Origin of the sequence: Bradyrhizobium sp. McL0616, assembly GCF_049993385.1 — a bacterium.
In the GTDB taxonomy this organism is placed as follows: Bacteria; Pseudomonadota; Alphaproteobacteria; order Rhizobiales; family Xanthobacteraceae; genus Bradyrhizobium.
Map to the genome: position 1 here is coordinate 6436796 of NZ_CP188255.1, position 57671 is coordinate 6494466.

The 57671-nt window shown below is 63.2% G+C and carries 48 protein-coding genes and 2 pseudogenes (1 of these 50 cut by a window edge); 18 read left to right on the forward strand and 32 right to left on the reverse strand.

The genetic code is table 11. From position 1 onward, the window contains the following. Positions 1–367: 367 nt before the first annotated feature. Complete coding sequence (locus tag ACPPVR_RS31075) at positions 368–1573, forward strand: NAD(P)/FAD-dependent oxidoreductase (protein WP_426610351.1); 1206 nt, start codon at positions 368–370, stop codon at positions 1571–1573. A 93-nt stretch (positions 1574–1666) separates the two neighbouring features. After that, the gene (locus tag ACPPVR_RS31080; RefSeq protein WP_426610352.1) at positions 1667–2584 is read left to right on the forward strand and encodes an MBL fold metallo-hydrolase; all 918 of its coding nucleotides are present in this window, start codon (positions 1667–1669) and stop codon (positions 2582–2584) included. Positions 2585–2643: 59 nt separating this feature from the next. On the opposite strand, the gene ACPPVR_RS31085 is transcribed toward ACPPVR_RS31080, so the two are convergent. Together ACPPVR_RS31085 and ACPPVR_RS31090 are read right to left on the reverse strand one after the other, a co-directional pair. After that, entirely contained in the window at positions 2644–3375 is a 732-nt protein-coding gene (locus tag ACPPVR_RS31085) for a cytochrome c biogenesis CcdA family protein (protein ID WP_426610353.1), read from the reverse strand. Positions 3376–3583: 208 nt separating this feature from the next. Next, positions 3584–3850: a hypothetical protein gene (locus ACPPVR_RS31090; protein WP_027528892.1), complete on the reverse strand. Its 267-nt coding sequence runs from the start codon at positions 3848–3850 to the stop codon at positions 3584–3586. Between the two features lie 496 nt (positions 3851–4346). Between ACPPVR_RS31090 and ACPPVR_RS31095 the strand changes: the two genes are divergently transcribed. The 5 genes from ACPPVR_RS31095 (at position 4347) to ACPPVR_RS31115 (ending at position 10457) form a co-directional block, all read left to right on the forward strand. Further along, positions 4347–5396: a LysR family transcriptional regulator gene (locus tag ACPPVR_RS31095; RefSeq protein WP_426610354.1), complete on the forward strand. Its 1050-nt coding sequence runs from the start codon at positions 4347–4349 to the stop codon at positions 5394–5396. Between the two features lie 29 nt (positions 5397–5425). Beyond that, on the forward strand, positions 5426–5797 hold the full coding sequence (locus tag ACPPVR_RS31100; protein WP_045008888.1) for a helix-turn-helix domain-containing protein: 372 nt from the start codon (positions 5426–5428) through the stop codon (positions 5795–5797). A 376-nt stretch (positions 5798–6173) separates the two neighbouring features. Beyond that, entirely contained in the window at positions 6174–7523 is a 1350-nt protein-coding gene (locus ACPPVR_RS31105; RefSeq protein WP_426610355.1) for a L,D-transpeptidase family protein, read from the forward strand. Between the two features lie 119 nt (positions 7524–7642). Beyond that, a complete protein-coding gene (locus ACPPVR_RS31110; protein WP_426610356.1) occupies positions 7643–8458 on the forward strand; it encodes an enoyl-CoA hydratase in 816 nt (271 codons plus the stop codon). 223 nt (positions 8459–8681) lie between these two features. Further along, positions 8682–10457, forward strand: coding sequence for a B12-binding domain-containing radical SAM protein (locus ACPPVR_RS31115; protein WP_426610357.1), 1776 nt, complete (start codon positions 8682–8684; stop codon positions 10455–10457). Between the two features lie 172 nt (positions 10458–10629). On the opposite strand, the gene ggt is transcribed toward ACPPVR_RS31115, so the two are convergent. Beyond that, positions 10630–12357, reverse strand: a complete 1728-nt coding sequence (gene ggt / locus ACPPVR_RS31120) for a gamma-glutamyltransferase (RefSeq protein ID WP_426610358.1) — start codon at positions 12355–12357, stop codon at positions 10630–10632. 207 nt (positions 12358–12564) lie between these two features. Between ggt and ACPPVR_RS31125 the strand changes: the two genes are divergently transcribed. Then, a complete protein-coding gene (locus ACPPVR_RS31125; protein ID WP_426610359.1) occupies positions 12565–14574 on the forward strand; it encodes a hypothetical protein in 2010 nt (669 codons plus the stop codon). On the opposite strand, the gene ACPPVR_RS31130 is transcribed toward ACPPVR_RS31125, so the two are convergent. From ACPPVR_RS31130 to ACPPVR_RS31145, 4 genes are all read right to left on the reverse strand, one after another. Then, positions 14565–14999: an ASCH domain-containing protein gene (locus tag ACPPVR_RS31130; protein ID WP_426610360.1), complete on the reverse strand. Its 435-nt coding sequence runs from the start codon at positions 14997–14999 to the stop codon at positions 14565–14567. The genes ACPPVR_RS31125 and ACPPVR_RS31130 overlap by 10 nt on opposite strands. Positions 15000–15009: 10 nt before the next feature. Next, the gene (locus ACPPVR_RS31135) at positions 15010–16089 is read right to left on the reverse strand and encodes an isocitrate/isopropylmalate dehydrogenase family protein (RefSeq protein WP_426610361.1); all 1080 of its coding nucleotides are present in this window, start codon (positions 16087–16089) and stop codon (positions 15010–15012) included. Positions 16090–16224: 135 nt separating this feature from the next. Then, complete coding sequence (locus ACPPVR_RS31140; RefSeq protein ID WP_426610362.1) at positions 16225–17292, reverse strand: alcohol dehydrogenase; 1068 nt, start codon at positions 17290–17292, stop codon at positions 16225–16227. 191 nt (positions 17293–17483) lie between these two features. Further along, a complete protein-coding gene (locus ACPPVR_RS31145; protein ID WP_426610363.1) occupies positions 17484–18680 on the reverse strand; it encodes a CaiB/BaiF CoA transferase family protein in 1197 nt (398 codons plus the stop codon). Positions 18681–18863: 183 nt separating this feature from the next. Here ACPPVR_RS31145 and glgA point away from each other — a divergent pair, with 183 nt between their 5' ends. Beyond that, positions 18864–20279 carry a glycogen synthase GlgA gene (gene glgA / locus ACPPVR_RS31150; RefSeq protein WP_426610364.1) on the forward strand — a complete coding sequence of 472 codons (1416 nt, stop codon included), beginning with the start codon at positions 18864–18866 and terminating at the stop codon, positions 20277–20279. Positions 20280–20444: 165 nt separating this feature from the next. Here the strand turns inward: glgA and ACPPVR_RS31155 are convergent, their stop codons facing one another. The 12 genes from ACPPVR_RS31155 to ACPPVR_RS31210 all read right to left on the reverse strand — a co-directional run bounded on the left by ACPPVR_RS31155 (position 20445) and on the right by ACPPVR_RS31210 (position 32262). After that, positions 20445–21395 (reverse strand): oxygenase MpaB family protein, encoded by a 951-nt coding sequence (locus ACPPVR_RS31155; protein ID WP_426610365.1) that lies wholly within the window; start codon positions 21393–21395, stop codon positions 20445–20447. Between the two features lie 85 nt (positions 21396–21480). Then, positions 21481–22620, reverse strand: a complete 1140-nt coding sequence (locus ACPPVR_RS31160; protein WP_426610366.1) for a patatin-like phospholipase family protein — start codon at positions 22618–22620, stop codon at positions 21481–21483. A gap of 135 nt (positions 22621–22755) precedes the next feature. Next, complete coding sequence (ccoS, locus tag ACPPVR_RS31165) at positions 22756–22929, reverse strand: cbb3-type cytochrome oxidase assembly protein CcoS (RefSeq protein WP_426610367.1); 174 nt, start codon at positions 22927–22929, stop codon at positions 22756–22758. Then, on the reverse strand, positions 22929–25118 hold the full coding sequence (locus ACPPVR_RS31170) for a cation-translocating P-type ATPase (protein ID WP_426610368.1): 2190 nt from the start codon (positions 25116–25118) through the stop codon (positions 22929–22931). Before ACPPVR_RS31170 ends, ccoS begins: the two co-directional genes overlap by 1 nt. Before the next feature lie 11 nt (positions 25119–25129). Beyond that, positions 25130–25615 (reverse strand): FixH family protein, encoded by a 486-nt coding sequence (locus ACPPVR_RS31175; RefSeq protein ID WP_426610369.1) that lies wholly within the window; start codon positions 25613–25615, stop codon positions 25130–25132. Between the two features lie 15 nt (positions 25616–25630). Then, complete coding sequence (gene ccoG / locus ACPPVR_RS31180) at positions 25631–27097, reverse strand: cytochrome c oxidase accessory protein CcoG (protein WP_426610370.1); 1467 nt, start codon at positions 27095–27097, stop codon at positions 25631–25633. Between the two features lie 111 nt (positions 27098–27208). Then, positions 27209–28084: a cytochrome-c oxidase, cbb3-type subunit III gene (gene ccoP / locus ACPPVR_RS31185; RefSeq protein WP_426610371.1), complete on the reverse strand. Its 876-nt coding sequence runs from the start codon at positions 28082–28084 to the stop codon at positions 27209–27211. A 6-nt stretch (positions 28085–28090) separates the two neighbouring features. Next, the gene (locus tag ACPPVR_RS31190) at positions 28091–28255 is read right to left on the reverse strand and encodes a cbb3-type cytochrome c oxidase subunit 3 (protein ID WP_426610372.1); all 165 of its coding nucleotides are present in this window, start codon (positions 28253–28255) and stop codon (positions 28091–28093) included. Between the two features lie 13 nt (positions 28256–28268). Next, positions 28269–29003, reverse strand: a complete 735-nt coding sequence (gene ccoO / locus ACPPVR_RS31195; RefSeq protein ID WP_426610373.1) for a cytochrome-c oxidase, cbb3-type subunit II — start codon at positions 29001–29003, stop codon at positions 28269–28271. Positions 29004–29013: 10 nt separating this feature from the next. Then, positions 29014–30663, reverse strand: a complete 1650-nt coding sequence (gene ccoN, locus ACPPVR_RS31200; RefSeq protein WP_426610374.1) for a cytochrome-c oxidase, cbb3-type subunit I — start codon at positions 30661–30663, stop codon at positions 29014–29016. Between the two features lie 272 nt (positions 30664–30935). Further along, positions 30936–31361, reverse strand: a complete 426-nt coding sequence (locus tag ACPPVR_RS31205) for a CBS domain-containing protein (RefSeq protein ID WP_426610375.1) — start codon at positions 31359–31361, stop codon at positions 30936–30938. 67 nt (positions 31362–31428) lie between these two features. After that, entirely contained in the window at positions 31429–32262 is an 834-nt protein-coding gene (locus ACPPVR_RS31210; protein ID WP_426610376.1) for a universal stress protein, read from the reverse strand. A gap of 206 nt (positions 32263–32468) precedes the next feature. Here ACPPVR_RS31210 and fixL point away from each other — a divergent pair. The 4 genes and pseudogenes from fixL to ACPPVR_RS31230 all read left to right on the forward strand — a co-directional run bounded on the left by fixL (position 32469) and on the right by ACPPVR_RS31230 (position 36118). Then, positions 32469–33985, forward strand: a pseudogene (gene fixL, locus ACPPVR_RS31215) (sensor protein FixL). 3 nt (positions 33986–33988) lie between these two features. After that, positions 33989–34606 carry a response regulator FixJ gene (gene fixJ, locus ACPPVR_RS31220; protein WP_426610377.1) on the forward strand — a complete coding sequence of 206 codons (618 nt, stop codon included), beginning with the start codon at positions 33989–33991 and terminating at the stop codon, positions 34604–34606. A gap of 117 nt (positions 34607–34723) precedes the next feature. Then, complete coding sequence (locus ACPPVR_RS31225) at positions 34724–35146, forward strand: response regulator (protein WP_426610378.1); 423 nt, start codon at positions 34724–34726, stop codon at positions 35144–35146. 270 nt (positions 35147–35416) lie between these two features. Continuing rightward, positions 35417–36118, forward strand: coding sequence for a helix-turn-helix domain-containing protein (locus ACPPVR_RS31230; protein WP_426610379.1), 702 nt, complete (start codon positions 35417–35419; stop codon positions 36116–36118). Here the strand turns inward: ACPPVR_RS31230 and ACPPVR_RS31235 are convergent, their stop codons facing one another. Genes ACPPVR_RS31235 through ACPPVR_RS31250 form a run of 4 tightly spaced genes read right to left on the reverse strand, consistent with a single transcriptional unit; the run spans position 36119 to position 42011 of the window. Further along, on the reverse strand, positions 36119–37417 hold the full coding sequence (locus ACPPVR_RS31235; RefSeq protein ID WP_426610380.1) for an MFS transporter: 1299 nt from the start codon (positions 37415–37417) through the stop codon (positions 36119–36121). It abuts the gene before it with no gap. Between the two features lie 23 nt (positions 37418–37440). Beyond that, positions 37441–37962, reverse strand: a complete 522-nt coding sequence (locus ACPPVR_RS31240; protein ID WP_426610381.1) for a PRC-barrel domain-containing protein — start codon at positions 37960–37962, stop codon at positions 37441–37443. Between the two features lie 22 nt (positions 37963–37984). After that, the gene (locus tag ACPPVR_RS31245) at positions 37985–40189 is read right to left on the reverse strand and encodes a glycogen debranching N-terminal domain-containing protein (RefSeq protein WP_426610382.1); all 2205 of its coding nucleotides are present in this window, start codon (positions 40187–40189) and stop codon (positions 37985–37987) included. Between the two features lie 58 nt (positions 40190–40247). Next, positions 40248–42011, reverse strand: coding sequence for an ABC transporter ATP-binding protein (locus tag ACPPVR_RS31250; protein WP_426610383.1), 1764 nt, complete (start codon positions 42009–42011; stop codon positions 40248–40250). A 270-nt stretch (positions 42012–42281) separates the two neighbouring features. Between ACPPVR_RS31250 and ACPPVR_RS31255 the strand changes: the two genes are divergently transcribed. Next, positions 42282–43352 (forward strand): glycosyltransferase family 4 protein, encoded by a 1071-nt coding sequence (locus ACPPVR_RS31255; protein ID WP_426610384.1) that lies wholly within the window; start codon positions 42282–42284, stop codon positions 43350–43352. Between the two features lie 174 nt (positions 43353–43526). On the opposite strand, the gene ACPPVR_RS31260 is transcribed toward ACPPVR_RS31255, so the two are convergent. From ACPPVR_RS31260 to ACPPVR_RS31285, 6 genes and pseudogenes are all read right to left on the reverse strand, one after another. Continuing rightward, complete coding sequence (locus ACPPVR_RS31260) at positions 43527–45461, reverse strand: alkyl/aryl-sulfatase (protein ID WP_426610385.1); 1935 nt, start codon at positions 45459–45461, stop codon at positions 43527–43529. Positions 45462–45531: 70 nt separating this feature from the next. Then, complete coding sequence (locus ACPPVR_RS31265; protein WP_426610386.1) at positions 45532–46686, reverse strand: diguanylate cyclase domain-containing protein; 1155 nt, start codon at positions 46684–46686, stop codon at positions 45532–45534. 120 nt (positions 46687–46806) lie between these two features. Further along, positions 46807–48044 (reverse strand): annotated as a pseudogene (locus ACPPVR_RS31270) (TRAP transporter large permease). Then, positions 48044–48400: a TRAP transporter small permease gene (locus ACPPVR_RS31275; protein ID WP_426610387.1), complete on the reverse strand. Its 357-nt coding sequence runs from the start codon at positions 48398–48400 to the stop codon at positions 48044–48046. Before ACPPVR_RS31275 ends, ACPPVR_RS31270 begins: the two are co-directional and overlap by 1 nt. A gap of 583 nt (positions 48401–48983) precedes the next feature. Further along, entirely contained in the window at positions 48984–49865 is an 882-nt protein-coding gene (locus ACPPVR_RS31280) for a DctP family TRAP transporter solute-binding subunit (RefSeq protein WP_426610388.1), read from the reverse strand. Positions 49866–50066: 201 nt separating this feature from the next. Further along, a complete protein-coding gene (locus ACPPVR_RS31285; RefSeq protein WP_426610389.1) occupies positions 50067–50837 on the reverse strand; it encodes a methyltransferase domain-containing protein in 771 nt (256 codons plus the stop codon). A gap of 135 nt (positions 50838–50972) precedes the next feature. Between ACPPVR_RS31285 and ACPPVR_RS31290 the strand changes: the two genes are divergently transcribed. Beyond that, positions 50973–51716 carry an SDR family NAD(P)-dependent oxidoreductase gene (locus ACPPVR_RS31290; protein WP_426610390.1) on the forward strand — a complete coding sequence of 248 codons (744 nt, stop codon included), beginning with the start codon at positions 50973–50975 and terminating at the stop codon, positions 51714–51716. An 89-nt stretch (positions 51717–51805) separates the two neighbouring features. On the opposite strand, the gene ACPPVR_RS31295 is transcribed toward ACPPVR_RS31290, so the two are convergent. Next, positions 51806–52804 carry an alpha/beta hydrolase gene (locus ACPPVR_RS31295; protein ID WP_426610391.1) on the reverse strand — a complete coding sequence of 333 codons (999 nt, stop codon included), beginning with the start codon at positions 52802–52804 and terminating at the stop codon, positions 51806–51808. A 284-nt stretch (positions 52805–53088) separates the two neighbouring features. Between ACPPVR_RS31295 and ACPPVR_RS31300 the strand changes: the two genes are divergently transcribed. Next, on the forward strand, positions 53089–54036 hold the full coding sequence (locus ACPPVR_RS31300; RefSeq protein ID WP_426610392.1) for a helix-turn-helix domain-containing protein: 948 nt from the start codon (positions 53089–53091) through the stop codon (positions 54034–54036). A 30-nt stretch (positions 54037–54066) separates the two neighbouring features. Here the strand turns inward: ACPPVR_RS31300 and ACPPVR_RS31305 are convergent, their stop codons facing one another. Beyond that, a complete protein-coding gene (locus ACPPVR_RS31305; protein ID WP_426610393.1) occupies positions 54067–54981 on the reverse strand; it encodes a helix-turn-helix domain-containing protein in 915 nt (304 codons plus the stop codon). A gap of 1058 nt (positions 54982–56039) precedes the next feature. On the opposite strand from ACPPVR_RS31305, the gene ACPPVR_RS31310 reads away from it, so the two are divergent. Together ACPPVR_RS31310 and ACPPVR_RS31315 are read left to right on the forward strand one after the other, a co-directional pair. Next, a complete protein-coding gene (locus ACPPVR_RS31310; protein ID WP_426610394.1) occupies positions 56040–56543 on the forward strand; it encodes a Twin-arginine translocation pathway signal in 504 nt (167 codons plus the stop codon). 31 nt (positions 56544–56574) lie between these two features. Next, positions 56575–57195 carry a ferric reductase-like transmembrane domain-containing protein gene (locus ACPPVR_RS31315; protein ID WP_426610395.1) on the forward strand — a complete coding sequence of 207 codons (621 nt, stop codon included), beginning with the start codon at positions 56575–56577 and terminating at the stop codon, positions 57193–57195. A 116-nt stretch (positions 57196–57311) separates the two neighbouring features. Here the strand turns inward: ACPPVR_RS31315 and ACPPVR_RS31320 are convergent, their stop codons facing one another. After that, on the reverse strand, positions 57312–57671 hold the 3' end of the coding sequence (locus ACPPVR_RS31320) for an FMN-dependent NADH-azoreductase (protein ID WP_426610396.1). Its footprint extends 477 nt past the window's final position; only the last 360 of its 837 coding nucleotides appear in the window; the start codon falls outside the window, past its right edge; the stop codon is at positions 57312–57314.

Sequence of the window (57671 nt, forward strand, 5' to 3'; positions counted from 1 at the left end):
CGCGACGGCGCTCATGTACGGACTCTCACTGACCGTGCGTTTCACCTCGCCAACAGCCGAAGAAGCGCCGGCACTAACTGCGCTAAGCGCCAATCCCGCGGCTTCAATCCTGATCAATCAGAGCTGGCTCAGGAGACCTGCCGTGCCGGCGGCCCTGCGCAGCTGGCCATTGGGCCCGGGAAGCTGCCACGCGGCATGTGAAGGCCCTGCGCTGATGTCGTCACTTCCGGGCTGCACCGCGCGTTGAGGACCCGGCCGCCTCCGTTTCACCTCTTCGCGTCATCGTCGATTGCACTTGCTCTGCCGACATCGGGCGGCGGCGATGACGCGCGTGCGTCTTGAGCGAACCACCCCAGGAGTAAATCACATGCGACTTCTCATCATTGGCGCCGGCTTTGCCGGCATGTACGCGGCCCTCTCCGCCGCCCGCCTGCGCGACATCCAGGGCGTTTCGCCTGGCGACCTCGAAATCGCGCTGATCGCACCGGAGCCTACGCTGGTGGTCCGGCCGCGTCTTTATGAGCCGAAGCCGGAAACCCTGTCGGCGTCGCTGCTCGACGTACTCAAGGCGATCGACGTCGACTACATCCAGGGCAGCGCCGAAACGGTCAACACCGAGGCGAAGTCGGTGCAGATCACGACTCCCAAGGGAGGGCGAAAGACCCTGTCCTACGACCGTCTGGTGATCGCCACCGGCAGCCGGCTGTTCCGCCCCAACATTCCCGGCCTTGCCGAGCACGGCTTCAGCGTCGACTCGCTCGATGACGCAATTGCGCTCGACAGGCATCTGCATGGTCTCGCCGACCGGCCGGCCCTGAACGGACGCGACACGGTCGTCGTTGCCGGCGGCGGCTTCACCGGCATCGAGGCGGCAACTGAACTGCCCGCGCGCCTACGCGACATCTTCGGCCAAAACGCCAGGACGCGCGTGATCATCGTCGAACGCAACAGCGCAATCGCTCCCGACATGGGCGAAGACGCCCGCCCGCTCATCGAGGACGCGTTGCGCAAGCTCGGCGTCGAGACCCGGCTCGGGGCCGGCGTTGCCTCACTCGACAAATCCGGCGTGACGCTATCGACCGGCGAGCATATCGAAGCCGAGACAGTCGTCTGGGCGGCTGGCATTCGCGCAGCACCTTTGACGGCGCAGATTCCCGCAGAGCGCGACAATTTCGGCCGGCTTCTGGTGGACCGCGATCTGCGCGTGCCGGGCATCACCGGCGTCTTCGCCACCGGCGATGCTGCGCGGGCAGCCTGCGACGATGACGGCAATTACGCGTTGATGTCGTGCCAGCATGCGACGCGCATGGGCGCCTTTGCCGGCAACAATGCCGCCGCCGAACTGCTCGGCGTTCCGACCAAGCAATATCACCAGAAGGCTTACGTGACCTGCCTCGACCTCGGCGAAGCCGGCGCGGTGTTCACGCGCGGCTGGGAGCGCAAGGTCGAGATGGTCGGAGACGTCGCCAAGAAGACCAAGCAGGAGATCAACACCGTGTGGATCTATCCGCCCAAGGCCGAGCGCGCCGCGGCGCTCGCGTCCGCCGATCCGGAACGTGTGACCGAACTCTAGACGCACGAAGCGATGAGGCCGCGCTCACCTAGCTGCGCGGCCTGCTCAACCAAGACCAGCCAGAAGCCTTCTATCATGCAACAGGAGACCAACATGAACCTGCACAACACCTCATACCCCGTATCACCGGGACCCGAAGAGCTCGTTCCGTCGCGCTACGCGCTGAAGGTCGGCGAGATCGACGTGCTGGTGGTCAGCGACGGGGTGCTGCCGCTGCCAACCGCGATGTTGGGGCACAACGCCGACCCGGCCGCCCGGGCGGGCTGGCTGCACGACATGTTCCTGCCGCCGGACGCTTTCGACTGGGCGCTGAATGCGGTCGTGGTCCGCAGCGGCGGCAAGACCATCCTCATCGACGCCGGATTGGGGTCCGACCCGGACCTGCACTTGCCGCGGGCCGGGCAGTTGATCGGGCGACTGAGGGCCGTCGGCATCGATCTTTCGTCCGTGACGGACGTGGTGCTGACCCACCTGCACATGGACCACATTGGCGGGCTGCTCGTCGACGGGGTCAAGGAGCGGCTGCGTCCAGATCTGCGGATCCACGTGGCGGCCGCAGAGGTCAAATTCTGGGAGGCGCCCGACTTCTCCCACACCTCCATGCCGCCGGGGTTTCCGGACGCGCTTCGGGCGACCGCCAAGCGGTTCGTGAGCGAGTACGGGAGCCAGTTGCGGCAGTTCGATAAGGAGCATGAGGTTGCGCCGGGAGTCGTCATCCGTCGCACCGGCGGTCACACCCCCGGACACAGCGTGGTTCGCGTGACGTCCGGCGACGACGCGCTGACATTCGCCGGCGACGCCGTGTTTGCTGTCGGGTTCGACCACCCCGACTGGTACAACGGCTTCGAACACGACCCTGAAGAGGCAGCCCGCGTTCGGGTTCGGCTCTTGCGGGAGCTGGCGGAGACCGGCGAACTGCTGGTGGCCACTCATATGCCGTTCCCGTCGGTCGGGCGGGTGGCGGTTGACGGGAACGCCTTTCGCTGGGTGCCAGCCTTCTGGGACTACTGACGGCTTATTGGGCTAAGCCGAAGCAGGGCGCGGACTCATGGCGATGATGAGCCCGCGCCCTAACCGATCGTCTGCAGCGCCGGAAACGTCTCGAGCAGCCAGATGCTCACATTCGAGACCGCGCCGGTGAGAAAGCCGATGCCGGTGATCACCATCAACACGCCCATGGCGCGCTCGACGTTGGCGAGATGGCCCTTCATGCGCGCGAACAGCTTTGAGAACTGCTCGATCATCAACGCCGCAATCAGGAAGGGAATGCCGAGGCCCGCGGAATAGACCGCCAGCAGGCCCGCGCCCCTGGTCACCGTCGACTCTGCCGCCGCGATCGAGAGGATCGCGGCGAGGATCGGGCCGATCCAGGGGGTCCAGCCGAAGGCGAAGGCGAGCCCCATGATATAGGCGCCCCAGAGGCCGACGGGCTTTGGGATCGGAAGCCGGCCTTCACGCATCAACATGCCGATGCGCGTCAGCCCGAGGAAGTGCAGACCCATGATGATGATGACGATGCCGGCGAGGATCGACAGCTCCGCCGACCAGGCGCGGATCAGCCCGCCGATCAGCGAGGCGCTGGCGCCGAGCGCCACGAACACCGTGGAGAAACCGAGCACGAACAGCAGCGCCGACATCATGATCGCGCGCTTCGAGGCCGAGGCCTCCTCGTCGCTCTCGACATGCTCGATCGTGGCGCCGGTGAGGTAGATCAGATAGGGCGGGACCAGGGGCAGGACGCACGGCGAGAGAAAGCTGACGAGGCCGGCAATCAGCGCCGCGGGAATCGAAACATGTTGCATGGTGCAGTCGGAGCCATCCCGGGCCCCGTGGCTGCGCGCGAGGATGACGCGCGGGACCGGAGCCGAACCGGCTCTGGTGTAGCCGATGCCGGGGAATGCGCAACAGAGGCGCGATCAAACCAGGGCTCCTCCCGATGCCGCCTGTGATCACAGATGCGGCATCGGGACGCGCACAAATCTCGCCAAAAAGCGAGATTGGGCGGCGCGGCTACTTCACCACGCGGAGCAGCGGACGCCGGGGCTGGTCCTGCGTCTGCTTGGAGGGGGGCAGCGGTTCGCTGGCAGCGGACCGCAGCATTTCGTCGCACAATGCCTTGAGATCGGCACTGTCAATTCCTTTGAGCTTCATCCGCACGTCGAGGATGACGATCGAGAGCAGCTCAGCCGACTCGCGGCTGTTGCTCTCGTTGAGAACCTTGCGGCACTCCTCGAGCGTCTCGAGCACCGACTGCAATTGTTCGTCTGAATGCGACACCGGCGTACTTTCCGTTAATTCGGGCTGCGAGACGTGCTTGCAACGATCCCCTCGGCCCCCATGCGGAGCAAAGGATAACACGAGGAGTCTGTGGCCTCGAAGACGATTTCAGTTTGTTTCTGCGCCGAAACCGCAGTTCCGCACGACATCGCCCCGCGACGCGAGCGGCGAAATTCGAAACGATCAGTGGTGAGAGGCCTAAAGGCGAAACGACTGTCGGGCCTCCATTGATACAGTCCGCCAAGCCGCGCGAAATCTCGCGCGCCGCTCTCCGGTCCAGACAGACCCGGCAATCCCGCAGCCATTTGAAGGCTCGCAACGGAACGCACGCGTACCCCTATTCCGGGCGATAACTCGCCCGCTTCCCAGCCCCCAAGCACACTCCAATACCACTTTTAGCACGGTAAGTATGGCGTTCAAAACTCGCCGTTCCTCAACCCGTCGTGGTTGTGGTTTGCGCTATATTCTGCCAGTTTAGCGGCTCGAAGGGACTTGTATGCACTCCTTGGCGGAAAGGGGCGTTCCACTGGAGGAACGCCCAAAAACAAATCTCAGCGGCCTCTCTGATTGGGATGCAGCTCGGATATTCCTGGAAGTAGTCCGCTGCGGCAGTTTCCGCTCGGCGGCCGAACGCCTGTCCCTGTCGATCAACGCCGTTCGGCGCAGAATCGACGATTTCGAGCGCCAGACGGGCACCACTTTGTTCACCCGCGACGTCCACGGCACCCATCTCACGGATGAAGGCGCACTGGTGGTATCCGCCGCCGAACGTATGGAAGCCGCCGCCTTCGAGGTGCTGCGCAGCAGCGATTCGACGACCAACGTTCTGTCCGGCGAAGTTCGCGTCGCCGTCACCGAAGGGCTCGGGACCTTCTGGCTCGCCCCACGGCTGGTCGAATTCCAGCAGGCCTATCCGAAGATCCTGGTCGATTTGCATTGCGCGATGCGTTCGGCCGACGTCTCCCGCCACGAGGCCGACGTCGCCATCCATCTGTCGCGGCCCTCTGCGCTCGACGTCAAGCTGGTGCGGCTCGGCCGCATGCACCTGATGTTCTGGGCCTCCGAGAAATACATCGAGAAACATGGCGCGCCGCGATCCGCGTTGGAATTGATCAAGCATCGCCTGGTGCTGCAATTCGCCGACCAGATCGCCGCCAAGGAAACATTCGAGAGCTTCTTCCCGGGCGTTCCGGAACGTGACCTTCTGGTCATGAAGACCAACGTCTCAAGCGCCAACTACTGGGCTGTCGCGAATGGAGCCGGCATCGGCGTATTCCCGAGCTACGCCATTGCGCTTGGCGGGAAGTTGATTCCACTGGAGGTCGAGCTGAACAGACCGCTGGATATCTGGTTGTCCTACCATGCTGGTAGCGGCCGGATTCCGAGAGTGCGGCACATGATTGACTGGCTGATCGAAGCTTTCAGTCCAGCGCGATTCCCGTGGTTTAAGGAAGAATTCGTGCACCCGCATGAATTCAAGGACTCGTATATGGGCGAACCCCTGACCCAGCTCTTCGGGGGATTTTCAACCGAAGAACAACGGTGAGAACTAGCATGAAAACAGCGGCGAAAAGAATGAAGCAGCGCAGTGCCGGCAAGCCGGACATTGAGCTGGGCAAACGGATCCGTCTGCGGCGCGTCGAGATGAAGATCTCGCAGGCTGAACTGGGCGACAAGCTCGGCGTCAGTTTCCAGCAGGTCCAGAAATACGAGAAGGGCGTCAATCGCGTCGGCGCGGCTCGGCTTCAGCAGATCGCCACCGCCCTCGATGTGCCCGTGACCTTCTTCTATGACGGCGACAACAAGGCCCGCGAAGTCGAGAGCCTGCTCTTCCTCGATTCCGCTTTCAGCCTCCGCCTGCTGCGCGCCTACAGCAAGATCAAGGACCAGACGGTGCAGCGTCAGCTCGTCTCGCTGATGGAATCGATCGCGGCGAACGAAGCCTGAGATCGATCGACGGTCTGGCCCTGACGGCCGACGTTCAATCCGCCGCGTCACGGGGGCGCGGCCGGATTGGACGAGACTGAGTCGATCGGACTGACTGGATCAGATCTGGGCCTGCGCGCTGTCCGCGCGCGGCCTTGCTTCTCGGGATGGCCTGGCCGCCCCTTTTTCTTTGCGTTTTTCTTGGCGCTTTTCTTGGCGTTTTCTTGGCATTTGTCGCGGTTTTCGCGAACCCGTCCCGACCTTGTTGCGACCTAATCGAGAGCTTTCGCGTTGGACCGCGCGAGGGCCTCGATGCGCCGTGCTTAATGGGACCGCAACCCTGATGCCATAGCGTCTCGCCGAATTCGCCTCGTCCTCATGGGGGAAGACCAGATACATGTCGAAACGCCATGCCGTGATCATTGCCGTGGGCCTGTTCGCCAGCGCCTCGGCGCTTGCGCAAACCGAGACCACGGGCCAGGCCGGCCCCAAGCAGGCAACCCCGGCCGGCACGGTGCCGGCGACCGCCAATCCGGCCCACACCGCCGCGCCAAAAGCCGCCGCCGCGGCACCGGCCCCGACGGCGGAGAGCCGCTCGGCCGCGGCGCTCGCGCTGACGCACGAGCCGACCTATGACGAGGGCACCACCCAGCGCATCAAGGACGCGGCACTGAGCTATTCCGATCTCGCGGTGCGCGGCGGCTGGCCAGCGATCCCCGCGGACGCCAAATTCGCCCTCGGCATCCAGGGCGCCAATGACGATCTGCTGCGCAAGCGGCTGATCCTCACCAGTGACCTCGCCGCCGACAAGGCCAGCGGCGCCTTCGACCAGGATCTTGCGGACGCCGTAAGACGCTTCCAGGCGCGCCACGGCCTCGCGCCCACCGGCATGATGACGCCGCGCACGCTGGCGGCGATGAACGTGACGGTGCAGAAGCGCATCAGACAGCTGGAGGCTTCGCTCGAGCGGCTTGAGAACACCAATTTCAGCTTCGGCCAGCGCTATGTCGTGGTCAACATCCCCGCGGCTTTCGCCGAAGCGGTGGAGAACGATTTGGTGGTACGGCGCTATCGCGTCATCGTCGGCAAGACCGAAAAGCCGTCGCCGACGCTGACGGCCCAGATCACCAGCGTCGTGCTCAATCCGACCTGGACGGTGCCGTCCTCGATCGCCAAGACAGAAATCTCGGCGCACATGCGCAAGGATCCAACCTATCTGTCGCGCATGCACATGGAGGTGCTGGACGGCCACGACAATCCGATCGATCCGCATTCGGTCGACTGGTCGGGCACGCACACGCCGAACTTCACCGTGCGCCAGCAGAACGGCACGTTCAACGCGCTTGGCGCGGTCAAGATCGACATGCCGAACTCCTATTCGGTCTACATGCACGACACCAACCAGCGCAATCTGTTCAGCGACGACTACCGCTTCGATTCCCACGGCTGCTCGCGCGTCGACAATGTGCGCGATCTCGCCGCCTGGCCGCTGAAAGACCAGCCGAAATGGACCCGCGCCGCGATCGACACCGAAATTGCGACCGGGCAGCATCTGGACGTCGCCATGGCCAAGAAGGTGCCGGTGGCCTGGATCTACCTCACGGCCTGGATGACCAAGGACCAGACCATCCAGTTCCGCAACGACGTCTATAACCAGGACGAGCAGTTGCTCGAGGCCACCGCCGAGGAGGCGGCCTTCTTCAGCAATGCCGGCAACCATCCGCTCACCGCGCATATGGCGCAGTAGGCGCGACCGCGCCATGCAATCGTGGCACAGGCGGATGCAGACCCCCTCGCCTTGCCGCGGTTGACCCAGGCCTCGCCCCAGTCGCACATTGCGCCTCGCCAAATACAAGCGAGTGCGCGATGCCTGATCTCACTAATGAAACATCCTACGCCGCGGGCAAGATCCTCAAGCACGTCACCGGCGGCGTCGGCGTGATCACCTTCAACAATCCCGTCAAGCGCAACGCGATGTCGCTGGAGATGTGGGAGGGATTTGGCGAGGCGCTGACGAGCCTGCGCGACGACGACGCGGTGCGCGTCGTGATCCTGCGCGGCGCCGGCGGCAAGGCGTTCGTCTCGGGCGCCGACATCAGCCAGTTCGAGAAGACCCGCTACAACGCGGCCGCGTCCGAGGAATACGGCAGGCGCAGCGCCGCCCAGCGCGCGCTGCTCGCCAACTATCCCAAACCGACGATCGCCAGCATCCAAGGCTTTTGTCTCGGCGGCGGCATGCAGGTCGCGATGCTCGCCGACATCCGCATCGCCGCGCATGACAGTCAGTTCGGTATTCCCGCGGCAAGGCTCGGCATCGCCTATGGCTATGACGGCTTGCGGCATCTGGTGTCGCTGGTCGGCCCGTCCTGGGCGCGGCTGCTGATGTACACGGGCATGCGCATCGATTCCGCGGAGGCGCTGCGCATTGGCCTCGTCGAGCGCGTGATCCCGGACGAGCTGCTCTGGGGCGAGACCATGGCGATCGCCGAGACGATCTCGCAGAACGCTCCGCTTGCGATCAAGGCCGCCAAGATCACCATCGCGCAGGTTCTGAAGGACGAAAGCGGGCGCGACATGGACGCGATCAAGGCGGTCGGTACGGCTTGCATGGATAGTGCGGATTTTCGCGAGGGCCGGCAGGCCTTCATGGAGAAGCGCAAACCGCAGTTTCAAGGGAAGTAGCCTCGGGGTCCGGTCGCACCAGCAAAAAACTCGAAAACAACCCCATGCAAAGTAGAAATCGCTCAGCAATTTGGCCTGGGGTGGCTTGAGCTGCGCGATAGCGAGATTTGACTCGTCGGGCAAAACACCAGCCGTGCTCGAAGTGAGCATTTGCCCCAAAGCTGAGCAGCACCCGTTGCCGAGATGTGCTAGATTGCAAAAGTCTCAACAAGGGAAGCGATCGATGTCGCCTTCGGTCCTTCAGCCAAAACGCCGCTTCCAGCTGGTGATGGTCAAACCGTCACATTACGGCGAAGACGGATATGTGATCCGATGGTGGCGGGCGACTATTCCCTCCAATTCGCTTGCCAGCCTCTATGGAATTGCGCAGGAAAGCGCAGCGCGTCGCGCGCTAGGACCTGATGTTGAGGTCGATATCGAGGCGATCGACGAATTCAGCGCCCGCGTTGACATATCAGGGCTGGTGGCGCGTTTTTCGCGGCACGATAATTTCGGCCTGATCATGCTCGTCGGCGTGCAGTCGAACCAGTATCCTCGCGCTCTCGATATCGCCCGTCCGCTGCGCGAAGCCGGTGTTCAGGTCGTCATCGGCGGCTTTCACGTCTCGGGTTGTCTGTCGATGCTCGACGGCAGTGCGGTCGAATTGGACGCCTGCCGCGCAATGAAGGTTTCCTTGTTCGCAGGCGAAGCGGAAGGTCGCCTCGATATCGTCCTTCAGGATGCCGCCGCCGGCCGGCTGGAGCCCACTTACAATTTTCTCAAGGACTTGCCCGGCATTGAAGGTACGCCTGCTCCCTTCCTGCCCATGGAGAACGTGCGACGGACTTTAGGTCTGAGTACCAGCTTCGATGCCGGCCGCGGGTGCCCCTATCAGTGTTCTTTCTGCACGATCATCAACGTACAGGGACGCAAGTCGCGTTTCCGGACGCCGGACGATGTCGAGGCGCTGGTCCGCAGCAACTGGAAGCAAGGCGTCTGCAAATATTTCATCACTGACGATAACTTTGCGCGCAACAAGCACTGGGAGGAAATCCTTGATCGCTTGATCTGGCTGCGGGAATCCGAAGGCATCCCCCTTGGGCTTCTGATCCAGGTAGACACGCTTTGTCACAAAATTCCAAATTTCATCGAGAAAGCAAAACGCGCGGGCGTAACTCGCGTATTCATCGGGCTCGAGAACATCAATCCCGATAATCTCCTGGCGGCGAAGAAGCGGCAAAACAAGATCACCGAGTACCGCAAGATGCTCTTGGCCTGGAAGGACCAGGGCATTCTCACGCTTGCTGGTTACATCCTGGGCTTTCCGGCCGATACGCCAGAATCGATCCGCAATGATATTGCGATCATCAAGCGCGAGTTGCCGATCGACATCCTGGAGTTCTTTTGTCTGACCCCGTTGCCGGGTTCGGAGGATCACAAGAACCTCTGGACCATGCAAGTTCCGATGGATCCCGATCTCAACAATTACGACCTCGAGCATGTCTGCGCCCCGCATTCCCGTATGTCGGAAAACGAATGGAAGGCGATCTATTCGGAGGCCTGGGCAATATATTATACGCCAGAGCACATGAGGACGCTGCTGCTCCGGGGCGCGGCGACCGGTGTCAATTTAAGTAGCCTGGTGAAGCTGCTGCTCACGTTCTCGTTGAGCCAGAGGCTCGAGAATGTCCATCCGCTGCAATGGGGGGTCATTCGCCTGCGCCGTCCCTCCGAGCGACGTCCGGGGCTTCCAGCCGAGAGCGCTCTCTGGTTTTGGCCGAGGCTGACAATTGAGATCGCAAACAAGACGGCAATTGCAATTGCTGCACTGTCACGTCTTGCATTCCAGGGTATTAAAATCTCCCGTGATCCAAATCGCCTCAAATACACGGATCAAGCCTTGTCGCGCGCCAGCGACGATGACGATGAGTCACTCCAGTTGCTGACGCAAACTTCAAGCGCAAAGCAATCCGCAGCTCATCAGAAGAAAGTCTTCAATCTCACCCATGGCGCGGGGTAAATCCACTCGCCAGGGGACGCCTGCTGCCGCGCGGCAACGAGGTTTGGTTTGACTCGTCGGGCAAAACACTGGCAAAATTTCATCATGGCGCCGAGTGTAGGAACGTAGGCTTGATGGTTTCGATCTAACCGCCACGTCCAGCCGCCGTTGCTGCTCGGGTCGGGCGATGGCATTAATACCCCCCTGCCAGGCCGGTGCCACCGCGCGGATCGTTTGCACCATAGTACCTGTTCCGTCCAATCGCCTTTCCGCCAAGGCTCGGTGCGCCGACGATGATCGCGGCCAAATGGTTCGCAGGCTGCGAATCCTCGAGTCGATGGCCCATGCCCTCCAGCACTTTGCGGGAGTCAGGCGAAAGCGCGTATTTTTCGACGTTTGTCGTATCCGGCAGCCATTGCTGATGAATGCGAGGGGCATCGACGGCCTCCTGAATGTTCATCTCGAAATCGATGAGGTTCAGGATGGTTTGAAGAACAGCCGTGATGATTTTGCTCCCGCCGGGCGTACCGAGAACGAGTGCAAGCTTGCTGTCCTTTGTGATGATTGTCGGGCTCATCGAACTTCGAGGCGTCTTGCCAGGCGCGATCGCATTGGCCTCGCCAGACAAAGCTCCGTAGCTATTGGCAGCGCCGGGGTTGGGCGTGAAATCGTCCATTTCGTCGTTCATCAGCACACCCGTGCCTGATGCAACGACCCGCGCACCGAACCAGTCGTTCAGCGTGTAGGTCATCGAAACCGCAGTGCCGACATCGTCGACGATCGAGAAGTGCGTCGTGTTGCTGCCTTCGTGAGGTGCAACGCCTTGCGCGATATCGCTGGAAATCCCGGCCTTGTCCGGCTTGATTGCATCACGGATTTTTGCAGCGTAGCCCCTGTCGATCAGCTTTTGGCTCGGATTGCCCGTGAAGTCAGGGTCGCCAAGAAGGCCGCTTCGATCGGCAAACGCGTGACGCATCGCCTCAATTTCGTAATGCAGCGCCTGCGCCGATCCCCAACCCAGTTGCCGGAGTGAATATCCCTCGAGAATATTCAACATCTCGCAGATGGCAACACCGCCTGAACTGGGCGGAGGGGCCGAAATCAAATGATAGCTACGGTAATCACACTCGAGGGGAGGAAGCTCACGGACCGTGTAGCGATTGAGATCCTCCTGATCGATGATTCCTCCGCCGGCCCGACTGGCCTTGACGATGGCCGCCCCTGTTTCGCCTCCGTAGAAGCCGTCAACACCCTGTTTCCCGATCGAACGTAGCGTATCTGCAAGGTCACGCTGCACCAACCGTTGGCCGGCGAGAAATGGCTGTCCATTGTTGAGGAAAATTGCTGCGGTCGCAGGAAACCTCCTGAAATCCTCGGTCGCCGATTCGAGCATGTCGACGTCGCCCTGGTCCAGGATGAATCCATCCTCGGCCAGTTTGATGGCCGGTTCGATCAGCGCCTCCCGGGTCATTGTCCCGTACTTTTTCCGAGCATATTCCAGGCCCGATACGGTGCCGGGAACGCCAGCCGCCAGCCAGCCGATCGTACTGAGGCCTTTGATGACGTTGCCATCCTTGTCGAGATACATGTCCCGGCTCGCCGCGCGGGGCGCCCGCTCGCGAAAATCGAGGAAGGTCTTGCGTCCATCGGCAAACAGGATCGTCATGAAACCGCCGCCGCCCAAATTGCCGGCGGCCGGATACACCACGGCCAAGGCGTAGCCAACCGCAACCGCGGCATCTACCGCGCTGCCCCCACGTTTGAGAATGTCGACACCGATTTCTGTTGCGAGGTGTTGTGCGCTGACAACCATGCCCTTCTCCGCGGCCACGGGCCTGGCCGAGGCAGCATTGGCGGCGGAAATCGTACCCAGTGACCAGACACAGACGGCTGCCAGCGACCAAAAAGGTCTGGCAATCATGGTGGTGCTCCCTCGCTTCGGGTCAATTGCCGGTCATGGAACGGGCCATGAGTAGATGACAGCCCAAGCTCTCAACGGTCAATCCGTTATAGCGCCCAGAATCGGGCTTCAATGCCGCTGACTTGCGTTTGCCAATTCGATATCCTGTACTCCATCTCTCAACGGGGTTGAGTGCAAGTTCCCGATTATTCACAAGGCTATGCCCAAATGCTTCTTGCGCGCCGCCTGGCCGCCGCTGCGGCGACACTCTTGCTGATCGCAGCCGGATTTCTTGTTCCGCTCTTCGCAACGTCGGCATGGTCGGCAACGGCGGTATCCGACAAATGCGCGAACCCCGTCGAGGTCACCGTGTTGCCGTCGCCGAAAGCGGCCTGGAGCGGCGTTCCGCTGCGCGTCATGGTCATCTCCGAGAAGCCGATCGAGGGCGTGCTGTCGCTGATCGCACCCGACGGAAGCGTCGCGGCTCAATCGCCCGACCGGCATGGCGGCCCCCCCTATGCCTGGTTCGCCGAGGTCTCAGCTCCTGCCGCCGGCGCCTGGCGTACGACGCTCACCGTCAACGGTGCAGCGGCGGATTGCAGCCCGGCCACCCCCGAGATCACCGTCAGCGCACGCAAACCGGAGCCGACGCGCCCACCGGCGGGAAGCATCTGGCAAGTGCGCAATAGCTGGGACAGCACGAACGAAGCCCTGTTCTCGGCATGGATCGAAAAGCTCTTCGACGCACCGGCTGACCAGAATCTGGACTGGAAGGTCTGGTACGAAGTGCTTCGCGACCAATCCCGCAATTTCCTGTTCAATTATCTGGGACGCAACGAAGACATTACGCAGACCAGCATTCGTCCCGATTGCGCCGACTTCGTCTATTTCCTGCGCGCCTATTTCGCGTTCAAGATGGGGCTGCCGTTCGGCTATTCGAATTGCTCGCGCGGATTCGGCGGCAAGCCACCGAAATGCGCTCAATGGTTTGACATTTCTCATCCGGATGTCACGCGTCCGCCGCCCCCGCCGGAGCAAGTCGCCGCAGCCGCGACCGCGCCTGCCGCGCCGCCTCCGCAGAGCAAGGGGTTTCTCGGTTTGTTTGGAAGATCGTCGCAGCCACCTGCCGAGCAGGTCGACACACCGCCTGTGACTCCAGCTCCGCCGAAGCCACCGGCGCGCCCGACAAATTTCGGAGAATATCTGCGCGACGTCGGCGACGTCGTCCATACCGGCGCCGTGCGCGCGGGCGACGACAGCGCGGATTTCTACACCGTGCCGCTGACGCAAGAAGCATTGCGCCCGGGGACCGTGTATGCCGACCCCTATGGCCACGTACTGATGCTGGTGCATCGCGTGCCGGAAGCGAACGGGACGCCGGGCGTCGACCTGGCCGTCGACGCGGAGCCCGATGGATCAATCACGCGCAAGCGCTTCTGGCGTGGTAATTTCCTTTTCGTGCACGAACCTTCGCTCGGCAGCCCGGGTTTCAAGCATTTCCGCCCGATCATGCGCGAGAAGAACGGGGCGCTGCGGCGGCTGACCAACGCGGAAATCGGCAAGCATCCGCAATTCGGCGATTTCTCGGCTGAGCAGGCGAACATGTCGGCTGAAGATTTCTACGATCGCATGGATGATGTCATGTCCCCCGAACCGCTCGATCCGTCGCGCGCCATGAGTGACGCCATCACGAGCCTGACCGAACAGGTCAAGACGCGCGTCACGTCGGTGGAGAACGGGCGCAAATACCAGGCCAAGCAGGCCGGCGACACCACGATGCCGGATGGCGCTTCGATCTTCGAGACCACAGGCGCCTGGGAGGATTTCTCGACCCCCGCGCGCGATTTTCGTCTGTTGATCGCAATCGACGTGGTGCGAAATTTCCCCGATCGTTTTGCGCGGCGGTCGGATCGCTATGCGATACCGGCCGGCAAAAGCGCAGCTGACCTGAAGAACGAATTACAGGGCGTGCTGGCCTCGGAACTTGCTTCTCGCAAAGTGACCTATACCCGGAGCGACGGCTCGCAGTGGACGTTATCGATCAAGGATGTGGTCGATCGTGCCATTGATTTCGAGATGGCCTACAATCCCAACGATTGCGTGGAGTTGCGGTGGGGAGCGCCCGAGAACAGCGAAGAGGCGTCCACATGCAAGCGCCATGCGCCCCAGGCGCAGCGCGCGAAGATGTCGAACTATCGTGCATGGTTCCGCGAGCGGCACTGGCCGGCTCATGCCTGACGGTCTGGGCCTGCATCTCCTGGCACGACTTCTCCGAAAACCTCGATCAGGCGAAAGCGCTCGCACATGAGCATCATATCCTCGCTGAATCGTCCGAGCCGGCCGAAATAAGTGCGATGGGCGCTGCGCCAATAGGCCAGGCTTCGATCGCCTTCGCCCTCATCGTACGCAAAGGCGGCATCGACATCGTTGAAGCGACGATACGAGATCTCGGTGGTTTCGATGACACAGCGCGGTTCGCCCCGTCCGTCGAGCACGACCCAGCGTTCACCGGGCGCTGAGGTGTTTGGCTCGTCTTCGGTACTGCACGTTGCGGTCTTGACGCCCTTGACGACGAGTTCGAGCAATTTATCCGCGAGCGGGGGACCGTCGCCGAAAGCGAAAGTCCGGAGCTGTTGATACCGTTCGGGGACCGGCTTGCTCATTGTCTTGCTGCTACAGCGCCGCGAGCACCGCCTTCGTGATATCCGCCGTGCCGTTGTTGCCACCGAATTCCATCGGCTTGATGCCGCCGGCATAGATTTGATCCACCGCGCGCTCGATCTTTTCACCGGCCTCGGCTGCACCCTCGACGCCGTGCTTGTCGGCGAGCCAGTCCAGCATCATCGCGGCCGACAGGATCATGCCGGTGGGATTGGCCTTGCCCTGCCCCATGATGTCGGGCGCGGTGCCGTGGCAGGGCTGGAACACGGCGTATTTGTCGCCGATGTCGGCCGACGGCGCCATGCCAAGACCGCCGATCAGGCTCGCGGTGATGTCGGAGACGATGTCGCCAAACATGTTCTCCATCACCATCACGTCGAAATCCCAGGGACGCTTGACCAGCATCGCCGAGCAGGCATCGACATAGAGCCGGTCGGTCTTCACCTCGGGATGATTTTTCGCGATCTCGTCGAAGATGCCGCGGAAGAACGCAAACGCCTTGAACACGTTCGCCTTGTCGACGCAGGCCAGCGAACCCGGCTTGCCGCGCGCCTTGCGCCGTTCGGCGAGCCGAAACGAGAATTCGAACAGGCGCTCCGACGTCCTGCGCGTGATCACGAGTGTCTCGCGCGCGTCCTCATGGGTGACGACGCCCTTGCCCATCGAGGCGAACAGGCCTTCGGTGGACTCCCGGATCACGACGAGATCGATGCCGCGCTGATCGGCGCCGACGATCGGGCTCGCCACGCCCGGGATCAGCCGCGCCGGGCGGACGCCGGCATAGAGATCGAACATGAAGCGCAGCTCGATCTGCGGCGCGATCTCGGTGTTATCCGGGTAGCGCACCGACGGCAGGCCACAGGCGCCCAGCAGAATCGCGTCGGCCTCCTCGCAGAGCTTGATGGTGCTATCCGGCATCGACTTGCCGGTTGCGAGATAATTGGTGGCGCCGGCCGGTGCCTCGGTGAAGCGGAAGCGCAAATCCGACTTCGCCTCGATCATGCGCAGCACCTCGATGGCGGGCGCCATGACCTCGGGACCAATGCCGTCACCGGCGAGCACGGCAATATGGAAGGCGTTGTTTGCGGACATTTAGGAGCCTTGAGGAAGGAGCCAGCCAAGTCGTCATTGCGAGCGCAGCGAAGCAATCCAGAACTGTATCTGCGGAGACATTCTGGATTGCTTCGTCGCAAGAGCTCCTCGCAATGACGACGGAGAGGGCAACGACTACGGCGTCAGCACCGTACGGCCGACCACGGCCCCCTGCTGCAACTGCACCAGCGCGTCGTTGGCCTTGCTGAGCGGCTGCCGCGTCACCGGGATCGGCGGCACGTTCTTGGTGCGGACGAGATCGAGCAGCTGCTGCGTCTCGCGCAGGTTCCCGACATAGCTGCCCTGGATCGTCACCGCCTTGATCGGGATCAGCGGCAGTGCCCAGGTCGCACCGCCGCCGAACAGGCCGACGATGACGAGCTTGCCACCCTTGGCCAGGCAGTCGAAACCGAGCTGTGTGGTGGCGGCGTTGCCGACGAGGTCAATGACGGCGCGGATCGGACCTCCCGCCTTCTTGGCGAGCTGCTCAAGCGCATCCGGTGCCTTGGGATCGACGGTGGCGAGCGCGCCGGCCTTTTCCGCCGCCTCGCGCTTCCTCGCATCGATGTCGAGCATGATCGCGCCCTTGCCGCCCATCGCTTTCAGCAGCGACAGCGCCATCAGGCCGAGGCCGCCGGCGCCGAACATCACGATCGGCGTGTCGAAATGCTGCTCGACCTTTTTCAGAGCGCTGTAGGTGGTGACGCCCGAGCAGGCATAGGGCGCGGCCGACGCGGGATCGAGCCCTTTGAGACCGAGGATATAGCGCGGATGCGGCACCAGCATGTGGTCAGAATAGCCGCCGTCGCAATAGACGCCGAGCGAGCGCGGCGTCGCACACATGTTCTCGTCGCCGGCAAGGCAGACCGCGCATTTGCCGCAGCCGATCCAGGGATAGACGAGGCCGACCTCGCCGAGCTTGAGATCGGCTTGATCGGTCGGCTTGACGTCCGGGCCGAAGGCAAGGACCTCGCCGACCGTCTCGTGGCCCATCGTCAGCGGCAGATTGATGCCGCGATCTTTCAGCGACAGCGGCTTGCGGCCGTGGCCGAGATCATAGCCGCCTTCCCAGATGTGGAGGTCGCTGTGGCAGACGCCGGCCGCCTTCACCTTGATCAGCACCTGCGTGCCCGACGGCTGCGGCGTCGCCTCGTCGAACTCCTTCAGCGGCGCCTTGAAATCGGCGACCTTGAAACTCTTCATCGGCGTCCTCCCGGCATGCTCTTCTTGTCGCGCCACCATGCCACGGGGGACGGGACGAGACAAACTGGGACCTGTCTAGTTGACGCCGGCAGACCATGGCAAGGCGGCCGCGCGCAAAGCCGCATTGCTTGCGGCACGAAACCGTTCGTCAGCCCTCGTTTCGTCAGCGTTTGTTGGTCAGCCTTTGTTGGTCAGCCTTGCTCGGCCGTTTTGCCTGACGGAATTGGCACGTCGTCGGTGAGGCCAACCGCCTCGCGCAATTCGCTCGTGTGCTCGCCGAGCACGGCCATCTTCTCGCCCGGCGTGGTGTCGGCACCGCTCATCCGGAACGGCAGCTTGAGAACTCTGAACGAGCCGCCCTCGTCCTTCACCTCGGAGAGCGCCTGCCGGTGCGCAAGCTGCGGATCGGCCAGCGCCTCGGTGATGGTGCGATAAGCCGAGGCCGGCACACCGGCGGCGCCGAGCGCAACCAGGCATGCATCGGTCGAAAGCCGCCGCGACCAGGCTTCGACGCCGTCCATCATGTCCGCCCAGTTCTCGCGGCGCGGGGCGTAGGTGGAGAAGCGCGGATCGGAGAGCCATTCGGGGCGGCCGATCACGCCCATCAGCGCCTGGAACGTCTTCTCGCTCGCGACAGTGATCATGACATAGCCTTTGGCCGTCTCGGTCGGGCCGAACATCGGGCGCGGCGGCTGCTTCACCGCGAATTGCGAGTTCTGCAACTCGATCACCGTCAAGGTCAGCATCGATTCCAGCATGGAGACGTCGATGTGCTGGCCAAGCCCGGTCACCGTGCGCTGATACAGCGCCGAGGCGATCGCGCCAAAACCGTAGGTGCCGGTGACGACGTCGGCATGGTAGATGCCGCAATAGTCCGGACGGTTGCGGCCGGGCTGATAGGCGAGATGCGCCATGTCATAGCCGGAGGCCGCGTGGATCACCGGCGCATAGGCCGGCAGTTCGGCCGAGGGGCCGGACTGGCCGTAACCGGAGATCGAGCAGTAGATCAGCTTCGGGTTGACCGGGCGCAGGCTGTCGTAGTCCAGCCGCAGCCGGCGCATCACGCCGGGGCGAAAATTCTCGACCAGAATGTCCGCGGTCGCGACCAGCCGGCGCACCGCCTCCTTGCCGTCTTCGGATTTGAGGTCGAGCACGACGCTCTTCTTGCCGACATTGAGCTGGCCGAACACGGTGCTGCATCCGTTGCGCAGCGGCGGCCGGGTCCGCATCGTCTCGCCGCCATCGGTCTCGATCTTGATGACCTCGGCGCCCATGTCGGCCAACATCCGCGCGCAATGGGGACCGGCGATGGTGGTCGAAAAATCCAACACCCGCAGGCCGGCGAAGGCCTTTGTCGTCGTGTCTTCGTGCTTATTTGATAGCTCCATCCCCGGCCGTCCCCTAGGAACAATCACTGTTCTCTGTTGTTGGTGCGCAGACCCTAGATGGCGGCGGCTGAGTAGGAAAGTCTTTACCGAACGGACGCGTCCCGCAGGGGGGCTTGCGATTTTGAGGGCAACTGGACCCGTTCTTGCATAGCAGCAAACGGGATCGGCAGAGGGCAATCGTTCTTGAGGGTCTTATTTGTTACGACAGAGATGGACGACTTCGTCCGCGTTGGCGGACTTGGTGCCGTTTCTGCTGCCCTCCCCCGCGCCCTGCGCCCCTTCGCCGATATCCGGATCATGCTGCCCGGCTATCGCGACATCATCGAACAACTCACGCATATTCAGATCGTTGGGCGCTGCCCGGCCCTGGCCGAAATGCCGGCCTGCTCGCTCGGCCGGGCCGCAACCAAGGACGGCCTGCCGGTCTATGTGCTGTTGTGCTCACAGCTCTACGATCGCCCCGGCAATCCCTATGGCGACGAAGCGGGGCGCGACTGGCCCGACAACGACATCCGCTTTGCACGCTTTGCCTCGGCGGCCGCTGAGCTTGCCATGGGCAAGCTGGACAAGAATTGGGCAGCAGACCTGGTGCATGCCAATGACTGGCAGGCCTCGCTCGTGCCCGCCTACCTCGCCGGGCGCAGCGCCAGGATTCCCTCGATCCTGACCATCCACAATCTGGCCTATCAAGGCCTTTTCCCGAAGGATTCGCTGCGGCGGATCGGCGTGCCGGAAAGCTCGTTCCACATCGACGGCGTCGAATTCTACGACCAGCTCTCGTTCCTCAAGGCGGGGCTGGTCTACGCCTCGCACCTCACCACCGTCAGCGGCACGTATGCGCGGGAGATCACCACAACCGAATTCGGCTGCGGCATGGAGGGGCTGCTGCGCCTGCGCTCCGACGCGTCCGAGCTGACCGGCATCCTCAACGGCATCGACGAGAGCTGGGACCCGCGCTCCTGCGCCCAGCTCGCGCAGCAATTCGGCGCCGGCGACTGGGTCGGCAAGAAGGCCAACGCGGATTACGTGCGCAAGCAGTTTGGCCTGGCGGTCTCGCGCGGCCCGATGTTCGCGATCGTCGCACGCCTCGTGCACCAGAAGGGCATCGACCTCGTGCTGTCGGCCGCCGACGAGATCATCGATGCCGGCGGGCAGATCGTCGTCACCGGTTCCGGCGAGCCGGCGCTCGAACAGGCGCTGGTCGACGCCCATCGCCGCCGCCCCGACGCCATCGGCGTCACCATCGGCTTCAACGACGCCCAGGCGCGGCGCATCTTCGCCGGCAGCGATTTTACATTGATGCCGTCGCGCTTCGAGCCGTGCGGGCTGAGCCAGATGTATGCCCAGCGCTTCGGCTCGCTGCCGATCGGGCACCAGACCGGTGGCCTGGCCGAGACCATCAGCGACGGCGAGACCGGCTTCCTGTTCTCGAGACCCTCGCGCGAGTCTTTCCTCGGCGGCGTCCGCCGCGCGTTCGAAGCGTTCATGGCGCAGGACCAGCTCGACACCATGCGCCGCAGCGCCATGGGACGCTCGTTCTCATGGAGCATCTCGGCCGGCAGCTACAGCGCGCTGTACCGGAAGCTGGCGTCGGTGTGAGGCCGAGGTGCCCCCGCGTATTCCGTCATGGCGAGCGAAGCGAAGCAATCCAGACCGTCTCCACGGAGAAAGTCTGGATTGCCTCGTCGCATCAGCGCAAAATTGCTGCGCAATTTTGTCGCGAGCTCCTCGCGATGACGATGTCTGTGGCGGCCACAGCGCGCCTCACCCCTTCCCGCGCACGTCCATCTGCGGCCGGCCGATCCAGGCGCGGTTAATGCAGCGGGTCATCCAGTCGGGCTCAGTTCTGCCGTTCAGCCGCGCCTGCGCTTCCTGATAGGGGCCGACATAGCGCAGCCGGTCGGGCAATCTCGGATAGACCCGCCTTATCCATTTCAGCGCGTTGTCGGCGGATTGTGTGTCGCGCTCATCAAGCTCAAAACCGAAGCCTGCACGCAGTTGCTCCGGCAGCATCCTCGTCGTGAGCGCGCGGTACCATCGCGGCGGCCGCAACCATGGTCGGGCGCCGGTGAAGATTTGCGTCGCGATCTCGCGCGCCGCCGGGCTGACGGTGAGCGTGTCTGACTTCGCCATCATTGCGGTGTAAGCGGCAAAGCCGGACCAGTCCGCCGGCAAATCGTCCGCCGTCAACCCAAACAAGGCACCGAACATCCGGCTCTCGACCCAGTAGCGCTCGCGCTCTTCCGGCGAGAACGGCGGCAGGACGAGATCGTGCGCCATCAGCGCGGTTTCAACCAGCGTCGCATGAACCCAGCGCAGCGACGGGATGTCGTTGGCGCAGTAGCGCGAGCCCGCCGCGAAGGGACCGACAGTCGCCGGCATCTCGCCGACGATCATTCCGTGGCGCCTGTACAGTTGCCGTGACGATAGCAGCGCCCGGTCGAGCGAGCCGAACACCATCGCGAAGACGATGTCGAAGGTGCGATGGAAGCGGCCGATCGGATCGGCAAAGGTTTTCGAGTGCTCTGCGATGGCGGCCGCGACCCAGGGATGCGCCAATTGCAGCAACAGCGCACGGCCAGCACCGAGAAAGATGACGGCCTCGCGGTCGATCCGCCAGGTCACCGAGGCCGGACCGAACACGCCGGCAACCGGTCCTGCCGCGTCAGCGCGGACCTGATCGAGAGCCAGTTCCAGATCGTTCCCGGACACCACCTGCAGGGCCTCATCGACAGCGGACTGAGACCTACGATCCGCAAGGCCTGTGGCAATTCAATGAACGCAGCGACGGCTCGTGGCGCTATTCCGCCGCCATCGGCATCTCGTCCACGTGCTCGTGCAGAACCACGCCCGACAGCGGATCGAATTCGCCGATCCACGGCGCGCGCGCCAGTACCGACCTTGTATGCGCGTAGCCGGCATCCCAGCGCTGCATGATGCCGGACGGGCTGAAGTCGACGTCCTTGGTGTGGGTCTCGCGGTCGAGCTGCGGTGCCAGCAACCGCACGACATGCATGCGCGTCGAACAGCCATAGCCGATCAGGTCCCTCACCGCGGCATCGGTGCGCTCGCTCTCGGGCAATCGTGCTGCAAGCTCGTTGATGACGTGGCGCAGGCGATGGGCCTGCTGCTGGCGCTCGATCTGGCTCGTAATCCGGCTGGCATACATCACGTCCTTGTGCCGGTTCAGGACCTCGCCCATCGTCGTCGGCTCAGCGCCGATGGAATTACACAGATGCGCAGAGAAGATCGGCGAATCCCTGCGCGGATTGTCGTCGAACACGGCTTCGGTCGGCGAGTTCGACAGGATGCCGCCGTCCCAATAGAGCTCGCCGTCGATACGCACCGCCGGGAAGGCCGGCGGCAGCGCGCCCGATGCCATGATGTGCTTCACCGTCAGCTCGCCGTCGCGGCTGTCGAAATAGCGCATCTGGCTGGTGCCAACATGAGCCGCACCGACGGTCAGACGCGGCGCGCCGCGATTGGCGAGGTCGAAATCGACGAGCTCGCGCAGCGTGTTCTCCAGCGGCGCAGTCGAATAGTAGGCGGCGCGATCGGCGCCGAGCGGATAGGACTCGCCGGCATGCGCCGCCAGATTGGGCCGGAAGAAGCCGGCAATGCCGTTCGTGACGGTCGACCAATAGGCCAGCTTGTCATCAAAGCCGGGAACGCCGGTTCGCAAAGTCCAAGCCGGAGTCTGCTCCATCCGTTTCCAGAATTGCTTCAGGCGCGCGAGCCTGTTCTCAGGCGCATTGCCGGCGATCAGGCTCGCATTGATGGCGCCGATCGAGGTGCCTATGACCCAGTCCGGCTCGATGCCAGCTTCATGCAGGGCCTGGTAAACGCCCGCCTGATAGGAACCAAGCGCGCCGCCGCCTTGCAGCACCAGCACGATTTGTCCCGGCAGGTCGTTGGGCCTGCACACGGCATTACCCTGCATGCTCATCGCACTCCTGCTCCAGAGAGCCTGTCTCTTCTTCGCAAATCCTCCGGTATTGTTACGCCCGACGACCGTCGGCCGTCCAGCAACCATCGTCCGGGAGAGGGTGCAGATGACCGCGGAACCGGCGGAGCGTTAACGCTTTGCCGGCGCCTCCTGCGGCGGCGGCGGGTCGTCGTCGGCGATGGCCCGCCAGGCAGCGCCGTCGAGATCGTCGTACTGGCCGCTCCGCAGCGACCAGAGGAAGGCGGCGAGACCGGCAAGGCCGAGCATCAGCGCCAGCGGAACCAGGATGACCAGGATTTCCATCACAAAATCTCCCGCGCGCGGCTGCGGGCCCGCAGCGAATTCAGCATCACCAGGATCGACGATCCGCTCATGGCGGCAGCCGCGATCAGGGGCGTCACCACGCCGCTGATGGCAACGGGCACGGCGAGCACATTGTAGCCGATCGCAAGCCAGAGGTTTTGCCGCATCAGATGCAGCGCCTTGCGCGCGGAATCGATGGCTGCGACGACCGGCGCCAGCGGCCGGCCGAGAAAGACGAGATCGGCGGTCGCCTGGCCGAGATGCGCAGCAGAAATCGGCGACATCGAGACGTGCGCTGCCGCCAGCGACGGCGCATCGTTCATGCCGTCGCCGACCATCAGCACTTTCGCGCCGCGCCGCTTCAATTCTTCAATCCGCGCGATCTTGTCGGCCGGCGTGACGCCGGCGCGCCACTCGGCGATGCCGAGAGCGTGGGCTGCCGCGATCACCGCGGGCTCGCGGTCGCCGGAGAGGATCTCGATGCCGATGTTGCGCGCCTTCAGCGCCGCGATCACGGCCTGCGCATGCGGACGCAGCCCCTGCCGCACCGAGAGGATGAACTTTTCGTTTGCCTTGCTGAAAGCCACGATGGAGGCTTCAGGATCGAGATCGGCATCGCCGACCAGCGCCTCGGCGCCGCAGAAGGACGGACGGCCGAGGCGAAGCTCTGCGCCGTCCACGGTCGCGCGAACGCCCTGCCCGGCCTCCTCGACCGCGCCGACGATCGGCGATCTCGCGCCGGCGGCCTGCGCGACCGCGGCGGCCACCGGATGATGGCTCGACAACGCGAGGCGACCGGCGAGTTGAAAAATGTCGGCGGGGATATCGGCCGCATTCGTCACTTCAAGATCGGGCAACGTCAGAGTGCCGGTCTTGTCGAAGATGACGTGGTCGGCTTCGGCCAGCCGCTCGATGGCGTCGCCCGAATTGAGCAGCACGCCCGCCTTGAACATCGCGCCGGAGGCGACGGCCTGCACCGTGGGAATCGCAAGGCCGAGCGCACAGGGACAGGTGATGATCAGGACGGCAACGCCGGTGACGATCGCATCATGCCAGCTCGCGCCCGCGATGACCCAGCCGAGAATGGTGAGGAGCGCGGTCGTGTGCACAACCGGCGCATAGAGCCGCGAGGCGCGGTCGGCGAGCCGCATGTAGCGCGAACGCGCCTGGAGCGCGTTGTCGAGCAGCCGCGTGATCTCGGCGAGCAGCGTCGCCTCGGACGCCGCCGAGACCTGCACCCGCAGCGTGCCAGAGATGTTCATCGATCCCGCATAGACCGGCGTGCCATGTTCCGCCGTGACAAAGAGCGTCTCGCCGGTGATCAGGCTCTGGTCGATCTCGGAACGGCCCTCGATCACGGTGCCGTCGACCGCGCAGCGCTCGCCGGGCCGCAACAGCACGATGTCACCGGGATGGATCGCCGCCACCGGCACTTGCGAGATCTCGTCGGGCCCGACGAACTTGGCCGCGGTCTCGGCCTTGAGTGCAGCAAGATTGCCGGCGACCGCGCGGGTCCGCCGCCGCATGTTCTGGTCCAGGAAGCGGCCGACCAGCAGGAACGTCAGCAGCATGATCGCCGCGTCGAAATAGGCATGCTCGGCGTGATGGATGGTTTCGACCACGGACATGCCGAGCGCCAAGGTCACGCCGATCGAGATCGGCACGTCCATGTTCGTCGTCTTCGCCGACAGCGCGCGCCAGGCCGAGCGGAAGAATGGCTGGCCGGCATAGGCCGCCGCCGGCAGCGCGATCAGCGCCGACAGCCAGTGGAAGAAGTCGCGCTGCTCGGGCAGCATGTCCGAGACATTGCCCGACCACACCGGGATCGACAGCATCATCACGTTCATGGTGGCGAAGGCGGCGACGCCGAGGCAGCGCAGCAGGAAACGGGATTCGGCGACCTCGGTCGCCTCCGCACTCTCGGTTTCGTAAGGATAGGCCTTGTAACCGAGCTCCTCGAGCCGATCGATGAAGCGGGCCGGGTCGAGCGTGCCCTGCTTCCACTCCAGCGCAACGCGCCGGTCGGTGAGGTTCACGCGCGCCAGCGTGACGTCGGGAATGGCAGACAGCCCGCGCTCGATCTTGGCCATGCAGCCGGCGCAGTGAACGCCCTCGACGGCGAGATCGATATGCTGGAGACCCGCGCCCGCGGCCCGGACGTAGTGAGAGAAATCGCGTGTCACCTGCATGACGATATCCTTCAGTTCAGGATCACGCGATTACGCGACATGAACACGCGCTCGCCATGCGCTTCGCCCTCGATCACGAGATCCCACTGCCCCGGTGCGACGGACGCGGCATTGCCGCGATAGATGCCGACGCCGGCCTCGGACAGTTCGACCGCGAGGTCGGCGCGCTTGTCGGTCGGCCGTTCAAGGCGGCCTCCGAACTTCAAGCCGGACATCGCTTGGCCCGTCGCGTCGCGCGCCTCGACCTGGAGCGCGGCAGCGCCATCGGCGCGGCGCTCGATATGAGCATTCACCTGCCATTTGCGCGCGGCCTGGTCCTGCGCCGCCGATATCTCGCGGTCATAAGTGAGGCCTGCGGCGTACGGACTGTCGACGTCGGTGCCGGGCAGCGTCGCGATCGCGAGCTTCATCATGGTGACGTTGACGCTGATGACGACGCCGAAGAAGGCGACCAGCATCAGGAACACTTTTGTTCCAGTCAGCGGCTTGGATGCCATGGCGGTCTCCTGATCCTAGGGCGAGACGAAATTGTCGGTGGTGGATGCGACCTCGCCGAGACCGATATCGGTGACGTGGAAGCGCACGGGGATCGATTTCTCAGGATTGCTATCGGCCGGTGCGGTGACAAGGAGGCGCAGCTCACTGGTGGAGTCGCGGGGGATCACGATCATCGGCCGGTCCGGCGTCACGGAATCCGCGCCAACGACATGGATCGTCGCATTGGCCGGACCGTCGGCGTCGATCGCGACGACGCGGTCGTAACCGCTCTTGTTCAGGAGCCGCACCGTATAGGCGTTGCGGATCGAGCCGTCGCTGAGCTTGACCGCTACCGGATTGCGGTCGTGCAGCACGTTGACGTCGAGCAGGGTGCGGGTCGCCAGCACGTAGAGCATGATGCCGCCGACGGCCGCGATGATCGCGCTGTAAGCGACAGTGCGGGCGCGGACGATGCGATAGATCGGCGCCTTGCCGTCCTGGCGGCGCTGGATGTTGATGTCGTTGTCATAGCCGATCAGCCGCTTCGGCCGGCCGATCTTGGTCATGACGTTGTCGCAGGCGTCGATGCAGAGCCCGCACTGGATGCATTCGAGCTGCGGTCCGTTGCGAATGTCGATGCCGGTCGGGCAGACCGCGACGCATTGATAGCAGTCGACGCAGTCGCCGACATGCTCGCCAAGCGCACGCAGCTCGGCGGCCTTCTTCACCGAGGTGCGCTTCTCGCCGCGGTCATAGCGATAGGTAACGTTGAGTGCCCATTCGTCGGTGAGCGCAGCCTGGATCCGCGGCCACGGGCACATATAGGTGCAGACCTGCTCGCGCATGAAGCCGGCGAGCACATAGGTCGTCGCCGTGAGGATGCCGATCCAGATATAGGCGATCATCGGCGCCTGGAAGGTCAGGAGCTCCTTCACCAGCGTCGGGGCGTCGTTGAAATAGAGCACCCACGCGCCGCCGGTCCACCAGGCGATCATGAGCCAGATCGAATGCTTGAGCGCGATCTCGGAGACGCGCTTGAGCGTCAGCGCCCCGGCCGACTTGTCCTTCCGCATCCGCTCGCGGCGGTCGCCTTCGACGAAGCGCTCGACGGCGTAGAACAGGTCAGTCCAGACCGTCTGCGGGCAGAGATAGCCGCACCAGATGCGGCCGCCCACGGAGTTCATCAGGAACAACGCCACGGCTGCGACGATCAGCAGGCCGGTGAAATAGTAGATCTCCTGCGGCCACAGCTCGATGAAGAAGAAATAGAAGCGGCTGTTGGGAAGATCGATCAGCACCGCCTGGCTGGGGGCACCAAGGCCACGATTCCAGCGCACGAAGGGCAGGAAGTAATAGATGCCGAGGCAGAACGCCATCAGGCCCCATTTGATCCGGCGGAAGGTGCCGGAGATACTCTGGGGATACACCTTCTTTTGAGCCACATAGAGCGGCCCATTGTCGTCGTCCGATGTGAGCTCGTTCGGGTTCACGGTCTTGTTCATCGCCTGGCACGTCTCGAAAGGTGCGATTAAACCTAGACCCGGCGCCGCCGCGTCGATTGATCCAGCTCAAGCGGGGGCATTTTTGTTCGCCCCCGCCCGCAGCTACATCGGCTATTTTCCGCCGCCCAGCGAGTGGACGTAGACCGCCATCGCCTTGATGGTGGCGGGATCGAGCCGCCCTTCCCAGGCCGGCATGACGCCGGCGCGACCCTGGCTGATGGTCTCGATCAGCGTCGCCTCGTCCGAGCCATAGAGCCAGATCTTGTCGGTCAGGTTCGGCGCGCCGAGCTCCGGATTGCCCTTGCCGCCATCGCCATGGCAGGCGACGCAATTGTCCGCAAAGATCTTCTCGCCCTTGGCCGCGTCGTAGCCCTTGCGCGTCGGCAAGCCCGACAGCGACCGCACGTAATTGGCGACCGTGACGATCTCGTCGCCCTTCAGCACGCCGTCCTTGCCGAAGGCGAGCATCTGGCCTTCATGCGCCTTGGCGTGGCCGGAGCGCGCGCCGAACTGGATGGTCTGCATGATCTGCTCGAGCGTGCCGCCCCACAGCCAGTCGTCGTCGTTCAGGTTCGGAAAGCCTTTTGCGCCCGCACCGCCGCTGCCGTGGCACGGCGCGCAATTGTCGCCGAACACGGTCCTGCCTTTGGCACGCGCGAGCGCCAGCAAGGCCGGGTCCTTCTCGATGTCGGCGAGCGGTGCCGCCGCCAACGCCGCCATCTTCTCGCCGCGGAGCGCCTCGAGATTGGCGAGCTCCACCGCGAGGCTGGCGCGCGTCGAGTAGCCGAGCAGCCCCGTGGTATTGCTCGAGATCAGCGGCCACGCCGGATAGACGATCCAGTAGCCGATCGACCAGATGATGGTGAGATAGAAGCCGATCACCCACCAGCGCGGCAGCGGCGTGTTGAGCTCCTTGATGCCGTCCCACTCATGTCCGGTCGTGGACCGGCCGGAGACGGAATCGATGTCGCCATGATGATCGGTCATGATCTCTTACTCCTCCCGCAACGGCAAATGTGCCGCTTCGTCGAACGCAGCCTTGTTGCGGGGCCAGAATGCGTAGGTGATGATCGCGAGAAAGATCGCGACGAAGACCGGCGTCCAGACCGTGGTGACGAGACTGGAGGCGAGATTGTCGAGTGTCAGGATGGCTTTCATCGTTGATGCCTTCTCAGCGAAGATTGGCTTTCTCGTTGTAGATCTTGAAGTCGACCAGTGTGCCGAGCATCTGCAAGTACGCAATCAGCGCGTCCATTTCGGTCGGCGTGCCGGTCTTGCCGTCGAAATTGCGCACCACGGCCTTGGCGTAGCGCTTGCTGAAGGCATCGGTGCCGGCATTGTCCGGATCGGCCTGCGCCTTCATGTCGGCGCCGGCATTGGCGATCTGATCATCGGTGTAGGGCACGCCGACGGTCCGCAGTGTACGCATGTGGTCGGCGATCGTATCGGGATCGACCTCGGTCTGCGCCAGGAACGGATAGCCCGGCATCACCGATTGCGGTACGATCGCGCGCGGATTGGTCAGATGGGTGACGTGCCAGTCGTCGGAATACTTTGCGCCGACGCGGGCAAGATCAGGCCCAGTGCGCTTCGAGCCCCACTGGAACGGGTGGTCGAACATGCTCTCGGCGGCGAGCGAGAAGTGGCCGTAGCGCTCGACCTCGTCGCGCAAGGGCCGGATCATCTGCGAGTGGCAGAGATAGCAGCCCTCGCGGACATAGACGTTGCGCCCAGCGAGCTCCAGCGGCGTGTAAGGCCGCACGCCATCGACCGCCTCGATCGTGCTCTTGAGGTAGAACAGCGGCGTGATCTCGACGAGGCCGCCGATCGCGATCACCAGCAGAATGCCGGCGACCAGGATGATCGAGTTCTTTTCGAAAATTTGGTGGCGAGTCCAGAACGACATGGAAAGCTCCTCATTCCGCCGGCTGGAGAGCGACGGGCATCTGGATTTCCTGTTCGCCGACGCGAACGGTCATCCAGAGATTGTAGGCCATGATCAGCGCGCCGATCAGGAACAGCCCGCCGCCGGCGGCGCGGATGATGTAGAAGGGATGCATCGCCTCGACGGTCTCGATGAAGGAATATTCGAGGAAGCCGAGCGAGGTGTAGGCGCGCCACATCAGGCCCTGGAGGATGCCGGACACCCACATCGCCGAGATGTAGAGAACGATGCCGAGCGTCGCGATCCAGAAGTGCCAGTTGACGAGCTTCAGGCTGTAGAGCCCCTTGCGATTCCATATCCACGGCACCATGCAGTACAGCGCGCCGAAGGAGACGAAGCCGACCCAGCCGAGCGCGCCGGAATGCACGTGGCCGATAGTCCAGTCGGTGTAGTGGCTGAGCGAGTTCACCACCTTGATCGACATCATCGGCCCTTCGAAGGTCGACATGCCGTAGAAGGCGACGGAAACGACGAGCATGCGCAGCACGGGGTCGGTGCGCAGCTTGTCCCACGCGCCCGACAGCGTCATCAGGCCGTTGATCATGCCGCCCCAGGAGGGCATCCACAGCATGATCGAGAAGGTCATGCCGAGCGTTTGCGTCCAGTCCGGCAGCGCGGTGTAGTGCAGATGATGCGGACCGGCCCAGATGTAGAGAAAGATCAGCGCCCAGAAATGGATGATCGAGAGCCGATAGGAATAGATCGGCCGCTCGGCGCGCTTTGGAATGAAGTAGTACATGATGGCGAGGAAGCCGGCGGTCAGGAAGAAGCCGACCGCGTTATGGCCGTACCACCACTGGAACATCGCGTCCTGGATGCCGCCCCAGGCGATGTAGGATTTCGAGCCGAACACCGAGACAGGGAGCGCGGGGTTGTTACCGAGATGCAGGACCGCGATCGTCACGATGAAGGCCAGATAGAACCAGTTCGCGACGAAGATGTGCGGTTCCTTGCGCTTGATGACGGTGCCGAGAAACACCAGCAGATAGGTGACCCAGACGATGGTAAGCCAGAGATCGGCGCACCATTCCGGCTCGGCATATTCCTTGGACTGAGTCACGCCGAGCAGATAGCCGGTGCCGGCGATCAGGATGAAGAAGTTGTAGCCGACCACGACGAACCAGGGAGCGAGGTCGCCGGCAAGGCGCACGCGGCACGACTTCTGCACCACGTAGAAGGACGACGCGATCAGCACGTTGCCGCCGAAGGCGAAGATCACGGCGGAGGTGTGCAGCGGCCGCAAACGGCCAAAACTGGTCCAGGGCAAATCGAAGTTCAGCGCGGGCCAGGCCAGCTGCGAGGCGATGATGAGGCCGACGAGGAAGCCGGCGATGCCCCAGAACATCGCCATGACGCAGGAGAACTTGATCGGGCCCATATTGTAGTTGGGGCGGCCGCTGATCTCCGCCGGCGGCAGCTCTGCCGGACGATCGAAATAGCGATTGACGATGAAGAACACCGCGGCCAGGCTTGCGGCCGCGCTCAGCGCCGCGTGGAACGCGAAGGGCGCATCGACCGCCTTGGCCGCGGCGACCACGAAGACAAAGGCGGCGACCGCGAACACGAGCGCCAGTCCGCTTTCACCTGTTGTCATGGATTTGGAGATGGAGGGCTGGCTCATCGCGGATTCTCTCTGAAAGAACACGCCGCCAGAAACCACATTCACCCTCGCGGGGAATTGATTGAAATCAAGGGAGATGGATTTCTGTTCATGTGGGTGATGCGGCGGCGCCAGCTGCAGTGCCCTCTCCCCTTGGGAGAGGGCAGCGAGGACAGAGCCGCAAACTCGCTTGGGTGAGGGGTTGCCTCCGCAGCTAACAATGTCTCCGCGGAGAGACACCCCTCATCCGGCGCTTCGCGCCACCTTCTCCCACAAGCGGAGAAGTCAACAAGTCAGTCGCTCGCAGTCGCCTTGAGCGCCGTGATGACGTCCTCGCGCGCGATAATTCCCACCAGCTTCTGAAGAGCATCGAGCACAATGATGCTCCGGATGCGGTGCTCGACCATGATCTGGAGCACGCGCGTCAGCCGCGTGTCGGGACTGACATAGATGAACTCCGGCGTCATGACGTCGCCGACCTTGCGGCTCATCAGCTCGTGATAGCGCGGCAGCATCTGGCTCGGCGTGAAGGCAAAGCACTTCAAAATGTCGAATTTCGTGACAATGCCGACCACCTGCCCGTCGTCCTCGACCGGATAGGAGTTGAAGTCGTCGTGCTCGAACATCTCGCTGAGCGCGAGCATGTCGAGGTCGCGTTTCACCGTCCTGACGTTGCGCGTCATGTAGCCGTCGACGGTCTGCTCAAGGAATTTGTACACGGCGCATCCTCATTGATTCGGTTTTTGCCGGCGAGACCTTCAGTGCCTTGCCTTCAGTGCCTTGCCGTCAACGCGACAGCAGCACGCAGCGGGCGGATTGCGTGACCAGATATTGGGTGACGCCGCCGAGGATCAGCTCGCGGAAACGCGAATGACCGTAGGCGCCTGCGACGATCAAGCCCGCGCCGACATCGCCGGCAATTTTCTCCAATTGAATGGCGGCGGTTTCATGTCCCGCGGCTTCCGGGACGCGCGCGGTCGCGGTGACGCCATGGCGGGCGAGCCAGGCGGCGACATCGCTCACACGGGCCATCACCGCCGATCGGTCGTCATCCTGCTCCGGAATCTCGACGATGGCGACGTCCCTCGCCTTGCGCAGCATCGGCAGCGCGTCGGCCACCGCCCGCCGCGCCTCCGCCGTATCCTTCCACGCCACGAGCACGCCGCGCAGATCGAGCCAGTTGATCCTATCAGGCACGACCAGAAGCGGCCGGCCGGCCTGCATCACCAGATCCTTGGGGCTTGCTAGCGCGAAGGCATCGGAGAAGGCCGGGCTCTGCCCGCCGCTGACGACGATGTCGGCGCAGCGCGCCTGCGCCAGAACAAATCGCGCCGGAAAATCCATGGCGCCGCGCCATTCGACACGTCCGCTGCGATTTCGCGTCGCGGCGCGGAATTGCGCCTCCAGATCGGCAAGGCGCCTCTTGACGGAGGCCTCCTCCTGGTCGATCAGCCCCTGCGCTGCGGCACCATCCGCGAAATAGAGCGGCGGGGCGAAATGCACTGCGGCGACCCCAACGATGGCCGCCTCGAATCGTTCGGCGAGCTCGCCCGCGACCTGAAGACGCGAATCGTTGGGCTGGTCGAGTGCCAAGCTGACCATCACGGTCGCATATGTCATCGGGACTCTCCGGTGCAATGAATTGCCCCGGAATCTAACTCCACCGAAGCGCGGCAGGATGAGATAGATCAAATTGCCCCGCGTCCTGCCGTGGGAAATCCGCCAATGGAATCAGACATCCGAACTTGCCTCCGGGCCGCCCTTGGGCGAAATTGCCGGCACGTTCGCAGCACCTCGCCCGCGGCAGCAAAAATGGGAGCCATTAATTGTCGCCGACCCGCGTGACGCATCCGCCAGACGACGGTCGCGGCGAGCATTTCCGGGTGCGGATCGAGGGATTCGGCGTCGGCACCTGGGACCTCGACCTCACGACGCGCGAGCTGGAATGGTCGGAAACCGCAGGACGCTGCTCGGCATCGCGCGGGATCAACCGGCAAGCTATGAGCTCTTCCTGTCGCGCCTCGAACCTGCGGATCGTGCGCGCGTGGAGGACGCGATCAAGCGCGTCGCCGAGCGTGGCGGCAGCTTCGACGTCTCCTTCCAAATCGCCGACACCTCCGGCCCGGGACACTGGATTCGTGCCCGGGCGGGTGTCTTTCGCGACGAGGCCGGCACGGCCCGTCATCTCAGCGGCATCTTTCTCGATGTCGACGAGGAGAAGCAGGTCGAGGAGGCGCTGCGCACGCGCGAGACCCATTTGCGTTCGATCTTGCAGACCATTCCCGATGCCATGATCGTCATCGACGGCAACGGGATCATCCAGTTCTTCAGCACCGCGGCGGAGCGCCTGTTCGGCTGGTCCGAGCACGAGGCGATCGGCCAGAACGTCAGCATTTTGATGCCAGAGCCGGACCGCTCACGGCATGACAGCTACATCGCCCGCTACCGCACCACCAGCGATCCGCACATCATCGGCATCGGCCGCATCGTCACCGGCCGGCGTCGCGACGGAACGACTTTTCCGATGCATCTGTCGATCGGTGAGATGCAGTCGGGCGGCGAGCCTTATTTCACCGGCTTCGTCCGCGACCTCACCGAGCATCAGCAGACCCAGGTGCGACTGCAGGAATTGCAGTCCGAGCTGGTGCACGTTTCGCGCCTGACCGCGATGGGCGAAATGGCATCCGCACTCGCCCACGAGATCAACCAACCGCTGGCCGCGATCAGCAATTACATGAAGGGCTCGCGGCGTCTGCTCGCCGGCAGTACCGATCCGAACACGCAAAAAATCGAAGCCGCGCTGGATCGCGCCTCGGAACAGGCGCTGCGCGCCGGCCAGATCATCCGGCGCCTCCGCGACTTCGTCTCCCGCGGCGAGTCTGAGAAGCGGGTCGAGAGCTTGTCCAAGCTGATTGAGGAAGCCGGCGCGCTCGGGCTTGCCGGCGCGCGCGAGCAGAACGTGCAACTCCGCTTCAGTTTCAATCCGGACGCCGATCTCGTGCTCGCCGACCGGGTTCAGATCCAGCAGGTTCTGGTCAATCTGTTTCGCAACGCGCTGGAAGCGATGGCACGGTCGCCGCGGCGTGAGCTCGTGGTCACCAACACCAGAATCAGCGACGACATGATCGAGGTAGAGGTGTCCGACACCGGCTCCGGCTTCCAGGACGACGTCATCCCAAACCTGTTCCAGACCTTCTTCACCACCAAAGAGACCGGCATGGGCGTCGGACTGTCCATCAGCCGCTCGATCATCGAGGCCCACGGCGGCCGCATGGTGGCCGAGAGCAACGCATCGGGCGGTGCGACATTCCGCTTCACCCTCCCGGCAGCCGATGAGAATTGATTCATGACGACCAAGGGACATGTCTACGTCATCGACGACGACGAGGCGATGCGAGACTCGCTCAACTTCCTGCTGGATGCTGCCGGCTTCGGGGTCACGCTGTTCGACAACGCGCAAAGCTTCCTCGACGCCCTGCCCGGCCTCGCCTTCGGCTGCGTCGTCTCCGACATACGGATGCCGGGCCTCGACGGGATCGAGCTTCTGAAGCGGTTGAAAGCGCAGCACTCACCGTTTCCAATCCTGATCATGACCGGCCATGGCGACGTGCCGCTCGCGGTCGAGGCGATGAAGCTTGGTGCCGTCGACTTCCTGGAAAAGCCGTTCGAGGACGATCGCCTCACCACCATGATCGAATCCGCGATCCGCCAGGCGGCGCCTGCCGCCAAGAGCGAGGCCATCGCCCAGGACGTCGCCGCCCGCGTTGCCTCCCTGAGCCCTCGAGAGCGCCAGGTCATGGAGGGACTGATCGCCGGTCTCTCCAACAAGCTGATTGCCCGCGAATACGACATCAGCCCGCGCACCATCGAGGTATACCGGGCCAATGTCATGACCAAGATGCAGGCCAACAGCCTGTCCGAGCTGGTGCGGCTGGCGATGCGCGCCGGTATGCTGAAAGATTGAGCCAAGAACACTTGGGCCAAGAACACTTGGGCCAGAACACTTGAGCCAAGAACACTTGAGCCAGGTCCGGTTGAGATAAGTCAAAAACGTCCCCTTCGCGCGTGCTAGTCAATCCGGATGATCGAGATCGGCTCGCACCATGAGCGGCTGCCAATGGCATCACCCGCACAGCCCATCGTCTACGTGGTCGACGACGATGACGGCGTCCTCGGGTCGCTGCGATTCCTGCTGGAGACCGACGGTTTTTCCGTGCGGACGTTCCGGAACGCCACGGCGCTGCTCAACGCGACGAGCCCGCCCGGCGCCGACTGCTACGTGATCGACTACAAGATGCCCGACATCAACGGCATCGAATTGGCCGGCCGCCTGCGCCAGTCCGACGACGATACGCCGGTGATCCTGATCACCGGCTATCCCGATGGGAACATTTCGGCCCGCGCGGCGGCAGCGGGCGTCAAAGACGTGATCTTGAAGCCGCTTCTGGATGAGAGCCTGGCCAAATGCATTCGCCGCGCCATCCAGGACAGGCGCGGCGACTAGGCGTGGACGAAGATGGCGCGTTAGAAGGCGCTCCTGTACGGTGCGATCTCGCTGCGGGGGCCGTAAATCCACATCGGCTCGCCGCATTCGCTTGGGCCGTGATCCGTCATGCATGCAGCGCTCCAAGGCGCGCTATCACGGCCCTGCAGGGCCGGACCGTGCCCTGACCTACGGGATTCTACGTAAGGGCCCCTCCTTAAGATATCGCTCGAAATTTCCGGATCGCGCGACCCCGCGTATCAATGCGTCATCACAACGGAGACGGCGCAGATGCTGACCCAGACGCTCAACACCCAGGCGATCGACATACAGATCAAGGGCAGCAAGATCGCGCCTGGCCATCCCGTGTCCGACACGTTCGGCGCGATCGCCGGCCATGTCGGTCTGGTCGCCACCGAGTTCTCCTACCGCAAGGACGAGGAAATCTACGGCGAGGACGAGCCGGCCGAATATGTCTACCAGGTCGTCTCCGGTGCGGTGCGCAGCTACAAGCTTCTCTCCGACGGCCGCCGCCAGATCGGCGCCTTCCACCTTTCCGGCGATGTGTTCGGCCTCGAATCCGGTCCCAACCACCGCCTCGCCGCCGAAGCCATCATTGACACCAATGTGCGCCTCGTGAAGCGCGCAAGCTTGGAGAAGGCCGCCGGCACTGACGTGCAGGTCGCCCGCAATCTCTGGACGATGACGGCCGGCGAGCTGCGCCATGCCGAAGACCACATGCTGCTGCTGGGCCGCAAGACTGCGATGGAGCGCGTCGCGACCTTCCTGCTCGAAATGGACCGCCGCCTTGCGGTGGCCGGCATGATGGCGCTGCCGATGTGCCGCCGCGATATCGGCGACTATCTCGGCCTCACGCTGGAAACCGTGTCGCGCGCACTGTCGCAGCTTCACGCCCAGGGCATTCTGGGCTTTTCCGGCGCCCGCCAGATCCTGCTGCGGAACCGGGCACGCCTGCACAATCTCGACGCCTGATCACCGGGCCGTGCGCCGGGTCTCCGGCATCACCAGGAGAATGAGCAGAAAGCCCATCGCTGCGACGCTCGCCAGGCCGATGAAGGCGGTGGCATTGCCGAACTTGTCGCTGACATAGCCGCCGAGCGCCGTGCTCAGCGATGCGCCGATGCCGGTCGCAGTGCCGACAATGCCCTGCGCCAGATTGAAATGGCCGCTGCCGAAGGCGACGTCGGCCACGATCAGCGGGATCATCACCGCGAACACCGCCGCGGTGAAACCGTCGAACACTTGCACCAGCACCAGCAGATAGGGATCGCGCACGGTCGCAAACAACAGGCCGCGGATCGCCAGCGCGCCGAACCCGATCAACAGCAGCGGCCGGCGACCCCAAACCTGCGACTTCCGTCCGACGGTCGGCGACAGCAGCGCCACGATCGCCTGTGGCACGATGATGCAGAAGGCAACGAGGACCGTCGCCCATTGGCTCGACCGCGCCGTCACCGCGCTCGCCATCAGCGGCATCATCGCGGCGTTCGCAAGCTGCAACAGCAGCACGCTGAGTGCGAACACGATGAGCGGCCGCTGCCGCACCAGATGCCAGAGATTGGTGTCGCCGCGAACTTCCGCCTCGCGCGGCATCTCGCCGTGACAGCGCGCGATGTCGACCTCCTCCTCGCGGATGCGCGACAGCGCGATCAGGGTGGGGATCACAAGCAGGAAGGTCACCAGGAACACCGAGCGGCTCGACAGCAGATAACCGGCCGTCCCCATCACCGCGGCTGCGACGCCGTTGCCGAGCGAGGCAAAGCGGGCATTGCGGCCGAGCCGCTCGCCGATCGCGAATGGCCCGACCAGACCGAGGCTGATCGCGGCAATCGCCGGCCCCAGCACGCAGCTCGCCGCCGCGTGCAGCGTGGCAGCCACGATCACCACGGGGAAGATCGGCATCGCGGCATAGGCGAGCGCGCAGGAGCCGATGGTGGCGATCGCAAGTCCGGCGACCAGCCGCTCGGATTTGGCGGCATCGATGATGGCGCCCCCCGGCATCTGCCCGATCAGCGCGACGATGCCGCCGATCGACAGCACCAGCCCGATCTCGACCTGGGTCCATTTCTGCGTCGTCAGATAGACCGCGATGAAGGGCCCAAAGCCGGTCTGCACATCGGCGAGAAAGAAGATGAACCAGTCGAGGCCGCGCAGGCTCCGGCGCGACGGCGCCGGAATGCCCGCGGCCGATTGCAGGCCGGCAAAATTGCCCTGCTCAACGCGGCCAGTGCGATCGCTACTCGCACGGTTCGGCATTTTCGACAACAGCACAGGCGGCCATTCCTCCCCGCGCCTCACTGAACCGCTTGCAGCGGTTGCAGGCTGCCGGATGCGCCGAGCACGACCATTGGCGTATCTTCCTTGTATTCCGGCGCGGCCGCGACCTGCGCCTTGGTCAATTCCAGCGTGATGCTGTCCTTCTTGTTGACAATCTCGCCGAAGCGCATCGCGTTCCAGTCCACCACGATCTTGCGGCTGCCGACCCCGAGGAAGCCGCCGAAATCGATCACGGCGGCGCGCACGTGCCCGCTCCGATCGACGATGACATCCACGATGCGGCCCATATTTTCGTTCGCTGAGCTGAGCACATCACGGCCAAGCACACCGTGCGCATCACTTGCGCCGATGATGGTCACCGATGGTGGCGGCGCGGCATCCTTCGGCGTGACGGGCACCACCGAGGCCGGCGGCTGCATCGTCGGCGGCGCGTTCGCCTCGCTTGGGGCCGCGGACTGCTGCTCCGCGGCGCGTGACACAGCGACCGTCAGACCCGCGACGATCGCGACACTCAAAAACAACCAACCGATCGTACGCATGCACCCTCCTAGCGGCGCGTCGCTATCGCGCCAGCACGATCGACACCTGGATCTGGCCGCGCGTGCGCAGCACCTCCAGCGCCACGTCGTCGCCATGGCGGCTGACGCGCAGGTCGACGGCAGATTCGCCCAACCGCAGATCGTGCAGAATGACCTCGTTCAAAAACGCCGGCAGATGCGGATTGCGCAGCCGGATCTCGCTGCGGGCGACATCGAACTCGATGCCGAGCGCAGCCTCCAGCAGCGTGAACGGCGTGGCGCTGGCCCAGGCCTGCGGCGCGCAGGCGACCGGATAGAGCGTCGGGCCGCGCCGCTTCTCGCGCCGGAAGCCGCAGAACAATTCCGGCAACCGGCGCAAATCCATGTAGGTAGCGGCATCGAACAGGCCCTTGAAGACATGCGCGACCGAATGCTTGAGCCCGTAATGGGCGAGCCCGAGTGCAATCAGCGCGTTGTCGTGCGGCCAGATCGACCCGTCATGATAGGACATCGGGTTGTAACGCACCTCGCCCTGCGCGACTGTGCGGATGCCCCAGCCCGAGAAGAAATGCGGCCCCATCAGGTCGGCGGCGACCAGGCGCGCGCGATCCTCCCGGATCATGCCGCTGAACAGCACCTGTCCGGCATTCGAGGTCCGCACCTTGCAGGGGCGCTTCTTGCCGTCGAGCGCGAGTGCATAGGTGCCGAGTTCCTCGCACCAGAACGCCTTCTCGAAGCGTTCGGCCAGCGTCTTGGCTTCGGCCTCGAGCGTCTTCGCGCGGTCGGGCTTGCCGAGCCGCAGCGCGCAACGCGCGGCGAGTTGCTTGGCGGCGTAGACGTAGCCCTGGACTTCGGCCAGCGCGATATTGCCTTCCGCGAGCTGGCCGTCGGCATGGAAGATCGCGTCGTAGGAATCCTTCCAGCCCTGGTTGGCGAGCCCCTTTTCGGTGGCGCGCTGATATTCGACGAAGCCGTCCTGATCGGGATCGCCGGGACCGTCGATCCAGGCGAGCCCCGCCTCGATCGCTGGCCACAGCTCGATCAAAGTCTTTTCGTCACCGGTGCGCTCGACATAGCGTCCCGCGAGCAGCACGAACAGCGCGGTCGAATCCACGCTGCCGTAATATTGCGAGAACGGCACCTCGCGCAGCGCCGCCATCTCGCCGCCGCGCATCTCGTGCAGGATTTTTCCAGGCGCCGCATCGGCCAGCGGATCGACCGTCTTCGCCTGGAAATGGGCGAGCCGCCGCAGCACGCCCTTGGCGACCCGCGGGTCGACCCACAGCATCTGGAGCGCGGTGATCAGCCCGTCGCGGCCGAACGTCGTCGAGTACCAGGGAATGCCGGCATAGGGATAACGCCCCTGCGGCGTCCCCGTCATCAGCATGTTGAGGTCGGCCATGGCCTGGCACAGCACCTCGTTGAAAATGTTGTTGGAGGTCTCGACGCTGGCCGCGTGCGTCGTCGATTGGCGCATCTCGCGGCGATGGGCAAGCAAGCCCCTGAAAAAGCGCGCGGGCTTCTCCCCGATCGGCCGGTTGCAGGACGCGGCCACGAACAGCGATTTCGACTGGTGCGGATCGAGCTCGAGCTGCCAGGCGGCGGCATTCACCGAGAGCCGGGTCGGGCGCGGATCGAAATGCAGGCCCGTGGTGCGCTCGGCATCGTCGAGGCCGCGATAATCGAACAGCACATCGGTCGGCCCGAGCAACCGGCTCGTGCCGCTGCCGCGGCGCGGCCGCCGCTCGCCGCGGACTTCGAAGAGGTCGGCGAAATCATTGTCGAACAGCAGCGTCAGCTCGAAGCTGGCGCGGCGGTCGCCGTGATTCTGCACGCCGATGCGCTGATAGGCGGTGCCACGCCACAGGAAGATCGTGCGCACGATGTGCAGCAGGTCCTTTTGCAGCACGAGGCTGCCCTGACGGTAGATGTCCGGGTTGGTGAGATCGACAGTCAACCCCGAATTGTCGTCGCGCAGATTGGAGCCGAGCAGCAGCGGCTGGAGATCGTCGAGCACCAGCTCAAGCCGCGCGAGGTAGCGCGTGTCGTGATGGAACAGGCCGTCAGGCCCGCCGGCGGACGCACCGATGTCGCCATGACTGTCGAGCACGATGAAGGTGTCGTCGTGCTTGAGCGATCGACGCGGCCGCGCCGACGGCCCCGTCATCGGGATGTAGAACGGCTGCTCCGCGACCTGTTCCACCGTCCGCGCGACGGAGACGAACTTGGTGACGACTTCGGCTGCCATAGGCTGCTCCCCAGCGGCTTGTTTCGGAACGCAACCAACGCAAACACGACAGTTGAATTTACGCCGCGGCTTGCGCGAGGCGGCTCATCTCCTGCGTGACCAGCTCACGGTAGGGACCGTGGCCCTGCATCAGGCGGTCAGGTGCGCCGTCCTCGATGATCTTGCCGGCCTTCAGCACGACGACGCGGTCAAAATTGCGCAGCGTCGCCAGCCGGTGGGCGATCGCGATCACGGTGCGGCCGCGCATCAGCCGCGACAGCGCCTCGCGGATCGCCTCCTCGGACTCGCTGTCGAGCGCCGCGGTCGCCTCGTCCAGCAACAGGATCGGTGCGTCCTTGACGAAGGCGCGCGCGATCGCGATGCGCTGGCGCTGGCCGCCGGACATTTTCACGCCGCGGTCGCCGACCATGGTGTCGAGCCCCTCGGGCAGGCCATCGATGAAATCGCAGCGCGCCGCGATCGCGGCGCGCAGCACCTCGTCGTCGGTCGCATTGGGGCGGCCATAGCGGATGTTCTCGCGAATGGACCGGTGGAACAGGGAAATGTCCTGTGGCACCACGGAGATCGCCTCGCGCAGGCTCTGCTGCGTCACCATGGAAATGTCCTGGCCGTCGACGGTGAGGTTGCCTTCGTCGGCATCGTAGAACCGCTGCAGCAGCGTGAACAGCGTCGACTTGCCGCCGCCGGACTGGCCGACCAGGCCGACGCGCTGGCCGGGCTGGAGCCGGAGGCTGAAGCGCTCGAAGATCTTGGCGCCGCCGGGATAGCCGAAGGTGACATTGTTGAACGCAATCGCAGCGCCGCTCTTGACCAGCGGCTCGGCCTCGGGGTGATCGCGCAGCTCATGCGGCGTCAGGAGCGTCGCGATCGCCTCGGTCAGCCGCGCAACGTGCTGGGTGACGTCGACCAGCGCCACCGCGAGATCGCGCGTGGCGTTGAGAATGGAGAGGCCGAGGGTGCAGACCAGCACGACATCGCCGGTGGTCGCCTCGCCGTCCTGCCAGAGCGTGATCGCCCAGGCCATCAACGCGACGGTCAGAACCACGGTCACGCCGGCGTGAGTGAGCCGCAGCTTCTCCAGATAGCGCAGGCTGCGCCCGCGCGCGGTGACCTCCCGGTTCACTGTGGCATCGAAACGTTCATGCTCGTGGCCAATGCCGCAAAAGGCGCGCACCAGCGGCATGTTGCTGATGACGTCGATCATCTCGCCGTCGACGGCGGCCGCCTTGTCGGCAAAATCATCGTGCAGCGGCTTGCCAGCCGCAGCGAGACGGAACATCGCGGCCACCATGCCGCCCGCAATCACGATCAGACCGAGTGCCATATACGGACTTACGGTTCCAATCAGTGCGATTGCCGCAACTGTTGCGATGCACGGCGGCAACACATTCCAGACGAACATGTTCTCCACGGTGAACACGGCGTTGGATGTGGCGGTAATGCGGCTGGTCAGCATGCCTGGCATGCGGTCCGAAAAATAGCTCGGCGCGTGCCCGGTCAGATGACGAAAAATGTCACGTCGCAAATCACCGGTGACCCGAACGAAGGTGAAACTGGCAGTCCAGCTCGCAATCCGCCACAGGAAATTGTCGGCGGCAATCAGCGACATGAGGAAAATGAATGCCAGCCATACGCTGCCACCATGCGATGTGCCACCTGACAAACTGTCGACCAGGGATTTGACGCCGTACTGCGTGCCCACGGAGCAGGCAACCGCTGCAACGACAGCCGTCAGGATCACCAGATGCGACGCCAAACGAAGCCGCAGATAGCGCAAGACAAAGGCAAATGGCCTGCGCGCATATCCAGAAAGTTGATCCATTCTCTGCGACCCCGTCATGATTTCGAATTTTGTTACTGGTCGATTGAACAACGACCGCTTGGCCTCGGTTCCCGGGCGAAACCATCACGACATGCGGATGCGGACGATGTGAGAAGAGGAGATGGCATCATCGCGGCCACGCTGCGGTGTGTCGAAGAAGTAACGTTCGTTAAGAGGAACTTCGCATATGCGAGAACGTTCCCTTGTTGGCATGCCGGTGCCGAGGTGAGCTGGGTTTTCCACGTTCAAAATCGTAGAGGAGATGGTGAGATGCGCATCGCGCAGGTAGCTCCGTTGACCGAGGCTGTTCCACCCAAGCTGTATGGCGGCACCGAGCGGGTGGTGCACTGGTTGACGGAGGAATTGGTTGCCCTGGGACATGACGTAACGCTGTTCGCAAGCGGCGATTCGCAGACATCGGCGAAGCTGGACGCAACGTGGCCACGGGCGCTCCGCCTCGACGGTTCCGTGCGCGATCCCAATGCGCTGCACATGGTGATGCTGGAGCGGGTGCGGCAGAAATGTGACGACGAGGAGTTCGACTTCCTCCACTTCCATCTGGACTATTATCCGTGGTCGCTGTTCTACCGCCAGCCGACACCGTTCATCACCACGTTACATGGCCGGCTCGATCTTCCCGAGCATCAGCCGGTTTTCAATACATTCTCGAAAGTCCCGGTGATCTCGATTTCAAACGCGCAGCGGCGGCCGGTGCCGCAGGCCAACTGGGTAAGGACCATTCACCACGGTCTTCCAGAGAAGTTGCTGACGCCGAAGATCGCAAAGCAGGAATACCTCGCCGTGCTCGGCCGCATCGCGCCGGAGAAAGGCGTCGACCGCGCCATCAAGATCGCCGTCCAGTCCGGCATTCCCCTGAAGATCGCCGCCAAGGTCGATCGCGCCGATCAGGATTATTATGACGAGCTGATCCGCCCGATGATCGAGAACAATCCGCTGGTGGAGTTCATCGGCGAGATCGGCGACCACGAGAAGTCGGACTTCTTGAGCGGCGCGCTCGGACTGCTATTGCCGATCGACTGGCCGGAGCCGTTTGGCCTGGTGATGATCGAAGCCATGGCTTGCGGCACGCCGGTCGTTGCCTTCAACCGCGGCTCGGTGCCGGAGATCATCGACGAGGGCCTCACCGGCTTCGTGGTCGAGGACATCATCAGCGCGGCCGGCGTCGTCAAGCGCCTGCCGCAACTGGACCGCGCGGCCGTCCGCAAGCAGTTCGAGACGCGCTTCACGGCGCGGCGGATGGCGCTGGATTATCTCGCGGCCTATCGCAGCCTGATCGAGGCCCAGGCGCCGCGGATCAAGCTGGTGAGCAGCGCGGAGTAGCGGCGAAAATCTCAGCTGTCGTCCCGGACAAGCGTCAGCGCAGATCCGGGACCCATAACCACAGGGAGTAGTTTGGCGAAGACCCGGAGTGACCAGTCTCGCTCCACGACTTCTCCCTGGGGTTATGGGTCCCGGCCTTCGCCGGGACGACCCTGAGTATGTTGCGACAGATCGCTACACCACCACCGCCCGCTTCGGCTCGACGATCTCGAACATGCGCGGGAATTCGTCCATCAGGCCCATCAGTTCGGCGAGCCGCATCGGGTTGCCCGATAGCTTGACCTTGCCCGCCGCGACCGCTTCCGGGAAGCTCGTTAGCTTGGCGATCACCTCATCGAACGTTGCGCGCGCCAGCGTGAAGCTCGCGTCGGCATTTTCCGCCTGTACACCCTCGGTATAGGTCAGCGCCGAGTTCTCCAGATTGAGCACAAACGTCTCGCCGGTATCGGAGAAGCTCCAGTTCAGCACGATATGCTTGCCTTCGGCCTTGGGGCCGTTGAGGCGGATGCCGAGCACGTCCCAGAGCTGTGTGGTGCGAAGCGCAGCCAGCGTCTCGCGCGGCATCGGCGGGCGCGGCGGCGTCTTCGGCATGCCCTGGCGCAATTCCTGCGCGCCGAACAGATAAGCGTTGCGCCAGGTCGAGCTCTCGGCGGCATAACCGAGCTGCTCCAGCGTATCCGCCAGCAGCGCGCGTGCAGCCTGATTGTCCGGCTCGGCAAAGACGAGATGGCCGAGCGCCTGCGCGACGAAGCGGAATTCGCCCTTGTCAAAATCCGTCCGCGCCCGCGCGAGGATCGCATCGCCGCCGCCCATATACTCGACATATTTCTTGCCGGACTCCACCGGCGGCAACGGATCGAGATTGACCGGATTGGCATCGTACCAGCCGAGATATTTCTGGTAGATCGCCTTCACATTGTGCCGGATGTGGCCGTAATAGCCACGGCCGTGCCAGGCACCGTCGAGACTCTTCGGCAGCTGGATCGTCTCTGCGATCTCGGCAGCGTTGAGGCCGTGGTTCATCAGGCGAATGGTCTGGTCATGCGCGAATTTGTAGAGGTCGCGCTGCTGCCGGATCATGGTGCCGATGCGCTCGCGCCCCCACACCGGCCAGTGATGCTGGCCGCACATCGCCTCCGCCTTGCCGTCCCAGAGCTGCAAGGCCTCGTTGAGATACTTTGACCAGGCCAGCGCATCGCGCACGTCCGCACCGCGAAACGGCAGCAGATTGTGGAAATTGTGGGTGCAGTTCTCGGCGAGGTTCAGAAGCTTGTAGCGCGGGATGAAGAAATGCATCTCCGCCGGCGCTTCGCTGTTCGGCGCCATCTGGAATTCGAATGCGACGCCGTCGATCACGCGCGTGTCGCCGGTCGCCACGATCAGGTCGGTCGGCCGCAGCAGCGCAACGCCACCTGCCGCCATCGACTTGCCGAGCCCGTTGTCGACCTGCCCCCGCACACCCTTCGCAAGGAACGGGCCGAACTGATATTGCGCCCGGCGCAGCATCGCAGGGCCCGCAATGATGTTCTCGGAGACGGCATGCTCCATGAACAGGTTCGGCGCGATGATCGGCACCCGGCCAGTAGCTAGCGCATCCTCCTCCAGCACGCCGCGCGCACCGCCCCAATGATCGGTATGGGTGTGCGTGAAGATGACGGCAGCGACCGGCCGCACGCCGCGGTGCTTGTAATAGAGATCGAGCGCGGCACGCGCGCCCTCGATCGAGGTCAGGGTGTCGACCACGATGACGCCGCTGTCGCCCTCGATCAGCGTCATGTTGGCGATGTCGAGCCCGCGCACCTGATAGACGCCGGGCACGACCTCGAACAGGCCGTGCTGCATGTTGAGCTTCGCCTGCCGCCACAGGCTGGGATTGACCGTGGGCGGCGCCTGCTCAGTGGAGAGGAAACCGTAGGGCTTCAGACTCCAGACCGTCCGCCCCTGCGGGTTGGAGATCTCTGCGTTCTCGATCGTGCCGAGGAAGCCGCGCGCGGCGTCGTCGAAATCCCGCGTGTCGGAAAATGGCAACGCGTTCAACATCGCCGTTTGCTGCGCAATGACGGACGGCGTTGCGTCCTTCGGCATGTCGGCTGCTTCGGTGCTGCTCATAAGGCTCCTCCCGGCTCGTCTTGTTTGGGGAGGCATCTAACCGCATCTCGGTTGCGGTTCCAACCGATCCTTACGCGGCGAGCCCTTCGGCCGCCTTGCCCGATGCCGTCCTTTCCGCCGTCCGCAAGTCCCGCGCCAGCACATAGCCGCCGCGGTTCTCCTTGGCGCGGTAGAGGGCCCGGTCGGAGCGCGACAGCAGCGCTTCTGCGGTTCGGCCGTCGTCCGGCGCGACGGCAACGCCGACGCTCACGCCGAGCTCGATGATCTGCCCGTCGACGTCATACGCCGCACTGATCGACTGCACGATGCGCTGGGCCATCGGCTCCGCGTCGCGCGCGGCGCGCTGCACCAGAACGAATTCGTCACCGCCCATCCGGACCACGAGATCGTCAGCCGTAGTGAGCGCCTTGATCCGCCCGGCGACCTGCTTCAGCAGCGCGTCGCCGACGGGATGGCCGAACCGGTCGTTGGCTTCCTTGAAGCGATCGAGATCGAGCGTGTGGACGGCAACCATCCCGGCTGCGAGCATCGCGGGCAAATCCGTCGTCAGCACGGAGCGATTGGACACGCCGGTCATCGGATCGATGCGCGACAGCTGCTCGAACTGCCGCTTGAGCGTGATCTGGTTGATCGAGGCATTGAAGCTCAGCCGCACCATCTCGAAGCTCGCGACCACATACATCAGGATGAGGAGCCCGAGCCCGACATGGCGCAGATCAGGCTGCATGAAGGTGACGATCGCGGCAGGCCCGGCGATGGCGACGAGATCGAGCAGCGCCGCGACGGGGCGCAGCGCCAGCCGCGCCACCACGCCGGCGCCAAAGCCGAATCCGATGCCGATCGCCATCACGGAGCAGAGCGCGTCACCCAGCACGATGCTGCGCGCGGCAAATACGCCAAGCACCAAGGCCGTGACGACGGTGCCCGCAACATAACGCCGCTCCCAGAGCACGGCCTCGGCCCGGCCGAGCTGCTGCGGACGCGCAAGACGACGTCGGAATGCGAAAATTTCAAACAGGCGGACAATGGCCACCACGACCCCGGCAACCGTCAGCGCGGCCGTCACCGTGTCGCCGGTCTCGTAGGTCGTGATCGCACCGACCATCGCCTGGCAGGCGGCCGCGAGAACGGTCGGCATCGTCGTGCCGTGGAGGCCCGTGATCACTTCCATATAGACGGCGTCTGAAATCGACGCCCGTCCGGATTCCATTCTGTTGAAGAACATGCCAGCCCCATCCGCTGGCACCTTCTTACCGCAAACCCGTAAAAATGGGTTGCAAGTGCAAGACCCGCATTTGATCGCGCGAATTTACCGCGCGTTAGCCATGTGACGCCCGGAGTATGGCTAGTGCATCCCCAGCACCCGCGGCAGCCACAGCGTCAGATCGGGCCAGTAGGTCACGATGACGAGGAAGCCGAGCATGGTGAGCAGCCACGGCATCACCGCGACCGCCAGATCGGTGATCCGCATTCGCGCTATCATCGACGCCACATAGAGGTTCAATCCCACAGGCGGATGGCAGAGGCCGACCTCCATGTTGACGTCCATGACGATGCCGAAATGCACAAGGTCGATGCCGAGCTTCTTGGCCGCCGGCGCCAAGATCGGGGCCATGATCAGGATGATCGAGTTCGGCTCCATGAAGTTGCCGGCGAGCAGCAGCAGCACGTTGACGACCAGCAGGAAGCCGACCCAGCCGAGGTTCTGCGCCGCGATCCAGTCGGCGAGCGTCGCCGGCAGGTTCTCGTTGGAGAGCACGAAGGAGAACAGCACCGCATTGGTGACGATGTAGAGCAGCATCGCGCTGGTGTTGGCAGCGCGCAGCAGCACCCGCGGCACGTCTACAAACTTGATCGCCTTGTAGACGAACACGGCGATGACGAAGGAGTAGACCGCGGCCATCGCGGCGGCCTCGGTGGCGGTGAATAGGCCGCTATAGATACCGCCGATGATGATGACGACCAGCATCAGGCCCCAGATGCTCTCGCGGAAGGCGTGAATCGTCTCGCCCCAGGTCGCTTTCGCCATCCGCGGATAGTCGCGGTTGCGTGCCAGCCACCAGGTGACGATGCAGAGCATGGTTGTCAGCAGCATGCCGGGCAGCAGGCCGGCGACGGACGCACCCCGATCGAGGTATTGAGTAGACCGCGTAGACGATTGCGGAGATGACGGCAGCATCAATATGCCGAGCGAGCCCGCAACCGTGATGATGCCGGCGCCCGAACCGCATGGGATAGCCGTGGCGGACCATCTCGGGCAGCACGATAGCGCCGAATCGCCGCCACTGTGGCCACGCTCGAGCCGCAGACCAGCGCGAACATGGCGCAGGCGACGACCGCGAGGCCGAGGCCGCCGTGCCAATGCCCAATCAGCGAGGTCGCGAAATTGATCATGCGCGCGCTACGCCACCATGGGTGAGGAAATTGCAGGCGAGGAATAACAGGGATCGCCATGATCTCGAAGCCCTCAAATGCGTAAAGAGCTTCATCGAGACCGCCTCGATGCGCACCGTAAGTAGCGTGAACAGGAACGTCATGGCGGTGACCGAGCGCGATCGAGACCGGGGAATTGTCGGTCAGCATCAGCGCAATGGCGGCGCGAAAACGGTGAAGGCGCGCGGCCAATCAGGGCGTGCGACAACGCGACAAGGCGCATCGCGAAGATCAGGATGCGCGCCAGGATGATGCCAAGCGGCGAGACTTTTCGCGCGGCGGCTTTCGTCGCGGGCGCCTGGCTGCGGGTGCGGCGCGGCAGCGTCGGCCTCGACGCCCTCGACATGGGTCTCGTCATGATGCGGCAGCTCGCCAGTCCCAGTGAGTGAGAGCCACAAAACCTGGAGGGAGACGAAGCACATCAACCCGGAGCCGAGCGGGATCGCCAGATAGACGAACCACATCGGCGCTTCCAGGTCGTTGGACTGCTGGCCTGTCTTTGACATTCTCCACGAGGAAAAGAAGGCAGCGATGGTGCAACAGCACAGAGCAGCGAGAACAGGATGACATGCTTGCGCGAATGTTCAGGCAGGCGATTGGGCCGTCGACGCCGACAGTGGATGCCTGTGCGCACGCGGTAAGGCTCACAAAGCTCGCCGTGCAGATAATGCAGAGTTCCTGCGCCCAGGACAGATCCAGCTCGGACGGGAAGGTAAACACCGCCATGGACAGCGACGCGAGCCAGGTCAGCCCGTGCGCGGCGGCCCATCAGCGACACGATGGTCCTTCGCCGGCGCCGTAGCGGTGCGGCGCCGCGATGAAGATCAGGCCTGCGGCTCAATGAGCGTCGCGATCAACCATTCCTCGAGATGATTGAGTCACAATTTAGCGCGCCATGGTCATATATCAGACCGAAACGGCCGGGAGTGCGTACGGCTTCCGACCGTTCTTGTTGTTTTTCGGAAAGCGGCCGTCCGATTCATCTTGACGTCGAGTTCCTTGGCGACGAGATCGAGCACTTTACCCAGACCAGCCCTTCATGTATAAGTCGGCCGCATGGCTTCCTGCATGCCTTGCGATCGGCGTCGGTCAGATAATGCAGCGTGGGCTTGCCTGCCTTCTTGATCTGGGCAAGCGCAGTTGCTGGTTCTCCTGATGCGCGATCAAATTGGTGTAGTCGGTCGCGTCCACCATCGCCTTCTCGAGCTGCGTGCGGATGTCCGGCGGCAGGCCGGACCAGAATTTCGAGTTGACGATCACGGCATATTGCAGATGCGCATGATAGGACACGGTGATGTCCTTCTGCACCTCGTAGAATTTCTGCGTCAGATAGTTCGACGCCGTGTTCTCGCAGCCATCGACCACGCCGGTCTGGAGCGCCTGGTAGACTTCCGAGAACGCCATTATCTGCGGGATCGAACCCATCAAGCGGAAATACTGGTCGGCGATCTTCGATCCGGAGATGCGGAATTTCAGGCCTTTGAAATCCTCCGGCTTCGTCAGCGGACGATTCGAAGACACCATGTGAAAGCCGTTGTCCCAATAAGCGAGCCCGGTGATGCCCTTGGCTTCCAGCTTCTGGAACAGCCATTTGCCGACCGTTCCCTTCATCGCGTTGGAATAAGTCTCGTCGTCCTTGAACAGCCAGGGCAGGTCGAGCGCCTCGAACTCCCTGATGCCGAGCGGCGCGAACTTTGCGGTCGAGGGCGCGAGCATCTGCACCGATCCGAGCTGGAGCGCCTCGATCTCCTCCTTGTCCTTGTACAGCGAGGAGTTCGGATAGATTTCGATCTTGACCTTGCCGTCGGTGTACTTCTCGGCGAGCTCCTTGAATTTCAGCGCGCCCTTGCCCTTCGGGGTGTCGTTGGCGACGACGTGGCTGAACTTGATGACGATCGGACTCTGGGCCTGGACGGCAGCCGGGACCACGAAAATAGCAGCGGCCGCGACTGCAAGAAGCAGCTTGCGCATGAATTAACCTCCCAACAACCTCTAAAACCGGGTTCTTTTTTTGTTTTCCGATTTCAGTAGTGGCAGCAATCCACCACCCGAACAACTAGACCTAAGCCCAATTTGCCGCAGCCAAGCTATCTTGACGGCTGTTGCATACGCAACCCGGCGCCCGCTCCTTCCTAAGGAAGCGAGCGCTTATGTCGCATCGCGGTCGTGCCATTAACCTTTGCGCTGGGCGACCATGAAGAGACGCCGGAACGGGAACAGCGTTTGCCCCGCGGCATTCTTCGGATAGGCCTTTGCGACCCGCATCCCATAGGCCGCCTCGAACGCGGCTTTCTCGTCGCCCTGCAACACGTCGAGATAGCGCGTCAGCCAGGTACCCTTGGTCCATTCCTTCACGGGGTTCTCGCCTTCGAGCACCTGGAGATATTCGGTCTCCCAGATGTCGATGTTTTGCGACAGCGGCGCGAGCACATCGTGATAGAAGGCCGGCCCCTCGACCGGCGGCGGCGTGACGAGATGCTCGACCTTGGACCGCCAGGGGCCGTTCAGGGCGGTCTCGCCGATCAGCACATGCGAAGGGGCCAGGAAGTTGCGCGGCATCTGCACCGCGAGCATGCCGCCGGGCGCGACCTTCTCCATCACCGAGGGAAACAGTGCCGTATGATTGGGCAGCCAGTGCAGTGCGGCATTGGAATAGATCAAATCGTATTGCTGGGCCGGGCGCCAATGGCCGAGGTCTTCATGTGACCATTGCACCTCCGGCGCCGCCTTCCGCCCCGCAGCCACCATCTCGGCCGAGCCCTCGACGCCGGTCACGGCCGCGTTCGGCCAGCGTTCCTTGATCAACTTCGTCACGTTGCCGGCGCCTGCCCCGAGGTCGGCGATCTGACGCGGCGCGAAATCCGGAATTCGCATCAACAGGTCGACCGCGGGCCGGAGCCGGTGGCCGGAGAATTTCAGATATTGCTGCGGATCCCAGACCATCGCTGACGCCTTTTCTTTTTCGTGTTTCCTTCGCTGTCCCTCTTGGTTACCACTGCTCGTCCCGGTCGGGCAAATCACGCTGACAGGGACAGGGCAGGAAACGAACAGCAAAAAGCAACAAGAGAGCGTGTGACCATGGACCTCGGGCTTAAATCGAAAACCGCTGTCGTCACCGGAGCCAGCATCGGTATCGGCCACGCCATCGCCAAGGGCCTCGCTGCCGAAGGCGTGCGCGTGGTGGGCGTGGCGCGGCGGACCGATCTTCTCGCAGAACTGGTGAAGGAGGTCGGCGGCGGCCTGATCACGCCGTTCGAGCAGGACGTGATGGCGAAGGACGCAGCGGAGAACATCGCTGCCTTCGCGCTGAAGCAGCTCGGCCATGTCGACATCCTCATCAACAATGCCGGCGGCAGCCGTCCCCTGCCGGTCGATGCGCCCGACAACAAATGGGACGAGGCGATCGCGCTGAATTTCACCAGCTACCGCCGCATCGCGCACGCGCTGCTGCCGCAGATGATCGAACGCAAATGGGGCCGTATCGTCAACATCACCGGCAAGTCTGAGCCGGAAGGCCTCAACGCCGCGTTCGCCGCGAAGGCCGCCGTGCACGCCTGGGCCAAGGGCCTGTCGCGCGAGATCGGCGAGCACGGCATCACCATCAACTGCATCCCGCCCGGCCGCATCATGAGCGAGCAGATCCGTCGCAACTATCCGCCGGAGTACCGTGAGCGCTTCGCGGAGGAAGAGATTCCCGTCGGCTATTGGGGCGAGCCGGAGGACCTGGCCGCGCTCGCGGTGTTTCTGGCCTCGCCGGTGGCGCGATACATCACGGGCACGGTGATCCCGGTGGATGGCGGCTTGCGGCGGTATCAGTTTTAGGGTGTGGACTGCGCGGGCAAGCAAGTCATGAGGTCACTTATGCGAAGGACGCGGCGGCAAATGCGTCGCCGCGTTGTAGTCGCAATTCTTTAGTGTGTTACCTGCTCGAGATGCTGACGCAGCCCGGCGTTGATCTGATCGATAGCCGCTTCAGTCGAGGGGACCTGGCGCAGCGCGTTCAGCAGCACGAAATCGTGAATGGTGCCGTTGTAGCGAACCGCATCGACCGTGACGCCCGCCTCTTTCATCTTTCGCGCATATGCCTCGCCCTCGTCGCGCAGTGGACAGTTCTCCGCGGTAATGACGAGTGCCGGCGGCAGACCTTTCAGCTCGCTGGTGCTGGCCCGGAGCGGCGACACATAGGGATTGTCGCGGGTCTTCGCGTCGGGTGCGTAGAGATCCCACCCGTATTTCATGAACGCACGCGTCAGGAAGCGATCGGTCCCATAGGCGTGGTAGGACTCCGTATCTACGCTGGCATCGGTCGCCGGAATCAGCAGTACCTGGTAGCTGATCTTGGGTCCGTTGCGGTCCTTGGCCATCAGAGCGAGCGCAGCGGTCATGTTGCCGCCGACCGAATTTCCGGCAATTGCGATACGGGTGCCGGCTGCACCAAACTCGTGGGCGTACTCCGCGACCCACTTCAAGGCTGCATAGCTTTCCTCGAGCTGGGTCGGAAATTTTGCTTGCGGCAAGGGCGTGTATTCGACGAACACGCCGATCTGTCCGGAGCCGACGACGAGATCGCGCAGCAGGCGCTGATGGTTCTGGAAATTGCCGACGAGCCAGACGCCGCCATGGATGAAGAACAGTACTCCCGGATTGCCGCTGACCTGCAAGGGCTTCATGATGTACAGCTTCACCGCACGGCCATCCTGGCTGATCGTCCGTTCGGTCGTCGTGACGCCGGACATGTCGACGGTCGTCTGGGACTGGAGTTCGGAGAGAATCTCCTGCGGCTTAGGCTGAGGCAGCTGCCAGAAGGGGCTGCTGTCCTTGTTGATCTTGGCGAGAAACGCCCGAACCTGGGGATCGATCCGCGGATCGGTGGCCGCGTCGGGCACTGCGGCGACAGCTGCGTGTGTCATGATACTTGCTCCAAGAGTGAATGCGGCAATGCTTTGAATGAGCTTCATCCGGATTGGTCCTCGCTTGCGCTATCGCGCGTGGGCACTTGCGGCCGCGCACGACGACACGCGTCGGTCGCTGCAAGTGCGCGCTTCACTCTAGGCGTGCTAGCTATTGCCGCTCCTACAAAAGTTCCATAGTTTGCAAATCGCTGGAATTTCGCCGCCGCGCCGACTGGCTTGGCCTCGGCGACTTGGCATCGAAACAGGACCTGGCATCGAAACAGGATGGTTGGAGCGATCAGATGGAGCGTCGGCGCTCTGGTCCGGATGTGGACAACCTCACCTCATCCACGAGCTCACGCGCTGAAAACATCGTTCAGCCGGAGCTGGATTGGCGATCTCCGCCGCCAACCTTCACGCTGATCAGCGGTCGCCCCCTGCGGATCGCGATATCGCGATGGCGGGTACGGAGGCGGGAGCGAGTTGAGGTTGCATCGGATACAGACGATGATTGCCACGTCCTCTCGATCGCCCTTCGGAGAACGAGAAAGGAGCTTTTCATCGGTGGAAAGTCCGTTTGGCTGGGCGGCGTCCGGGATGAGATGTTGCTGACCGGACCGAAGCGAGGGGTTTGGAGGGCAACCGTCGAGGGAGGCTGTGATTTCCTGCGGGTTTTCCTGCCGCAAACGCTGATCGCGGAATGTTACGCTGAAGCCTTTGGCGGCGGCCCTTCGGACACTATTTCGATGTTCGGAGTTCTTCCGGTCACGGATTTGCGCCTGCGGCAATTGGGTCAGACCTTCAAGGCGCTTGACGGCTACGACCCGATTGCGGGCCCTTGTTTTGCAGATTCGCTTGGTCTGGCCGTTGGATTGCGCCTGGTTGAACTCGCCTGTGGCGCAGAGGAAGCTTTAGCAAATGGTAAACTTGCACGCCCTCAAATAACCCGCGTCGTAAGCTATATCGAGGACAATCTCGCGCAAGCGCTTTGCTTGCTGGAGCTGAGCGAAGTGGCGGGTCTGAGCAGAGTTCAATTCGTGAGGCAATTTAAGCAGGCGACTGGTCAACCGCCTCATGCGTATATACTGCAGCGGCGGATTGAACGGGCCAAGGCACTCCTGAAAAATTCCGATTCAACGATTGTCGGCGTCGCCCTGGATCTTGGATTCTGCAATCAGAACCACTTTGCCAGGGTTTTCAGCAAGACTGTGGGTATGACACCTGGCCGCTGGCGAAGCTTGCAATCTTAGCACCGGGGCACCGAAATTTCCGACTCGGGCCTACAAGCGATTATTCCTTCGCCACCGTGACGGCGGCTCACCGACCACCTTTCTAAATGCGTTGGCGAAATGCGCTTTGTTCTTGAAGCCGACCGCCCAAGCGACATCGGCTACGGAAATGGTCAGATCGTTCAGGAGGGTCTGGGCTCGCTCGATCTTTCGATGCAGGACGTAGGCATACGGAGCTTGACCCGTCGCGGCACGAAATTGAGCCGCGAAATGCATGCGGCTCAGTCCCGCGATTTCACTCAGCTCGGCGAGATAGATTGGGTGAAATAGATTCTCTTCTATAAAATCCCGGACCCGTCGGAGCTTCCATGTCGGCAAGGGGCTTACCCTTGGATTGATACGAGGTGTCCGGGGCGAGTAGAGGCGAAGAAGGTGGCTTGTTAAGGCGAGACCCACGCTGTCAACAAAACACGGGCCCAGAAACCCGCCGTCTTCATCGACACTGGCCAGCACCTGCGTCAGATTATCCAGAATTCGATCTTCGACAAAGTGCGCATCGAAGAGAGCCAGGGTCGAAATGGGCGATCTTCTAAAAATCGTTTCGAAACATTCGTTGAGGATATCCTGCGAGAAGTACACTCTGAAGAACTCGAACGACTCGTGGTAGATCGATTGACGCCGCACTGAAGTCGGACCTTGCAACAGCACACGGCCCGTCTTGACGACGCCGTTGGTGACAGCGCGATGGCCGATCGAGAATCGAACGTCCGCTTGCTTGAGCGAATACGTGATGAAATGCGCGTCGGAGGCTTCGTCGGCGCTCATCTCGAATGGAGCATCCGTTACTTCCTGCCCCCACCGCGCCAAACCAATTCGTGCGACGCGATCACCCGGCTTGATGGGCCTGGGAGGTGGGGTCTGCCATCTGGTCTCTCTGCTGATCAGCTGGCTCGCGGCCGCCTGCATTCTATCCGATCCTCAAACCACCGGCGTGAGAGAACAATAGGGGCCGCCATCCATCACGCAGCCAAATTGCCCCTCGATCTTGAATGATTTATGCGAAGTGGTAGCAGCCGACAATGGCCCGCCATTGAACGGGTCGTGCATTTTGATAAATCACCCGGTCATGATCTCTATCGACTGTCTCCCTGATCAACGAAGCCGCTCCACTCCTGTCTAATCACGTTGCGATAGATTCCCGGAGGTAGCGCTTCTTCTTTCGCGGTGTTGTTTGATTCCAGGAACATCCCAAACAAGGGCAAGCACACCTTGACGAAGTAGCTTGCAGCGTCATCAGGCGTTCGAACTCCGGCCGCTTGCGCATCACGCGCGTGCGACCGAACACATGTTCTGAGGCGGGAGACGGATGATTGCTCCCCTTGAGGCGTCTCAGCGGATGCCGCAAACGGCAACGTCAGAAGCAATGGTACAATTGCGGCGCTCAACGGGCGCTCCTATTGTCGAAACAAGGCTTGCGATAGTGGCCAATCTTGAGGCCGTTATCGGTTACCACGGAGCGACGCACGCACCACATATGAACAGGGCTAGCCGCTTGGAGAAAATGCAATGCGCTTTGTCTTGGGATTATGCCTTGTGATCACGTTGTGTGCGTCTGCGAACGCTGCCCCAAGGGGGCATCACACGTCGCGACAAGCCATCACTCGTTCCAGCCAGACTGTCACTCCGAGCTACATCACTCCGGGCGGTGTGCGGATCTATCGCGACGATTCCGTTCAGGGAGGTTTTCGGACCGACCACGACGATCCTCCGGCCTACAATGATCCATCCAGGCTTGGCGGCGGCTAATTTACGGCACTCAATCAGCCCGCAGGATGGGCAGAGCGCAGAGAAACCCATCGACAGTCAAACGTGAAGCGTGACCCTACGACGCTGGTTGAACGCCCACTCCACCCGTTCACAACCCTGTTATTGCGACCCATCGCGCTCATCGCCTTGGCTGGGCGTCTTGCGCTTATTGTTATATCCTTGAGGGAGCAACTGCTCGGTCGACGGGAGGAACTGACATGACCACCTTGGTACTCAACCGCCGCAACCTCCTCGCCGCTGGCGGCGCCGTCGTGACAACCGGGGTTTTGGCAACCGGGGTTTCCGGGCTGCTGTTGCCCGCCCGCGCGGAAGGCCTCGCACCGACGGATTCGATGTCGGGCGGGTCGAACAACTACCGCAAGGGCGCGCCGATCGTGGATCGGATCGGCAAGGGCGGCTTCTGGATGAGTGGCACTGTGCGCCGCGCAGGCGACGGGGCTCCGCTTGCCGGCCAGCGCATCCAGATCTGGGCGCACACCACCGAAGGGCAGGAGCACGAGCCGCAGAGCCATGGCGCCACGCTCACCGACAAGGACGGGGCGTTCCGTCTCGAGATGCCGCAGATCATTCCCATCTTCGGCCAACCGCATGGTCACCTCGCCTATGACAGTGATGAATTCAAAACCGTCTTTCTGCGGCCGGTGATGCGGAGCGCAAGGGAAACCAGCCTGGAGGCGCACTTCGTCCTTCAGCCGGCGTGACCGGGTCGGGATCAAAGGCGGGATCAAAGGGATGAGATTGGCCCGGGCAACCCTGATCTGGGCCGCCCTTGCAGCCGTCATTTGCGTGCCGATCGCCGCTGCAGCGGCAAGCCCGCTGCTCGCATGGCGCGGCCCGGTCTACATCCTGGCCGGATTCGCAGGGATTATCGCACTCGGCATCATGCTGTTGCAGCCCCTGCTGATTGGCGGTTACTTGCCGGGACTGTCGGGCCGTATGGGACGGCGTGCCCATCGCTGGATTGGCGGCACGCTGGTCGTGGCGGTAGTGATCCACGTCGCCGGCCTCTGGATCACCAGTCCGCCGGACATGATTGACGCCCTTCTCTTCTCATCGCCGACGCCGTTTTCCCCCTTTGGTGTGGTCGCCATGTGGGCAATTCTCGCCGTCGCACTCTTGGCTGCATTCCGCCGGCGATTGCGACCGCGAACGTGGCGCATCGCTCATACGTCCCTCGCGGTGGTCATCATCGCAGGGAGTGTGGTCCACGCCATGCTGGTCGAGGGGGCGATGGAGACGGTGTCGAAGGCGGCCCTTTGCGCACTGGTCCTCGGCGCGGCCATAAAGGTCATGGCTGAGCTACGGGTCTGGCGAAAGCGGCCCCCCAGTTCGGCGAGCTCCGCGATCTTCTGACTACCTTTTTTTCTCGGTTCCTTCCCGGCTGTCGAGCACGGGTTGATCTGTACGACAGCGGCTTTGAGTCGTGCTGTTGTCCACGAATACGCATGATCGACGGGGCCGTTCGCCGCTCATACAGCTTCTTCGAACGCTACTGCTGAATTGCGCGCGAAATCGAGAAAGAACTCCTGCATGTCCTGATCCGCCTTGGTCCGCGCTGCGGCCACTGCATCCGGACCAAGGGCCGATCCTTCAACGGAGAAAAACGTCAGATCATGCAGCCCGATGGTACCGAGGATGGCTTTTAGATACGGCGTGAGAAAATCAGGCTGATGCGTGCGCTCGCCGGAAAATCTTCCGCCCGAGGACACCGCGACAAAAACCGGACGGTCGCGCAACGCGCCTAGCTTTCCCTGGGCAGTCACGCTGAACGTTCGACGGACTCGAACGACGTGGTCTATCCAGGCCTTGAGAGCGACGGGTACGGTGAA

What these genes read in the sequence shown, in the direction of transcription:
- ACPPVR_RS31075 (WP_426610351.1), top strand. Translation starts at nt 368, where the DNA reads ATGCGACTTCTCATCATTGGCGCCGGCTTTGCCGGCATGTACGCGGCC.
- ACPPVR_RS31080 (WP_426610352.1), top strand. Translation starts at nt 1,667, where the DNA reads ATGAACCTGCACAACACCTCATACCCCGTATCACCGGGACCCGAAGAG.
- ACPPVR_RS31085 (WP_426610353.1), bottom strand. Translation starts at nt 3,375, where the DNA reads ATGCAACATGTTTCGATTCCCGCGGCGCTGATTGCCGGCCTCGTCAGC.
- ACPPVR_RS31095 (WP_426610354.1), top strand. Translation starts at nt 4,347, where the DNA reads ATGCACTCCTTGGCGGAAAGGGGCGTTCCACTGGAGGAACGCCCAAAA.
- ACPPVR_RS31100 (WP_045008888.1), top strand. Translation starts at nt 5,426, where the DNA reads ATGAAGCAGCGCAGTGCCGGCAAGCCGGACATTGAGCTGGGCAAACGG.
- ACPPVR_RS31105 (WP_426610355.1), top strand. Translation starts at nt 6,174, where the DNA reads ATGTCGAAACGCCATGCCGTGATCATTGCCGTGGGCCTGTTCGCCAGC.
- ACPPVR_RS31110 (WP_426610356.1), top strand. Translation starts at nt 7,643, where the DNA reads ATGCCTGATCTCACTAATGAAACATCCTACGCCGCGGGCAAGATCCTC.
- ACPPVR_RS31115 (WP_426610357.1), top strand. Translation starts at nt 8,682, where the DNA reads ATGTCGCCTTCGGTCCTTCAGCCAAAACGCCGCTTCCAGCTGGTGATG.
- ggt (WP_426610358.1), bottom strand. Translation starts at nt 12,357, where the DNA reads ATGATTGCCAGACCTTTTTGGTCGCTGGCAGCCGTCTGTGTCTGGTCA.
- ACPPVR_RS31125 (WP_426610359.1), top strand. Translation starts at nt 12,565, where the DNA reads ATGCTTCTTGCGCGCCGCCTGGCCGCCGCTGCGGCGACACTCTTGCTG.
- ACPPVR_RS31130 (WP_426610360.1), bottom strand. Translation starts at nt 14,999, where the DNA reads ATGAGCAAGCCGGTCCCCGAACGGTATCAACAGCTCCGGACTTTCGCT.
- ACPPVR_RS31135 (WP_426610361.1), bottom strand. Translation starts at nt 16,089, where the DNA reads ATGTCCGCAAACAACGCCTTCCATATTGCCGTGCTCGCCGGTGACGGC.
- ACPPVR_RS31140 (WP_426610362.1), bottom strand. Translation starts at nt 17,292, where the DNA reads ATGAAGAGTTTCAAGGTCGCCGATTTCAAGGCGCCGCTGAAGGAGTTC.
- ACPPVR_RS31145 (WP_426610363.1), bottom strand. Translation starts at nt 18,680, where the DNA reads ATGGAGCTATCAAATAAGCACGAAGACACGACGACAAAGGCCTTCGCC.
- ACPPVR_RS31160 (WP_426610366.1), bottom strand. Translation starts at nt 22,620, where the DNA reads ATGCAGGGTAATGCCGTGTGCAGGCCCAACGACCTGCCGGGACAAATC.
- ccoS (WP_426610367.1), bottom strand. Translation starts at nt 22,929, where the DNA reads ATGGAAATCCTGGTCATCCTGGTTCCGCTGGCGCTGATGCTCGGCCTT.
- ACPPVR_RS31170 (WP_426610368.1), bottom strand. Translation starts at nt 25,118, where the DNA reads ATGCAGGTGACACGCGATTTCTCTCACTACGTCCGGGCCGCGGGCGCG.
- ACPPVR_RS31175 (WP_426610369.1), bottom strand. Translation starts at nt 25,615, where the DNA reads ATGGCATCCAAGCCGCTGACTGGAACAAAAGTGTTCCTGATGCTGGTC.
- ccoG (WP_426610370.1), bottom strand. Translation starts at nt 27,097, where the DNA reads ATGAACAAGACCGTGAACCCGAACGAGCTCACATCGGACGACGACAAT.
- ccoP (WP_426610371.1), bottom strand. Translation starts at nt 28,084, where the DNA reads ATGACCGATCATCATGGCGACATCGATTCCGTCTCCGGCCGGTCCACG.
- ACPPVR_RS31190 (WP_426610372.1), bottom strand. Translation starts at nt 28,255, where the DNA reads ATGAAAGCCATCCTGACACTCGACAATCTCGCCTCCAGTCTCGTCACC.
- ccoO (WP_426610373.1), bottom strand. Translation starts at nt 29,003, where the DNA reads ATGTCGTTCTGGACTCGCCACCAAATTTTCGAAAAGAACTCGATCATC.
- ccoN (WP_426610374.1), bottom strand. Translation starts at nt 30,663, where the DNA reads ATGAGCCAGCCCTCCATCTCCAAATCCATGACAACAGGTGAAAGCGGA.
- ACPPVR_RS31210 (WP_426610376.1), bottom strand. Translation starts at nt 32,262, where the DNA reads ATGACATATGCGACCGTGATGGTCAGCTTGGCACTCGACCAGCCCAAC.
- fixJ (WP_426610377.1), top strand. Translation starts at nt 33,989, where the DNA reads ATGACGACCAAGGGACATGTCTACGTCATCGACGACGACGAGGCGATG.
- ACPPVR_RS31225 (WP_426610378.1), top strand. Translation starts at nt 34,724, where the DNA reads ATGATCGAGATCGGCTCGCACCATGAGCGGCTGCCAATGGCATCACCC.
- ACPPVR_RS31230 (WP_426610379.1), top strand. Translation starts at nt 35,417, where the DNA reads ATGCTGACCCAGACGCTCAACACCCAGGCGATCGACATACAGATCAAG.
- ACPPVR_RS31240 (WP_426610381.1), bottom strand. Translation starts at nt 37,962, where the DNA reads ATGCGTACGATCGGTTGGTTGTTTTTGAGTGTCGCGATCGTCGCGGGT.
- ACPPVR_RS31245 (WP_426610382.1), bottom strand. Translation starts at nt 40,189, where the DNA reads ATGGCAGCCGAAGTCGTCACCAAGTTCGTCTCCGTCGCGCGGACGGTG.
- ACPPVR_RS31250 (WP_426610383.1), bottom strand. Translation starts at nt 42,011, where the DNA reads ATGGATCAACTTTCTGGATATGCGCGCAGGCCATTTGCCTTTGTCTTG.
- ACPPVR_RS31255 (WP_426610384.1), top strand. Translation starts at nt 42,282, where the DNA reads ATGCGCATCGCGCAGGTAGCTCCGTTGACCGAGGCTGTTCCACCCAAG.
- ACPPVR_RS31260 (WP_426610385.1), bottom strand. Translation starts at nt 45,461, where the DNA reads ATGAGCAGCACCGAAGCAGCCGACATGCCGAAGGACGCAACGCCGTCC.
- ACPPVR_RS31265 (WP_426610386.1), bottom strand. Translation starts at nt 46,686, where the DNA reads ATGTTCTTCAACAGAATGGAATCCGGACGGGCGTCGATTTCAGACGCC.
- ACPPVR_RS31275 (WP_426610387.1), bottom strand. Translation starts at nt 48,400, where the DNA reads ATGTCAAAGACAGGCCAGCAGTCCAACGACCTGGAAGCGCCGATGTGG.
- ACPPVR_RS31280 (WP_426610388.1), bottom strand. Translation starts at nt 49,865, where the DNA reads ATGCGCAAGCTGCTTCTTGCAGTCGCGGCCGCTGCTATTTTCGTGGTC.
- ACPPVR_RS31285 (WP_426610389.1), bottom strand. Translation starts at nt 50,837, where the DNA reads ATGGTCTGGGATCCGCAGCAATATCTGAAATTCTCCGGCCACCGGCTC.
- ACPPVR_RS31290 (WP_426610390.1), top strand. Translation starts at nt 50,973, where the DNA reads ATGGACCTCGGGCTTAAATCGAAAACCGCTGTCGTCACCGGAGCCAGC.
- ACPPVR_RS31295 (WP_426610391.1), bottom strand. Translation starts at nt 52,804, where the DNA reads ATGACACACGCAGCTGTCGCCGCAGTGCCCGACGCGGCCACCGATCCG.
- ACPPVR_RS31300 (WP_426610392.1), top strand. Translation starts at nt 53,089, where the DNA reads ATGGAGCGTCGGCGCTCTGGTCCGGATGTGGACAACCTCACCTCATCC.
- ACPPVR_RS31305 (WP_426610393.1), bottom strand. Translation starts at nt 54,981, where the DNA reads ATGCAGGCGGCCGCGAGCCAGCTGATCAGCAGAGAGACCAGATGGCAG.
- ACPPVR_RS31310 (WP_426610394.1), top strand. Translation starts at nt 56,040, where the DNA reads ATGACCACCTTGGTACTCAACCGCCGCAACCTCCTCGCCGCTGGCGGC.
- ACPPVR_RS31315 (WP_426610395.1), top strand. Translation starts at nt 56,575, where the DNA reads ATGAGATTGGCCCGGGCAACCCTGATCTGGGCCGCCCTTGCAGCCGTC.